Below are 47,500 nucleotides of genomic sequence, written 5' to 3' on the forward strand. Positions count from 1 at the left end.
TCTACTAATATGATTTTTTGCAGTGGATGTGGTGCTAAAAACCCTTCCAATGCCATGTTCTGCATGGAATGTGGAACGAAGATGGTTCATCCTTCTGAAAATGGCAGAAAAGATTCATCTGAGGAGGAAATGAAATCTTTGGGACTTGCACCTGCTGAATCCTATGCTTTGTTGCACATTGATTCTCCCAATATATCCACAGATAACACTCATGGGAAAGAATTGTTAAAATTAACCATGAAGGATCTTCTGGCCCGTAAAGTCATTAAAATAAATTCACGGGAAGAAAAAGGTTTTTTGTCTAAAAAAATGGTCAACAGGGTAAGTAAGGGAGAAAATTTTAACCAGGACCTAAAACCCTACCAAGAAGTTTTCACCAAACCACTGGGTAAAAATCAGGAACTAGAAATAAAAAAATACTTTAAAAATATACTAAAACAGTTCCGGTCTCGTTTAACCGGTCCCTTATTTTATAAATACAAAAATGATTTTGTAATGCCTGTTTTAATTGAAAAAGGATACGTAATATTAACAGAAAAGAAGGGAATGTTGTCTAATGCAAAATATGCTTTAACTGAAGAAGGTATTCGAGTTAAAGATAGAATAAATGATCTATTCATTGATTCCGATAATTTGTTAAATTGGATGGACTCCAATCCAGAAAAAGCTAAAGCTTTCCTAAGTGCAGTAGGTACCCATATATTTATCTTACCCTATGACCGTGGTCAACTGCAACTGTTAAAAAATAGACTGGCCAATGTTAAAACCAAAACATCAAAATTCTACCCTTACCTGTTGTATCCCCTTTCTGTGGGGGTGGGAATGAAATTAGGTATAAATTCTTCTAAAAAAAAGGAAGACCTTCTGGATTTTGATAATACCGTGGATTGGTTTGACTGGGATGTTCTAGATGCATTTGAAGATTTTGAAATGGATTCATTTGATGATGTTTTTGATTCCTTTGAGGATATATGCGATTCCTTTGAAGTTGCAGATGGAAATGATTGGTGAATTTTTAAATTCACAATAGTCTCCTTAGTTATTCAGGTTATAATCGAGCATCCATCGGCTTCCACAATAACCGTGTGTTCAGCCTGAGCCACCCTGGCACCACTTTTCTCGCGGAGCACATGGTAGGGATAAATTGCCCGGGAAGAAATAAGCTGCCTCATGGCAGGTTTTAACTGGCGGATGCCGGGTTCTTCATTTAACCATCTCTGGGCAAAAGGAAGGTTAGCGTATTTTAATTTAATGACTTCAAGTAACTTTCTGGCGGGTGCTAGACGTAATGGCCGGTCACGAAGGAATCTGAAAATAAATGTATCTTTCATATCTCCCACTACACCTATGCCATCAGTTACGAATGGTTCAATGGCCAGTATGTCTCCTTCTTCTAATTGGTGGTGGTTTTGTTCTTTTACGTTGGGTATGGACAATCCGGAGTGCAGTATCCACTGATCCATACTGTGGCCGGTGAGGTTAGCCACTGGTAGAAGTCCCTGGGATTTAACATATTCTTCCACAGCCTCCCCGATTTTACCCACCTCCGCACCAGCACGGACATTACTGATAGCAACTTCTAGGGCTTGGTTAGCGGTTTCAATTAGTTTTGTCTGTTTTTCCAGGGTGTAAACCTTATCTCCAGACTGGTAATGACCATCTCCTGAACCAATAATCACACTAGTGGCTGAATCGGCTATGAAACCATCAACATGGGCTCCCAAGTCTATTTTAACTAGATCTCCATCTTTTAAGATGGTTTCATCACCAGCAGGTGAGGTGTAATGGGCAGTGACTTCATTGATGGATATGTTGCAGGGAAAGGCGGGGAAACCTCCTCTTTTAATGATTTCTGATTCAATGAGGTTTACTAGACTTAAAACTTTCATTCCTTCATGAACTTCACTAACTGCGAGTTCTCTAACGTCTTTCACAATTTTGCCTGCTTTTTGGTACATCTCTATCATGACATCACTACATAAAATAATTTGTAAATCAAATTAAATATTATTAACCTGCTCTGTAACTTCTGCCTATATCTTTCTTGGCTTCAATTCTAAAGGAAGCACATTTTATCATATCCTTAAAAGGTGAAACTAAAAATAACAAAGCATTAATTATATAAAATCCAACATATTATATGTACTTTTCATATGAGAAGTCAACAAACGATTTAAAGTATTAATTGACTGGTATTAATTGTATAAAATTCAACAGGATAAAAATGGTAATTTAACCTTGTTTAAAGAAGCTTGCTTAATACTTTAAGTCGGCATTGATAAAATTCGTTTGTATTGAATTTAATTTGGTTTATTAATCATGGAATAGGGGGAATACAAATATGGCAGACACGGTAAGTATTTCACAAAATGTTTTTTTGTTGATTATTGCAGTAATTGCCCTGGTGGCAGTGATTGTAATTGTATTGCAATGGAGAAGGGTTAGAGAAGCCCAAAGTAACGTAACATTCCTTGAAAAACAGGCAGAACTTAAAAAAATCGAACTGGTGGAACGTGATCTGGAATCCAAGAGATTAATGGAAAATGTTATACCGCTACCCAAGGATCAGCAGGAACGGCTTTCCCAGATAAGAGGTGAAACATCCAAAATGATGCAAAAGGTGGGATTCCTGCACAGTGAAATTAATGAAAGAGTCACCCGTCTGGAAACACGTGCCGAGTATGAAAAGCTTCAGAAACTCCTGGATGATATTGAGAAAAAAGAAGCCGAGATGAATAAAAAAGGGAAAGTTAAAGGAGGTAAATAGGTTATGACTCCATTAGAAGTGTTTGCTATTCTTGTATTGGCTGGAGCAGTAGTTGTACTCCTATATTACTACCTACAGGATAACAGCAAGATCAATTTAAGCAGGGTAAAGAGTGATGCCACCAATTTAGGAGAAAAGGTCTATGGGGGGGCCAGTAATTTAGGTGAAAAAGTACAGGGCACTGGTGAAAAAGTTAATGGAGAGGGGTCTATGTCGGGGATGGGAGAAAAATTAAATGTTTCTGGTGTAAGTGAAAAAGTTACCGGGATGGGCGAAAAAATTAAGGGCAAAGTAAGTGTTCCCATCAGCACCGATAATCTATCCCACCGCATCGATCTTTTCCTGAATGAACAGAGTGACCAGCTGATAGAAGACTGGGATCTGGCCACTAAAAAGGATCTTTCTGCCCTTGAAAAACGTTTCAAAGTGGTTTCCACCGATATAGAATCTCTGGAAAAACGTTTCAACCAATATCGTGGTGCTACCAACAAGAAACTGGAAAACATTGAAGAGCGCCTGGAAAAACTGGAGAATCCTGAAGAAAAACCCAAAAAATAAAGGTTCGCCATGTTTCCAGAGATAGTATATTACATTTCTTATTCTTTAGCCCTATTTGGGGCTATTTTAGTTTTTTATGGGGGTATAAGGGCAGTAATCAAGGTTATTGCCCGAGAACTCCGCCGGAGTTCTGAAGGGTACAATGATATCCGACTGGATTTCACCACCAAGATCGTTTTGGGTTTGGAATTTTTCATTGCAGCTGACCTCATCAAGAGCATACTGCAACCAACCCTGAACGACGTCATTGTTCTGGCGGTGATCGTTGCCATACGAACGGTGGTAGGTTATTCTTTAAATTCAGAATTGAAGGAATTATCTGAGGTTAAATGACTATCTAGATGATTTGGCCAAGTTCCAATTAATATATAATAAAAAAATCCAATTAAATGGGATTACAGGGTGGGAATTTAAAAGATTTTTCCAGATGGAGGGAAACCTTTATATACTGTGAGACCCAACACTGGTATACAGCGGGGTGGGGTAGTCTGGTGATCCCGCGGGGCTCATAACCCCGAGAGCCCTAGTTCAAATCTAGGCCCCGCTACTCATTTTTTCATGGCCAGCCGAAGGGCAGCTACCGGTTTCTATAGATTTAATGTCTGTAGTTAAACTGAGGAAACTCCACCCATCGTACAGAACCGTGATGTCCTAAGACATCTGCTGAGAAGCAGGACTCTGGAGCAGAAACGACACGTCTTCTGGTGGATGAACATGAAGATCCGTCTGATTGACACCAGGAGGAACGGTGAAACGGCCAATCCACGGGATGCAAGGGTAAACACTGCCAGTGAATCCTGTATGAGGCAGAGGTAACTCGCATAGATGAATGCTGCCACCAACAGAAGGTGGGTTACTCTCGGCAGGCCATGATAATTCTTATTTTCATTAAATCAAATTAATCTTATTTTAATAAAATTAATAATATGGGATTGTTTCTTTTCAATGTGAAATTAAAAATAGTGATATTTGCCCTTATTAAGATTGATTTCAAATATCTGGTTAAAATAAAGAAAAAGAAGGATTATAAATTTTTAGTCCTTCTGGAAGTACATCAATATTCCGGTTAATAATAGCCAGATACCGATTAGTATTCCCAGGTAGAATGGGTCAGAAACCAGATATCCGAAGACCAGGTAAATAAGCCCGATTATTATGGCTACTACTCCGTTCCAGCGACTACCACCAGCTTTAGTGAACAGGGCAACTACACCGATGATAACCAGGAACAATCCTGCAATATAAATCAGTAATCCTGCCACGAAGCTGAATAATCCCGGATTTAAGACAAATCCAAGACCCAGCACCAGGGCGATAAGACCCAGCACTATCTCCAGAAGTCCCAAGCCGCTGCTCTCCACTCTGTCAGAAAAACCAGCTAATAATAGGCCAATACCTAAAAAGGCCACACCAATACCGGTTAAAACACTCAATGGAACTACTCCTGCCAGTGGGAAGGCCAAAACTATTATACCCAAAATAATCAGTACTATGGCCAGGGTGTTCTTTTGCATATTTTCCCTCCTATTTGTTAACAAACTCCCTTAGTGATAGATAATATGTTGTGCATAATTATTATATTTTTTGATCCATCCGTCTATAACCAATATTAATCTGATAAAGGAGGGAATGAACTACTAAATAGCAAAATAATTATTAAACACTACGGTTTAGAGTAAAAATACGGTTTAGAGTAAATAAATTAAGTTCTTAATTTTTAGTTTCTTTCCTTGAATTTTTTTAATAATTTTTAAAATAATCTCCAGTTATTTTATTCGGAGTATAAATTCTCAATGGTTAATTCCCCTGAAATAGTAGGGGTAAATCCGTAGCAATCTATATATGTTAATTGTGTTTTAAATAACAAACTAAAGTTTTCAACGTAGAAATACATAGTTACTGGGCAATATCCCTATAAATTATGTTATTTAGAAAATGAGAAATATTGGGAGAATTCAGTTAAAATCATTTCAAAGACTTATAATTTATAATCACTTTTTTGGGTAAAACTTTTTATTGAACTATAAATCACACAAATTGAAAATTTGGAGTTTAATTTGATGTTAACTAGTATTTTAACCGGTTTAGAAGGATTCATAGTCAGTTATGGGCCATGGGCAGTGTTTGGGGGTTCTATACTGGAACAGGTAGTGACTCCCATTCCCTCCAGTGTGGTAGTTCTGGGGGCCAGCTTCTTCCTAATGAAGGGAGTGGCTATGTCGGCAGGATCGCTGCAAACCATGTTCTTTAACATAAGCATTCCTGCAGCCTTGGGAGTAACCCTGGGTTCACTTTTATACTATGGAATAAGCTATAAAATCGGCATCCCCTTTGTTGAACGTGCCGGAAAATATCTGGGGGTTTCAGTAGAGGATCTGGAAGGTGTGGAGAAGCGTGTAAAGGAAAGCAGATATGAAAACCTGTTTCTTTTCACTGCCCGGTGTGTACCGGTGATCCCCAGTATAGCAATCAGTCTGTTCTGTGGTTTGATACGATACAACCCGCGTAATTACGTGTTAATAACGTTTTTCGGAGCGATGGTTCAGGCATCAATTTTGGGAATCATCGGATGGCAATTTGGAAACTTTTATCTTACCCTATCTGAGGGATTATCCTTTATAGATAATATAATCCTCGTAGTTCTGGTATTGGTGGTTGTTATCTTTGTATTGAAAAAAAGAAGTGAAAAAACGAGGGATTAACCTTAAATCATTGAAAGTTCATTGGCCAACAAATTCTTCGTAAGTTCTTAGGGATTTTGACAGGGCTGTGGTTTCGGTAATGGTCGTTCCCAGAACTATTGCCAGTAGTAGTTGTTCGGGGGATGCCCCGAATTCCCGGGCCACTTCCAGATGGGTGTTAAGACAGTGGGGTGATCCCAGGGCGGCCGCTGCCCCAATAGACACAAATTCCTTGGTTAATGGTGGTAAAACATCATCCACCATCATAACTTCCATTTTATCAAAGTAAGCCTTTAAAACAGGCGGATTTTCTGATAAAACCTGGAATATTTTGGGCACAAAACCAAAGTAACTGTTTATTTTATCCAGTATTTCTTCTACATCTATCTCGCAATTTTCATCAATGGTACTCACGTAATCACTTCTTTAGAACTTTTTTTCCAGCAAGCCTGATTAAATGAAAATTGGCTCCCCTAAAGTAAATAGTTATCCTCACCCCCTTTTATTTGGTGGAGGGGAACTATGAAAATAAGGTAGGTCTGGGGCGAGGTTAAAATTATTCTTATTGTTGAAGCCCTTAAATTAGATATTTCTGAATAATGGAAATGAAAATAAAAATTAATAATTCAGGGGATGATCCCTGGAGGAACTATTTTTTAAGGGTGTATTGCAGGTATTCAGTGACTTATGGCATCTTTTACCTTATCAAAAAATCCTTTGTCTTCATTATAGATTTCATCTCCACTGATGTCTGCAAACTCTTCTAAGAGTTCTTTTTGGCGTGGACTGAGTTTTCGGGGAGTGATTACTTTGACTTTCACGTAAAGGTTTCCCTTACCATTCCATCTTAGATGGGGCATCCCCTGACCTTTTATGCGGAAAGAGGTTCCAGTTTGGGTTCCGGCGGGTATTTTAAGCTCTACCTCTCCATCGATGGTGGGGACATCTACTTTATCTCCCAGGGTGGCCTGTACAAAGCTGATTGGTTTCTCGTAATGGAGGTTGGCTCCTTCCCTCTGGAAGTACTGGTGGGGTTTCACCCGGATAAGGACGTAGAGATCCCCCGGTGGTCCGCCACGTTTACCCACATCACCTTCACCTGGAACACGTAATCGGCTTCCATCTTCCACCCCGGCGGGTATTTTAACATTGATGGTGCTTTTTTGTCTTACAATACCCTTACCATGGCATTCATGGCAGGGGGTGTCTATTATTTTCCCTTCCCCACGACAGGCGCTGCAGGGGCGTATAGTGGCAAACTGGCCCAGAGGAGTGTTCTGCACCTGTCTTACCTGGCCACTTCCACCACAGACATCACAGGTCCGGCTTTCAGTACCGGGTTCTGCTTTTGATCCATTACAACGGGGGCAGGTTTTTTTGTGGGGGACTTCAATGTCCTCTTCCACTCCCTGGGAGGCCTCTTCCAGGGTGATCTTCATTTCGTATAGTACATCGTCACCCTGTTGAGGTCCGTTGCGGCGGCCTCCTCCAAATCCAAAGAGGTCGAATATGCTTTCAAAGCCACCTCCACCTCCACCACTACTTCCTCCGAAGCCGAATCCTCGGAAGATGTCTTCGAAGTTTATATTGTTGAAAATGTCTTCCTGGCTGAATCCATTCATTCCTGCGTGGCCGTACTGGTCGTAAGTGTTTCTTTTCTCTTCATCAGAAAGCACGGCGTAAGCTTCGCTGATTTCTTTGAATTTTTCACCTGCTTCAGGGTCTTCGCTCACATCAGGGTGATATTCCATGGCCAGTTTACGGTAGGCCTTTTTAATATCTTTCTTGGTGGCTCCCTTTTCCACTCCCAGGACTTCGTAGTAATCGCGCTTATCTGCCATGGTTAATCTTCCTCAAATACTTCAAATATGTTGATTGATAATGGAATTAGAATCAATTTCTATTTCTTATATGAAATTTTCCATTAGTATATTAAATCATTGTGTATTTCAATTTTAGTAAAATAAATATAATAAAAGTGTGGGGTAGGGGAGGAATAAATCCTCACCCTAATAATTTATTTCGGGGGGGTTTTACTTTTTAACCTCGTAGTCAGCATCGATGGTGTCGTCATCTTGAGGATCCTGACCAGCCTGGCCTGCATCCTGTCCTTGCTGTTGGGCCTGTTCTTGCTGGGCCTGTTGGTAGATGGCAGCTCCAACTTCCTGTACTGCTTTGGTTAATTCTTCAGTTTTGTTCTTGATGGCTTCCAGGTCATCTCCGCCCACCACTTCCCGGAGTTCCTTGACCAGTCCTTCGATCTTGGTTTTCTGCTCGGGCTGAACCTTGTCTGCCAGTTCATCCAGGGTCTTCTCTGCAGTGTAGATCATGGAGTCGGCATTGTTCCGGATTTCCACTTCTTCCTGACGTTTTTTATCCTCTTCAGCGTGCTGTTCAGCTTCGTGGATCTTCTGGTCGATTTCATCCTCGGATAACTTGTTGGGGGCGGTAATGGTAATTGCCTGTTCCTTACCGGTTCCCATATCCTTGGCAGATACATTCAGGATACCGTTGGCGTCTATGTCAAAGGTAACTTCGATCTGTGGCATTCCACGTGGTGCTGGTGGTATTCCGATCAGTTGGAATCTGCCCAGGGTGGTGTTTCCACTGGCCACTGATCTTTCACCCTGCAGGACGTGTATGTCCACTGAAGTCTGGTTGTCCGCAGCGGTACTGAATACCTGACTTTTCTTGGTGGGTATGGTGGTGTTTCTTTCGATTAACTTGGTGAATACTCCTCCCAGGGTTTCAATACCCAGGGATAAGGGGGTAACATCCAGAAGGACCAGGTCCTTGATTTCACCGGCGAGTACTCCTCCCTGAATGGCAGCTCCCACAGCCACACATTCCATGGGATCGATTCCCCGTTCTACAGGTTTTCCAATGTAGTCTTCCACAAATTTTTGGACAATGGGCATTCGGGTAGGTCCTCCCACCAGGATGATCTTATCTACATCGCCTTTGGACATCTTGGCATCTTTCAGTGCCTGTTCCATTGGTGCAGAGCAGCGTTTGATGATGGAGTCCACCAGTTCTTCCAGTTTGGCCCGGGTCAGGGTGTGGGTCAGGTGTTTTGGCCCATCTTGGGTGGCGGTTATAAATGGCAGGTTAATTTCAGTTTTCAGGGTGGTGGATAATTCGATTTTGGCTTTTTCAGCGGCTTCCCTTAATCTCTGCACGGCCTGGTCATCATTTAAAAGGTCCACACCGGTTTCTTTTTTGAATTCTGCAGCCAGGTAATTCATGATGGAGGCGTCCATGTCAGTCCCGCCCAGTTTGGTGTCCCCACTGGTGGATCTAACTTCAAACACTCCTCCTCCGAATTCCATGATGGTCACGTCCAGGGTACCTCCCCCGAAGTCGAAGACCATTATTTCCAGTTCATCTTCGTTTGCCTTATCAATACCGTAGGCCAGGCTAGCAGCGGTGGGTTCGTTAACCAGTCGCACTACATCCAGTCCAGCAATGGTTCCTGCATCTTTGGTGGCGGTTCTCTGGTTGTCGTCGAAGTAAGCCGGTACGGTAATAACTGCCTTTTTCACTTCTTCACCCAGGAATGCTTCCGCATCCTTCTTTATCTTTTGCAGGATAAATGCTGAGATTTCCTGTGGGGTGTACTGTTTTCCAGATATGTCTACTTTGTAGTTGGTACCCATCTGCCTTTTAATGGCGGTGATGGTTTTTTCCGGGTTGGTTACTGCCTGTCTCCGGGCAGGTTCTCCCACCAGTCGCTGACCATCATCAGTGAAGGCCACGTAGCTGGGGAATGATTTACCGTACTGGGTAGCTCCCTCTGCACTGGGTATGATGGTTGGCTTACCACCCACCAGCACTGCCGCAGCAGAGTTACTGGTTCCCAGGTCAATTCCTATAATTTTTTCGGTTTTAGCCATACAAATTCACCTCTAATTTTTATTATTTCTTGCAAACTTTAACTTTAGAATACTTTATAACCTTAGAATTTAATTTATAACCTTTACAAAGCTCTTCAATAACTTCTCCATTCTCAAAGTCATCATGAGCCTCAGCCATGAGTGCTTCGTGCTGGTAGGGGTCGAATTTCTCTCCCTGGGCCGGGATCTCTTCCAGACCTTCTCCTTCCAGGATCTTTTTCAGGTTCTGGTGGATCATCTGCACCCCTTCGTGGAGATCATTGGATTTGCCAGATTTAAGGGCCCTTTCCAAATCCTCGTAGGAGTCCAGTATCTTGACAATGAGTTTTTCATTGGCATAATGGATTTGTTCACTTAGTTCTTTATCGGTTCGTTTTTTGAAGTTATCAAAATCGGCCTGAAGCCTTAAAAGCTGTTCATGGTATTGTTCTATTTTTTCATCCTTGGTTTTTATTTCCTCTTCCTTCTCCTTGATTTCATCATTTTTTTTCTGGATCTCTGACTCTAACTCATTCAGATCATCCTTCATCTGGTCAACGTCTTTTTTATCAGTCATTTATTCACCTTTATTCGGGGATGGGAAGATTTGAGCAACTTAACATTATAGTTACCATTGGTTATATAAACCTTTCTCTGCACCCTGGTTATAGTTACCAAAAGTTATATAAAACTATAGTTACCAAAGGTTATATAAACCTTTCTAAAAAATTGTATTATAATAACCATGGGTTATAAAAAAATTCATAATACTTTTGGGGTAACATTCCTTTGAATGGCATCCCTGAGAGGTTTTAGCAATCAAGATATTAATTGCAATAGATGATCACTTGAACTAATTGAAACTGAGATTGATTTAGATAAATAGATAAATCAAATCAACAACATTAATAATTATACAGAGAAAAAGTGGATGAAAAATGGATTTAGAGCTATTACTGGATGTCATGGGCTGCAAAACCCGCCGGGACATACTGGACCTTCTAAGGGATGAGCCACGTTTTGTCAGCCAGATATCTCGGGAACTGGAAATTGGTCAGAAGGCCATAATTGAACACCTGCGGGCCATGGAAGAAGCAGGCCTTTTAAGCTCAAATTTTCAGAAAATAGAGCGTGGAAGACCTCGGAAATATTACGACATTTCCCATGATGTGGAGTTCCAGATATTCATTAGCCAGGGTACCATACGGGTGAAAGCCCCGGGGCATGAATTCCAGGAACTGCAGATGCTGGAAGAAAGGGCCAGAATGGGTGAAGATGTTTCACCTGAACTGGAAAACCTCATCAAAAACTATGACGAAGCCAAAAAACATGCAGAACTCCTGTTAAAACAGGTGGATGCCCGGAAACGGGCGTTGAAGGTACGTTCCCTTAACCTGCCAGTCATGTTTGAGGATGAATCATCGGATGAGAAACCTTAATTTTTAGTTTTTTTTACATATTTCTATATTAAAAAGGTTATTCTCATTTTTTTATCATTTTTTTTAAATTTAAATTCTCAAACTTTTTGTCCAAGTTTTAAACTAATTTTTAATAAATAATTCTTAATATATTCTTGTTCTAAAACAGTTTATTCCGTTTTAAATTTTTTCCCATATTTTAAAGCAGCCACTGCAGCCTGCCCCAGGGAAACCGAACCATCACCAGCACAACTATTTTTATGCTGAATAAAAGTGTAACCGGCATCTTCCACAACTTCTTTAATGGTCATACTGATCGCTTCGTTGTAGAAAACTCCTCCCGAACCCCCTATTGTATTTAAGCCATTTTTACGTGCGGCCCGGGTGGCCAGATCAGCCAGACCCCGGGAAACTGCCTTTTGTGCGGAACAGGCCAGATCGGCAACTGGTTCCCCCTCCAGTTTCCTTTCCAAAACAGATAAAAGTAGCTGGGAAGTGTCCAGAACATCTCTTCCATTGTAATGTGAAATTTTAAGGGGTATTTCGAAGGTATCATCACCCTGATAGGCAGTTGATTCCAGTTTCATGGCGCATTCTCCTTCATAGGTCCTTTCCCCACATATCTGGAGACAGGCTGATAGTGCGTCAAGAACCCGGCCGGTGCTGGTGCTTTCAGTGAGGTTGAAGTTTTTCTCCAGCTGGTTGGCCACCACGTCCACTTCCTTTGCTCCGTGGGGGAAGTAATCTGGGTAATGGGTTTTCATGAGATCCCGGAGTTCGTCTGGACTGTAATATGGTTGGAGCATGGCCATCATCATCCGGGCAGGATAGCGCGTGGTTAAATCTCCTCCTGGCATCTTTTGAGGAATTAAACTGGCCAGTCTCTCGTATTCTGCTCCGTGGTAATGGAGTATCTCCCCACCCCAGGCACCGCCATCTGCACCGTAGCCCACACCGTCGGCAGCAATGCAGATAAACTCATCCACTCCCCAATCCAGGGATAATGCTGCAGCATGGGCATGGTGGTGTTGTACCGGCAGCACAGGGCAGTTAAACCTTTCACCCAGATCATGGGCCAATTTGGTGGTAAAAAACTGGGGATGAAGATCACAGGCCACCGCATCAATATCATCCGTCTGAGTGATTCCCATCATGTACTCGATTGCCTTCTGGAGATAGAGGAAAGTCTCGTACTTGGTGGTATCCCCTATATGCTGGGAAACGTAACATCTGCCTTCTTTAAGCAGGGAAAAAGTCACATCAATCTCTGGACCCAGGGCCAGAACATTCAGATCAGTGCTTATACTGGAAAGATCGTAGGGTTCCGGAACGTAACCCCGGGAACGTCTGATAAATGCCATATCGCCACCACGGAAGCGTACCACACTGTCATCGCAACGATTAATGATTTCACGATTGTGGAGGAGGAAATAATCAGCCACTCCCTCCAGTTTACTGATTATCTCCGGGTTATGGGTGAGCATGGGTTCCCCGGGCATGTTGGCCGAGGTCATGATGTAGGCTGGTGTATCGGTGTAGGTGAAAAGAAGATGGTGCAGGGCAGAGTAGGGGAGCATAACCCCCAGGTTATGGAGATCCGGGGCAACAGTGGGGGATAAATAGTAATCCTGATTCTTTTTAAGGATAACAATGGGTCTGTTTCGGGATAAAAGGGCTTCTTCCTCATAGTCTGCCACCTCAGCAAAGCTTTGGATGGTGGCCACATCCGGGGACATGCAGGCAAAGGGCTGGTTCATCCGGCCCAGTCTCCTGCGCAAGTTTAGGACGGCTTCATCTTCCAGGGTACTGGCCACCAGGTGGGTGCCTCCAATACCTTTCATGGCCAGAATGTGCCCTTCATCCAGAAGTCGGGCCGCTTCCTTAAGGGGATTATCTGATTCAACTCTACCTTCCTGGTAGAGAAAAACTTCTGGCCCGCATACCGGGCAGCAGGTGGCTTCAGCATGGTAACGTCGGTCTTCCGGGTCCTGATATTCCTCTAGGCAATCTGGACACAGAGGAAATTCTTCCATGGATGTTCGCTGGCGATCGTAGGGAATGGAACTGATAACTGTAAAGCGAGGCCCACAATCAGTGCAGGCCGTGAAGGGATACTGGTGACGACGGTCACCGGCCTTCATAACTTCTTCCAGGCAGCGGTCACAGGTGGCCACATCGGGGGGGATCACCGATGATCCGGAAAAATTGGCGGAACTTTCCAGGATCTGGAAACCTTCCAACTCTGGCTGGTCATTTTCCATCCACTCCATATCCAGTGAATCAATTTTGGCAATGGGTGGTTTTTTTAGTTTAAGGTCGTGGGTGAAGGTTTCAATATCTTCTTCATTTCCCTGCACAACTATTTCAACCACGTTACCCAGGTTCCGCACGTACCCATTAATTCCCAGTGCTTTAGCTATTCGGTAAACATTGGGGCGGAATCCCACTCCCTGCACTATTCCCTGGACAAGTATTCGTGCTTTTTTCAATTTGATGCCTCTTCTGGTAAATTTTCAGGACCGATTTTAAGGATAATTGGATATGATAACCCTTAATTAATAGTAGAAAAATTCAAAGTAAAAGATCCGTTAGTTTATAGAATTGTTTTTAATGTTTCAGCTTTATATATAAATTTGATGAGGCAACGATAGTATGAAAAAAATACTCCAAAATCTAATCAACGGTGATATATCAGTGGAAGAAGCTGAAAAAATGCTTAAAACCATGCAAATTGTTGAATTGGAGGATTTTGCTAAATTAGATACTGGTCGTGATCTTCGCACTGGATTCCCGGAGGCGATTTTTGCAGAAGGTAAAGAGGAACCAGAGCTAATTAAGATCATTGAAGAATGTGCAAAAAGGGGCAGAGTACTCATAACCCGATTGGAAGAAACTAAATACAATACTATTAAAGAAAAAATCTCTAATCTCCAAAATGATGGTTATGAGTTTGAATACAACCGAAAAGCCCGGATTTTGCTCATTAAAGATGGGGAGATTGAAAAGCAGGGTAAGATCGGAATCATTACCGCCGGCACTTCTGACGTACCCGTGGCTGAAGAGGCCAGGGTAGTGGCCGAAGAAGCAGGTTGTGAAGTTCTAACATCCTATGATGTGGGTGTGGCTGGAATTCACCGTTTATTCCATCAAATCCGACGGATGATAGAAGAAGATGTAAAGGCCCTAATTGTGGTGGCCGGAATGGAAGGCGCTTTACCCTCAGTGGTTGCGGGATTAGTGGATGTCCCGGTAATTGGGGTACCCACATCGGTAGGTTATGGTGTTGGAGCTGGAGGATTTACAGCATTAAATGCTATGTTACAGTCATGTGCTCCGGGGATAGCTGTGGTAAACATAGACAACGGTTTTGGAGCAGCGGTATTTGCCTCCACTATTGTTAAGCAAATAGACAGGAAGGGGCAGTAACTGGGTCACCCAAATTTTTAGTCCCTTGAACTATGGTATTGTGGGGGCAATCTCTTGGGGTGTTAAATTAGGTGATGAGCACCAGGTTAAGGAACACCATCATAATAAATATTAAAGCGTACCATTTTTCATTTTTAAGGTTTAATCTCCCTGTATCCAGTAACCATTGCAATATGCTGGCTAAAATAACGGTTAAAATAACTGCAAAGCCAATTCCGAATAATACATCTGAAAGGAAATGCACACCTGCAAACAAACGGCTAAAAGCCAGGGTAATGGCAAAAATCAGTAAGATAATAGCCAAAGTCACGGTTTTCCCGTTTCTTTTAAAAGTGTCATCACTGGTCAAAAAACATATTATAAGGGGTAATGTACCAGCAAATGCTTGAAAAGAGTGTCCTGAGGGAAAAGAAAACCCGTTTACATAATATAAACTATTTATGTCAGGATAAAGTACCCACGGACGTGGAACGGCGAATAGATCTTTCATGACGGGGTCCACCAGGGGAGTGCCAATGGCACTGGTCATTATGGCCAGTAAAAATACTATTCTGTAAGGTTTTAGATTATTAAGTTTGAATGAGACTAAATATAGGATGGAAAGGGGTATTCCAATAACGTACAGCATGTATTTGGTGTAGTAATACCAGAACCCGGCAAATAAGGGATCAGTACGCAGTGTGTTAAAACTGGCCACTAACCAGTAATTGAAGTCTGGAATGAAATAGGCAATTAGGGTAGCTATCCATAAAATAGCCGTGCATAAAATTAAAAATAATTTTTTACTGGTTCCCAGATCAAATAGCTTTAATCCAGAGTTTGATGGGGAGGGGTTGTCTATTTTCATTTTGCCACGTTTAATTTGAGGGGAGCTGAATTAATTAATATTATCTAATTATTTCCCTAGTTTTCATTGTATTCACAGTATTTCTTTCCCCAATCACATAATGAATCCAAAATAGGTAGTACAGACTCTCCTTTGGCAGTTAAGGAGTATTCAACCCTGGGAGGAACTTCAGGGTACACTTTTCTGTTGATTATACGGTCTTTTTCCAATTCACGCAGGGTTTTGGTGAGCATGCGCTGACTTATTTCTGGTAATTTATTGTTAATTTCACCAAATCTCAATTTACCATCTTTTAGGGAACATAATACTAATGATTTCCATTTGCCACCGATTTCATTTACGGCAGCTTCTACGGAACAGATATAATCCCCTTTGTCTCCGTTAACAGCCATATTACCACTCCAATCCCCATGCTTGTCTTGAATTCATTTTTAATTTTACTTTGTATTTAATTTTTGGAAAAATACAAGATACCCTTAATATTCTATACTATCATAGGTGATACTAAGTATACAATATGTAAGTATATATTCTCTCTGTCAGTACGTACTTTAAATAGAATTAGTTACTTTATTATTGTTAAGTACTTATCGAGGTGAAAAACATGCTAGTACAATTCGATTTACAACACTTTTGCTGTGGTCCTAAAGGCTGTCAGATAGAAATAGAATACGGCGAAATGCTGGACGCAGAGTAAGAGGGATAAACAAGTTAAATAACTATTTTTTCTTTTTTTTTAATTTTTAAATTAAGGAGTTTATTTTCAAGATGTAATAATTGTAGGCAGATGTGTTTCTATGGATGTTTTCGAAGCAGTTACCCAGAGGAAAAGCATTAGAAAATATAAAGATAAGGAAATTGAGAAGGAAAAACTCATAAAAGTATTGGAATCGGCTAGAATAGCTCCATCAGCTTCTAATCGCCAGGAATGGAAATTTATCGTGGTGAAGGATGAGGATACCCGAAGTAGATTGGTAAGTGCAGCCCATTACCAGAAATTTGTGGGACAAGCACCAGTTACCATTGTGGCCTGTTCAACAGAATCTGAAAGGATCATGCCCTGTGGTCAGCACGCCTACACCGTTGACCTGTCTATTGCTGTGTCTTTCATGATGCTGGAAGCCACAGAACTTGGCCTGGGAACCTGCTGGTTAGGTGCCTTTGATGAGGAGGCGGTTAAGGAGATTCTGGGCATTCCCTCAGATATTAGAGTTCCGGCCATGTTCACCTTGGGATATGCCGATGAAAATCCGGTAGCCCGGCCCCGTAAAGCCCTGAAGGACATTGTATCCCATGAAAAATATGAATAGCTAGTTTGTCCGGATGGCACTAATCTTATTTAATCTATCTAATCTTATCTGATATTACTTATCTAATCTATTATCTATCAAATTTACCTATCTATTAATCCGAAATATTTTCATTTATCCTTTCTTACGTAATCCATGGGGACAGATATAAACACACATACCGCAGACTGACCATTCTTCCCCTGAGTTGAGGTACTGTTCACATTTGGCGGCGTCATATCGCACTTCACGCGGATCTTCCTCAGAAAAGGGCACACCCGTGAAGGCAGAAACCGGGCAAATGTCTACACAATCTGTGCATTCACCACAGTGCTCATCCCGGGGACTACCAGTTATCTCTAGGGGGGCATCAGTGAGTATGGTTATCCATCGTACCCGTGGCCCAAATTTAGGAGTAATCAGAAGGCAACTTTTACCAATCCAACCGTGCCCCGCCAAGTGGGCGGCTAATTTATGGGACAACAGGGCACATATCCGTTCATCGTCGTAACGTTCCGATGCCGGTAAGGGCAGGGCGCGGAAACCCTCACTTTGGACCAGGCTGCTTAAACTGGAGGCTAATAGATCCAGCCGCCGGTTGATTATGTCGTAACCATGGTGGTGATAGTTAACTGCCACTCCCTTTTCATGGCGATGGGGAAGCTGGTCTACAATACTGTCCATTATCCTTATTCCTATGGAGATAGCCCGTGGATAGGATGCCACCTCTTCCCCTCCCTGATCCTGGATGAAGTCCCTGACTGCTGCTAGATCAGCCACTCCATAAAAATCAGCCCCCTCATCAAGGACTCGTTCTCTGATTTTATTATCTAAAGGCAGGGTACTATTTGTTTCAATCAAATCCATATCCTCCTAATATTATCCGGATCTTGAGTTTTTCCTGGTATTCATATCCTTAATCTAATTTGAACCTTATTTCTTGCCATAAAGCACAACGAAGTTGTAATATTTGTAATAAACATCTACATCCCTATAACCAATTTCTTCAAGCCATTTCAGGTTATCTTGTAGGCGAGCCGGGTTATCCAGTTTCATCCGGTCCAGTATTATCTTTTTTTCAGATTCAGAAAGGGAACCCAGGTGTATCTTTTCCATCCAGTTCCGCTGATACTCCTCTTCACTGGCAGGATGGGGTCCCAGGACCTGGTCGGCGTTGATGAACACACCCCCGGGCCCAAGATGCTGGTAAATTTTCCCGTATAAAAACTTCTTATCGGAGTGTTCCAGGTGATGGATGGAGAGTGATGAAACTATTATATCAAATTCGTCTCCAAAATCATGTTTAAGGTAATCTCCAACGATGTAACTAAAATTAGAACCTTTCTTAAACCGGGATTCAGCCACTTCCAGCATCTCCTCTGACAGATCCAGGAGGGTGAAACAGCCCTCAGGGTACCTCTGGTGCAGATAACTGGTAAGAAGCCCGGTTCCAGCACCTAAATCCAGAATTTTGGGCTTAGGATGAGGGGAAGTGGCCAGATCAGAAGTCACTCCGTAGAGATCTTCCAGACAGGGGATCACATGCTTTCGCTGCCGGTCATAAGAAGAAGCTCCCTGGTTGAATTTTTCTTTTAATATCTTACCCAGATTTTTTTCCTCCAAAAAGGATCCTCCTTCATATCATTAGCTGTGTTTTAATAAAAATATCATTTTAGTATTAAATTAAATTACCGTTCTTCATCAGGGATTTGCTCCAGGGTTACCGATCGCCGGCAGAATCCGTAACGTTCATAGAAGGGCACAGTTTCCTGATTACCAAAAGACACCCGTACACTCTTTTTAGTCACACCTTTTCCCTTCATCCATTTCAGGGAACGTTTCATTAACTCATCTCCCCAACCCTGGCCCCGGCAATTCTCTGCAACGTAGATGGAATCAATTTCTCCTTCTTTATCCGGGTTGATGGTGGTGATGCAGTAGGCCACTGGTATTCCTGATTTTTTATTCTTTACCAGTCCGATGTGCATATCTCCTTCCCGGGACTTTTCCAACAGAACCTCAACTCGTTTTTGGAAGGTGAAATGGGCATAATGCTCCTTGAAATTTGATTCCTGTTTTAGATGGTGTTGATTCAGTTTTTCCCACAGTGGCTGGACTAAATTCAGATTACTGGCATCAGTTTCAACAATTATCATATTTTCCATGGGTAATCCTCTAAATAATATTATTGAATTTTAAATTCAATTGGCAGATATTAAAATTACTCCTGATTGGTTATTTTTTCCCAGCTAATCCCAAAGCATGGGGGCAGATACTACGGCAGGTATGACACTTTTTTAAAACATATCCTCTCTCGGTTGTGAAGGCGGAAAGGGTACGGCAATGTTTTTGTTTAACGGTAACGCCATCAAGTGCATTTTGAGGGCAGGAATCAAGGCATAAATTACATTTCTCTGCACAGATACTGTAGCTGGCTAAAGGATCATTTTCAAGTTCAATATTGACCAGAACCGCACCGATCTGGATCATGTTTCCATAATTCTGGTTGGTAAGTAGAGTGTTTCTCCCCATAACACCCAGTCCTGCCAAATATCCAGAATGCCTTAAAGATAAAACACCCCTCGCATGTTTATTTTCAGATTCCCAGTACTCGGAAGGGTCATCAGAAGGTATGGGCACGGCAATTATTCCTAATTCTTCTAATTCCCGGCAGAGTTCAGATCCTAACCGGTCCACTTCTTCGGTAATAACTTTACTTATATGAGTATAAGGGATACAGTTTTCCGCATTTAAAGAACCTGCCGGGACACGTTTGGCAAAAACTACCACTGATTCACATTCAGAATAGATATCACGGGGATTGAATCCTGAGGGGGCGTCATTAAATCTCTCCATACTGGCAACTCCACAGAGATCCGCCCCCAGTTCACCAGCCATATTCTTAATGGTTTCTGAATTCATGGAATAACTATTCATTTTTTCATACTTTTAATGCACTGGTTTAGGTTGATAATGGGCCAAAGGTCTAATTCATGATTTATTAAAAATTTCTGCAGCTGGGCAGCCCAACTCTCTCTGCCGGCAATGTTTGCAGGTTAAGGATCTGATCAGGGCGTTGCCAGCAAATGACAGGATAAAAATGATTACCATGAGTATCAGGATCAACCAGTTGAATTCATGGACAAGAATTAATATTCCCCCGGTTATGGGGATTAAAGACACCAGGAAATCGGGAAGCACAGTGTACCAGGAAACATCTTTCTGGCTAAACAGTTCTGGATCACCCTTTTTAAACAGATAAGATGATAAACGACCTTTACCAAATGCACAGGTTTTCCCGTAGTAATAACAGTTTACACAACCTTTCTTTAACAGTCTGATTTCCATAAACAGGCAGAATAGTAAATATAATGCCGTAAAAATGATTCCCAAACCGTAAAGTATGAAAGCACCAATGATGTAGATGGAGATGGTTAGGGCATTAGATAGAACAACCATCCACCCAGGATAGCTTTCATAACATTGATTATCCATTTTCAACCCCCCGATCAATGTCGATTTTATAATTTAATTTTTATAATTTAATTATAAATTTAATTCATACTCCTATTTTCAGATTCTCTCTTCTTCTAAAGGTTTAAGGTGTTATTAAGGTTTATTCTAATCTTGCCATCCAATCTGCGGTGTTTAACACTTCACCAAAACGCAGGGCCTGGGTAACTAGAATGGCACGGTGCAATTCTTCTCCAGTCACCTTACCGGCATAATTGGACACATTAAGGGTGCCGGTGCCATCCGAGAGAAATTCCACCTTAAAACCCCGGTGGAAAGCCTGCCGGGCAGTGGTGTCACAGCACATCTGACTCATATAACCAGAAATGGTCACAGTGTCAATATCCCTTTCCCGGAGCCAGCGCTCCAGATCAGTGCCGGTAAAACTTCCAGGGAGGGTTTTCTCCACCATATGGTCGTAGGGACGCTTTGAAACTTCTTTAATAAGTTCCCAACCAGGGGTTCCCTTAACAAATGCTTCGGCATTTTCTGCAGTAGCAGTGTGTTGCACGATGATAATGGGGATTTCCTGGTCCTGGGCAGTGTCCATGGCCTTTAAAATATTTTCCAAACTCTCAGGAGGATAGGTCACCGTTAACTTCCCGGAAAAGTATTCCTCCTGCACATCTATCACCAGCAGTGCTCTTTTCATCTAGTTTTCTCCAGTAAAATGTTATTCATAGTTAAATACAACTTCAATAGTCTAAATCAAATCGTAAACCTATATTAATGGCCAGGGTTCAGATCCGGCAAATATTTGACCTGTTTTAAGGTGTATGCCCTGATTTTACCTGGCTCTGGAAGGTCATAGAGAATTTCACCATCCAGCAGTGGTTTCAGGAGTTGTTCATAAATTCCTCCGCACTGGCATTTTTTAACTTCCTTTTCCAGGGGTAAAAGGAGATCTTCGTGGCATTGGGAGCATCTTAACACAGTTTTGGCCCCGGAACACTTACCTCTCTTGGCCAGTGGCTTTCCATCTATTTCAACCAGGTCCATGGAGAAATCCACCACTGGAGCGTTGCTGATGGAAGTTCCGATACCATAGGCATCCACCAGTGGATTCAGATGGGGAACTTCCTCTTCTTTGATCCCGCCACTAACAAAGAATTTAACCTGTTCAAATCCTCTTAAGTCAAGTTCCCATCTACTTTCCCGGAGAATGTGAAGAAAATCCCCGCGACGGGAGGAAGGTGTGTCAAAACGGACTGCGTATAGTTTTTCACCCAGAACCTCAGCCACATTCAGGCACTCGAACTTCTCATCGTTGAAGGTGTCAATGAGTGCCACCCGGTTAACATCAGGATCTATAACCTCATCAAAAGCCTGCACCGAGTCTACAGTAGAGCCAGTGCAGAGTACCAGGGTGTGGGGAATGGTACCCAGTGGATCTTCCCCTATAATCTCCCCACCCTTAACCACGGAAACACCGTCGCACCCACCTATAAAGGCACTTCTTTCAATGGTGGGGGCTATAGCCGGGTGCATCCTCCGGGCACCAAAGCTCATCACTAGACGCTCCCCGGCTAACTTCTTGTAACGGGCGGCTTTGGTGGCAATACCCGTGGCCTGGCACATCAGGCCCAGGATAGCTGTTTCGTAGATACAAAAATCCTGATAATAACCCTCGATCTCCAGAACGGGTTGATTAGGATAAAAAACAGTACCCTCCCTCATACCCCTGACTTTAACTGGTAGATCCTTTAAAAGGTGAATTATCTCATCTAAACCAGCCAGCACAGCCCAGGACCATTCAGCAGGCAAGGATTTAGCCACGAACTCCGCCCGAACCCAGGGGTTAATATTTTTCTTTTCCAGTATATGTAGGGTTCGCTGAAAGTACACATCAGTGATTTTGCCCTCTTTAATTTCCTTATCTTCAGCTATATGGAACATGAGTCCACCAACTTCCGTAGTAATTATTAGTTTCCATGAGTTTTGCAGGATTATGAGGATAGTAGAGGGTAAACCCTCAAACTAAATTTTACTGATCTTCCTCCTGATAAACTGCGTAAAAACCATCAGTATCGGCATAAACCGGTTTGAAACCGAAATTTTCAGCCTTTGCCATGGTTTTTTTGATGTAATCCCGCCCCCAGGCGGTGATAGCATCGGCACATTCCAGACGGTACCATCTAAACCGGGAGTAACCGTAAACTCCGTACATGGAGTTGGCCAGCCTCTTCAATGCTTCCTGCTGCACATTAAGGATTTTTTTCTCCTCCTCATCTTCTGATTCCTTCATGAGGGTTTTAAGACGTACCCTCTCGGTGAGGATGTTACCGATGATGGAAGGAACAAATCCTGGGGGTTCCTTGAGGAACATGTATCCTCTTTCTGGGGAAATATGGCACTCCTCCGGTTTGCATTCCTCCACTAGGGTATCGGGGGAAACGTTTTTGGAGATGATGATACTGGGGTACAGGCTCCGGAAGTCAAAGTAAACGATGTTTTCGTGTAATCCCTTAACCGGATCCTTCACGTAGCCTCCACTGGCCCGTTTACTCCTCCGGTTGGAGTACTGGGATGCGGATGGTTTGTTGGGCACCACTTCTTTCTGCTGGTTTGCTTTGCGAATCAGGTACCATTCTACCTGCTGGCCAGTGGCCATGCGGGCCATGTCAAAGAAGGGCTGCCCCACAATACGGGTAAGTTCCAGGGTCAGAGGTATCATCTTTTCCCCAATTTCAGTAACAGCCACCGCGTCATCCAGGGAATAATGGCATAATTTTTCCAGTTTGGGGCCGCAGTCATCCCAGTACTGGTGGATCTCATCCCCGGGGATGTCGTATTTCTCTTCACCGAAAAGCTCCAGGTAAACCCTTTCCAGGGTGTAACGGTCCAGCTGGAGGTAACGACGCATTATAAGATAGAGATCAACATGAACCCTGCCTTTTACCAGGGCCGCGTTGGTAAAACCTCTCTTCATAAATTTAATCCCCGAACCATCGGTACCCAGGGTTAGGGGAACCTCCAAGATGTTGGCCCGGTCCCGGATGTAGGGGAAGTCAAAGTTGTCGGAGTTGTAACCAATGAGAATATCGGGGTCTTCCTCTTCCACAATGGCCGTGAATCTCCTTAACATCTCGGCCTCATCTTGCAGTGTCTCCACAAAGTCCAAAGGAGACTCGGCAGTGGCCAACACTTTCCTCAGACCCTGGTTACTGGACAGGCTGATCATTATAATGGGATCCTTTTCGGAGTTGGGCATACCATCGGGATTGTAGACTTCAATATCCAGACTTAAAATCTTAAGATCCGGAAAATCAGAATTTATGGGTCGGATTTCTCCTTTTAAATCCATGACCTGAGTGCCAATATCCTGGGGGATAGTGCAGGTTTGGGGAGAGGCCTCTTCAACCTCTACTTCCACCTCAGCCATGGGAAATAGCCCTTTGTCTATGAGATATCTGCGGTAAAATGGTATATCATGTTCCCTGATATCTTTAACCTGGCTTAAATCCAGTATTTTATCTCTTAACTTGGGAACATCCTGGGGATGGTTGAAGGTAACCTTCAAGAATTCTTTTTTACGACCCAGATCCTTCATTTTAACCTTTTCCACCAGTGCCACATCTAGATCCTTTAACTGTTCACGGCACTGATCCAGGTTAAGGGGGTCCACGTAAATGTAGGGTTTGAATCCATTGTCCTGTACTATGATGGATTTGCCCTCTGCACGGGTCTTTTCCCTTCCAAATAATCTTATCACTGCTTTGTCGTCCCGGGTGACATAATCAATGTCCAGGAGCACCATTCTTTTGGTTTCCATACACCTTCTAATTTATATGTATCAGGGTATATAATTTGTTAAATCTAAAACTCTCCCATTCTCCAGAATTTACCCTTAAACGTGGAGGGAGAGTATAATAACCGGGGATCCGGGATGTGGATGATTGGTTCACACATCATACTAAACTTCAAGTTGAGCCATACATTGCCAGTGTAAACATGTTTACCTAAATCAGGGATATAGTGATCATGATCATAATTTAATCATAATACTATTTGATCAATTCAGCCGTATATTTCAAGTGTAAATATTGTTAGTAACGAACAACAACTTAATTGGGGCGATCCCCTGCTTTATTTGTGTAAAAAGATTCACATTTCTGCTTTACTAAAACTAACATTATAAAGGAGTTCAATGATAAATGCATCTTCAAAAAATGGATTTAAACCATCACAACCCCTATAAGATAGGGGAACTTATTTACGAAGCCGATGCTGAAACCTTTGACTTTTTCTTTGGTAACAAGAAAAATGCTTCACTGAAACTGGGAAAACTGGTCAAAACCGGGGAAAATAACCTGGGAAATGAACATACCTACGTGGTAACCAATGATGACCAGGAGATCATGGGGGTCATGGTTTGTTCTGCCGGGAAAAGAATGGGAACCCTCTCCGAATTTAAATTCTTTGCGGGTAATTTTAACCTAATCGACGCCTTAAAATTGGCCATGATTGAGATAATAGACCACATCTTTTTATCTGATCTGGAGGAAGAGGATTTCTACTATGCCATAGTAGCCGTGGATGAAAGTGCACGGGGCCAGGGAATAGGTTCCTTCATCTTGAAGGAGGGACTAAGAATTGCCCGGGAAAAAAGATGCCGAAGGGTAGTTTTGGATGTGGATATTGAAAATGAGGGTGCTCTCCGGCTTTATGAACGTTCAGGGTTTAAAATATTCAAGGAAAGAACCATATCTCTCTTTGGTTGGAAGAAAGGGGCATTTAATATGGAATATGTTCTTTAATCTCGAGGGGATTAGATTATGGGGAATTTTATGGATTTACACGTTGTAGAAACTGGTCAGGAAAACCCTGAAACCATAATCTTCCTCCACGCAGAAGGACTGGCCGGCTGGATATGGAATGAACAGGTGAAAGCATTCCCTGATTATCACTGTCTGGTTCCGGATCTTCCTGAACACGGGCAGAGTTCCGGGGTAAAACCCTTCACCATTGCTGGGGCCGCGGAGATGGTGGTGGATCTCATCCAAAACAGGGCCCATAATGGAAAAGCCCATCTGGTGGGGCTGTCTTTGGGTGCGCAGGTTGCAGTCCAGATTCTGGCCACCCACCCCGAGGTAGTGGACCATGCACTCCTTACTGGGACCCTGCTCCGCACCAGTTCCCACAACGAAACACTTCTGAACCTAGTAGATTACACGTTTAAATCTTATGAACCAGTAAAAGACACCAGATTCTTTATAAAGGCCTACATGCGGACTTATAATATTTCCAAAGACTATTTTGACCAGTTCCAGGATTCCACCAGGCAAATCAGTGGTGATGCCCTGTACAGAATTCTCCATGAGAACCTATTTTTCATGCTACCTCCGGGACTGGAGAAGGCTGATGTCCCAGTGCTGGTTATGATGGGAGAAAAAGATTACCAGGTAATCAAGGAGTCTGCCGGTGATCTGGATAGAACTTTACCTACTTCACAGACTTATATTGTGCCCAAAAAGGGCCATATGTGGAATATGGAATCCCCTAAACTCTTTAACCAGACCTTGAGGAATTTTTTAACTGGAAATCCTATTTATCTGAAATTAAACCGTTAAATTATCATCTAAAGATGTAATGTTTCATTAGGGATTGTTTAGGGCCGGTCTGTTTTTCCAATTTCTTTTAATGCCGGGTTGATTATAGTAATCACTATCTTCAAACCGCAAACTATTTATATGGGGTCCATCATAATATCGATTAGTCGATATCGGTAACTTGATATTTATGCTGGAAAATGGCCACTAAATCCATTTAAATCATAAATTGGTTATTTCATAATATCAAATTAACGATTTAATATCGATATTGCGATAAGCAAAATATGATGATCTAAAGGAGGTAATGATTCAATATGTGGGATGCTTTTCGAAATCTGCACAGTGAATTCCATGAAAAAATGGAACAGATGCAACGTTTAGGAGGCTTAAGAGTATTAATACTCCATGTTCTGGACGAAAATGGTCCGGGAAATGGGGTGGAGATCATGGATGCCATCCAGGCACACCAGGAATCATGTACCATGCACTATCCGGGACATGGCCCCAGTCGCAAGCATTACCGACCATCACCGGGCTCAGTATATCCTATGCTTAAGAAGATGGTCAACGAGGAACTCTTAATAAAACGCGAAGATGGCAAATACGAATTAACTGGAAAGGGGAAAAAAATTCTGGAAAAACTCTACGGACGTTTCAAACCCCATGAAAAGATGGATCGTGGTGAATACTCCATAACCAGGGCCTTGACAGAAATTGAGGGATATGTTTCTTACCTGGAAGATATCAAAGAAGAAAAACTGGCCCCTCATGGGGAGTTAATTGGGGAATTAAGCCAGAGATTGGAAGCCATTAAAAATTCCATTCAGAAGGAATAGGGGAATTTATTACTTTAACTTAAAATAACCGGAAAATTATCAACTCAAAATCAAAAACACTGTATTTTACAGTGTTTAATATATTATTTAATGTAAATTCACCGGCTAATTAGCGTTAGCTATGTAAATTTACGATTAAAACAGAAAAAACGAATTAATTGCAACTCAAAAAATTATAATTCAATTACTCAAAAAGTTAGGAAGGAGGCGAATATGACTGAACACGCCATTGAACTCAACCACCTCACCAAAAAATTTGGTGATTTCACCGCAGTGGATGACCTGTCACTGAATGTAGAAGAAGGTGAAATATTCGGGTTTTTAGGCCCCAATGGTGCAGGTAAAAGCACCACCATAAGAATGCTGTGCACCTTGGCCCAGCCCACATCGGGATCGGCCACAGTTGCCGGCTACGATCTGATCAAAGAATCAGACCAGGTTCGTCAGAAAATAGGGCTGGTGGCAGAGAAGATGATCATGTACGACCGCCTCACCGCTAGTGAAAATCTTAGATTCTTCGGAAAACTTTACGCCATGCCTAAACAGAAACTGGAAGAAAGGATCGATGAATTACTGGAACTGGTGGACATGCAGGAATGGAAAAACACCCAGATCAGTAAGTTCTCCACGGGTATGAAGCAGAGAATCAACGTTATAAGGGCCCTTCTACCGGAACCAGAGATACTGTTCATGGATGAACCCACCCTGGGATTGGACCCCCAGACCACCTTTTCCATAAGGGACATTACCAGGGAAATCAACCAGAGCGGGATGACGGTCATTCTAACCACTCATGCCATGACCGAGGCGGAGGCACTCAGTGACCGGGTGGCCATCATTGACCACGGTAAAATCGCTGCACTGGACACCCCGCAGAACCTTAAAAACATGATATCCCATGGGGACACCACGGTTTTTGGTGTTAAAATCGACAACCTGACCACGGAACTCATTGGAAGGATCCGTTCCCTGGAAATGGTCACGGCGGTGTCCCAGCAGGATGATTACAATTTGAAGGTCAGTGCCCAGGGAGAAGATGCTCTGAACCAGATCATCGACACCATCCGTGGTGCTGGAGGAAACATTGCCTCGGTGACCAACAGCAATGAATCCACACTGGAAGATGTGTTCCTGGCGGTGACTGGTAAAGAGATGCGTGACCAGGCCAATGAAAAAGCAGCCCCGGTCCAACACGGACATGGAAGGGCACCCAAAGCGAGGGTGAGGTGAAATCATGGATGCAGTTAAAATAGTGAAGGACAGTTACCATGTGATGGCCAAGGACCTCTTGGAATTCAGGCGGAACAAGATGCAACTGGCAGCCCTGGTCATGATGCCCCTGATATTCCTGGTAATGTTCGGTTTCATTTTCCCCAGCGGCAACACCCAGCAGCACATGCCCATGGGAATAGTCAACCTGGACCAGGGACAGGCCAGCCAGGAATTCATAGCACAGCTCGATTTAATGAATCAGAATACTAGTTTCATGGATTTTACCAACTATTCCAGTGTGGATGAGGCTAAAACCCAGATTAACCAGGGAAAAATATACGGAGCCTTTATCATACCGCCGGGGTTCTCGGAGAACTTAACCACGGGTAAATCTGGAGATTTCACGGTATACATTGACAACAGTAACCCCCAGAGTGCTACCCAGATACAACAGGTTCTATCCAGCACCGTAAATGGTCTCAACGATATGAAAGCCCAGGCCACTGTTTTAGAACTTTCCAAGGAAACAAATCAGCAGATAAACCCTCAGGCAATCATATTCCCCTACGTACCCCAGGTTTCAACCACCATCCCCGGGGAGACCAACTACTTCAACTTCTTGGCACCAGGTCTCATGATCATGATCGTGATGATGGGGGTCATGACCGGTATTCCCGAGGCCATCTCCAAAGAAAAAGAGTTGGGAACCTTTGATGGGATGTTATCGGCACCAATAAGCCAAATTTCGGTTATAATCGGTAAAACCGCTGCTCTGTGTATCCGGGGATTCCTGCAGTGTGTCATAATACTGGGCCTGGCCATGCTCCTCTTTGGAGTTACAGTACAGGGAAGCCTTTTATTGGCGTTCTTCATGCTCCTACTGGGAATATTTAGCTTCATAGGATTAGGGATCCTGGCAATTTCCATGTCGGGAGACCAGGCATCGGGAACCATGATCGTGAACCTGTTGATGTTTCCCATGATCTTCCTGGGAGGTGTGTTCTACCCCATCCAGCAGATGCCCGGGTTCATGCAAACCATATCCCAGTTCATCCCCCTGACCTACGCCGCGGATGCCATGCGTAAAATAATCCTCCTCAATGCTGGAATTGGGGATGTGCTCTATCAGATGGTTATCCTGATTGGATTTGGAGTGGTGACCATGGCCATTGCCGTGCCACTCTTCCGGAAGTCAATGACCCGCTGAATAAACCGTAGTAGAGTAAGTGGATGAGCTAATGAGAAAAATTAAGTTTAACAGTTCAGTGGCAGTTTAGCGGATAATTCTGCTGGCTGCCATTATTAAATCCAGTAATGCGGTTAATCAGATAACAATAGAATCGAGGTGAATAGAATCATGAAATGTGAAAACGTAATTAGAAATGTCATAGAAACTGAGTGTGAGGATTACTATCTGGGCATGGTAGACCTCTCCCGGGTTGAAAACATCCTGGTTGAGAAATACGGCTCCTTAATTGCGGAATATCCACGAGCCATCTCAATTGGAGTGACTTTACCCTACCTGACTCCGGAAGAACTATCCAAAAATAAAAAACAGCCTTATGATGTGACAAATTGCCAGTTAAAATCCATAACATCACATTTAAGCAAGTTGATTGAGGAGAGAGGATACCAGGCACTGTCCATACCCAAGGCCCGGGAAATAAATGAGGGATCCCATGTTTCCTTCCACGAGGCAGTGGCCTATCTGGCGGATATGGGTAAAATAGAGAAAAACTTGCTGGTAACTCCCGAGGTAGGATCAAGGGTTAACTGGGGAACTGTACTCACCAATGCTCCTTTTTAATCTTTCAAATCACGGAGACTCATTAAGTTGGTATCGGGGAGTTAACCGGGAGTGATCAAGATGTTAACTAAGTTTCGGTTGAAAATGTTAAACAGAGAAGCTTCTTCACCAAAAAATAAGCCTGTTGAAATTATAGAACACCTTAATATTTACAATGGAAATGTAGTGGGGGATATTGGGTCGGGTGGAGGATTTTTTACCCGTGAATTTTCACGGGAAGTGGGAAGCAAGGGCCAGGTCTATGCCATTGACACCCATCAAAAATCTCTCGATTACATAGAGGATGATATCCAAAAGGAAGGCATTGAGAATGTACAAACTATTCTAGCTAATCCTGACCGGATAAAATTACCTGAAAAAAGAGTGGACCTCTTCTTCTTGCGAAACGTGTTCCACCACATCTCTAACCATATTGAATATTTCCAGAACCTCAAGGGTTCCCTGAAAGATAACGGAAAAATAGCGTTCATTGATTACAATAGGAAGAAACTCAGTTTTACCGGTATTTTTGGACATTACACTTCAGAAATTGTTCTTTTAGATATCATGAAACAGGCGGGATTTTCCCTTCTGGAAAAATATGATTTTTTACCGGACCAGTTGTTTATGATCTTTGAAAAGGGACCGTGAACTACCTGGTGAGATTCAATACTCGAATAATAGTAAGATTTGGAGTGAATAGGTGAATGGAATGTCTATAAAATCTTCAGTTAAAGAACATTTTACCAGCAATCCCTTAAAGGACCATTTGGAAGGTAGTTCCCTAAAAAGTCACTGGGATTACTTTTTCCAGAATGAATCAGGAAATGAAATTTCCCAAGAGTTCAATGAACTGAGTTTCAGGAAATTTACCCGGCAAGACCTGGATGAATGTGCCCTACTTTTTAAAAAGGTGTTTTCTGATGATCCCTGGTACGATGAATGGGTGTCGTGGGAACAATCACGAAAATATTTGAAGGAACTGGTTGAAAACCCTGTTTTTGAAGGATTTGTAATGGGTGGTGATTCTAAAATTGTGGCAGTCTGTCTGGGGCATCAAAGATCCTGGTGGAGGGGGAAGGAGTTCTTTGTGGATGAATTGTTTGTTGAAAATGAGCGGCAGGGGAATGGTATTGGTGGTGCAACAGTAAATCTCCTGTTTAAGGTCCTGCGTGAAGAAGGATACACTCGTGTTATACTTTTAACCAACAAAGGAATACCTGCAGAGACTTTTTATCTTAAAAATGGATTTTACAATAATGAAAATAGGACGGTTATGGTTAAAGAACTGTAAATTGTTAAAATACTAAATATTTATGATTTTTTAACATATTGATGTATTGTATAACACTTTTTTTCTAATTACTAACTTCAGGGGATTATTTAATATTATGAAAACACCCCAGATTCTTGTTGCCTATACAATTGTTGCATAAGCAACATATTTATATAGTATCATATCTAACTCTATAACTACATCAAATTGTATCAATTTTTTCTAAAATCACTTTTTCTGGTGTTAACTGTGAATAAAATTAAAAAAATATGCGAAAATGATCTTAACGACGTTCCATTGGGTATTTTCGTCTCCATAATCCATAGAACTCGCATGATGTATTTGAACAACGAACTGAAGAGTTTGAATGTTACTGCCAGCCAGTTTCTTTATTTAATTGGACTTTACAAGAAGGAAGGTCAGACACAGGAAGATCTGGCCACCCACTTCTTTATAGATAAAGGGACTGTGGCTCGGGGAGTGAAAAAACTGGAAGACAAGGGATTTATTTGCCGCAGAATTGATCCAGAAAACCGCAGAAGATACCTTCTTTACCTCACACCCGAGGGCAAAGCATTGATGCCCAATATACTCGGCATAATCCAAGATTGGGAAGATTCAATGAGTGAAGGATTGACTGACACTGAAAAGAATAAAATAAGTGAATTATTAAAAAAATTAACCATTAAAGCTTTGACCAAGCTGCATGGCACGGAGGAAAACCTGGATGAATAATAACGTTTCTAAAGGGGGCAATTCGCCTCTCAGCTCGTCAGAAGATAAAGGAAAACAAGGACTGGATTATAAATGGATAGCACTATCCAACGTTATAATCGCCTCCATGATGGGAACCATCAACGGTAGTATAACCCTGATATCCCTTCCCGCTATCTTCAACGGCATTCACATTGACCCTTTAACCTCTTTCCAGTATCTCTTATGGATACTGATGGGATACGGACTGGTAACCGCCACCTTGCTTTTGAGTTTCGGGCGGCTGTCGGATATGTACGGCAGGGTGAAGCTTTTTAAACTGGGATTTTTGATATTTACCGTAGGCTCAATACTGCTTTACCTTACCCCGTCCACTGGTGACGCTGGGGCCATAGAAATCATCCTCTTCAGGATAGTTCAGGCTGTGGGCAGTGCCCTGACCATGGCCAACAGTTCGGCCATACTAACCGATGCTTTCCCGGTGAGTGAGAGAGGAAAGGCCCTGGGTATAAACATGGTGGCCCTTATGTCTGGCCAATTTGTGGGGCTCCTCCTGGGAGGAATACTGGCGGTCTTCGACTGGAGATATGTATTCCTGGTAAGTGTGCCCTTTGGAATCTTAGGAACAGTCTGGTCCACCTTCAAACTTAAAGAAGTATCACTCCGTGCCCCCAAAACCAAACTGGACATCTGGGGAAACCTCACTTTCGTCTCCGGTATAACCATACTCCTCCTGGGAGTAACCTACGGATTAATGCCCTACGGCAGTGATGCCATGGGTTGGAACAACCCCTGGGTCATGGCCTCCATGATAGGAGGATTCATTCTCCTGGCACTCTTCCCGGTGGTGGAAAGTAAAGTGGAAAACCCCATGTTCCGACTGGACCTTTTCAAGATAAAAATGTTCAGTTACGCCAATGTTGCTGGTTTCCTCAGTTCACTGAGCAGAGGAGGTATGATGTTTATGCTCATACTTCTTCTCCAGGGGATATGGTTACCTCTACATGGATACAGCTATGAATCCACCCCATTCTGGGCTGGAGTTTACATGTTACCCCTCACCCTGGGAGTGATAATAATGGGACCCATCTCGGGAATACTCTCCGATAAATACGGTCCCCGCTGGATCGCCACCATAGGGATGGTAATGAACACCATCGGATTCTTGGCCTTAGCCTCACTTCCTTATAACTTCAATTACTGGGAATTAGGTTTAACCCTATTCTTCATGGGGCTGGGAAGTGGAATGTTCGGTTCACCAAACAGCGCATCCATAATGAACTCCGTACCTCCCCAGGAAAGGGGTGTAGCTTCCGGCATGCTGACCACCATAATGAACACGGCCTTCACTGCCAGTATGGCTATTTTCTTCACCATAGTCATTGTGGGAATAACCCAGCGCTTCCCGGATGCAATTGCCTCCTCCCTGGCAAGTATTGGAGCAGTACAACTGGCCCCCGTCCTCAGTAACATACCACCAACTGGAGCGCTGTTCTCGGCATTCCTGGGTTATAACCCGGTTGAAACCATCTTAAGCAGTGTGCCCTCAGCAGTGGTTAGCCACATACCTCCCGCAACCTTAACCACCCTAACTGGAACTACCTGGTTCCCATCCACGTTGGCTGAAGCCTTTATGCCCTCATTGAGAGTCTCGTTCTACATTGGGGCTTTCTTTTGTGGTCTGTCGGCTATATTATCTGCTCTACGTGGTGAAAGGTACATCCATGAGCTGGAAGTAATCAAAATCAACCCAGATGAGGATAAAACCAAGGAATAACCTACAGAATGGAGATAATTCTCCATTTTAAACTTTTTTTTATTTTTTAATTTTAACTTTTTTACCAACTAAACGTTAAATAAATAGAAAAACTCCGTTTTATTTGACAAAGGACCTATTTTTGGCACTGGATCTTTATCTTTAGCTATTTCAAATTCTTAAATTTCAACTGTAGACTATTTTTCAATCCTTAAATTTCAACTGTAGAATGAGTATTCAATTTATTTCCAACAGTGAGTGGTGATTCTTCGTTTGATAAGTTACTGTAGACATCAAAACAAATTTTCATCAATTTTAAACTAAAGTGAAGGGCTAGTTTAGTCTCTTTATAAATAAAATAATTTGCCCTCTTAAAAAAAATTAAAGTTGCAAAATAGTGGCAGTGATTAATTTTAAAATAGGATTAACCATTGAAAATTTTATTATAAAGTAATACATATACTGACAAACAAGACACTTTTAGATAAATCTCTTTTCAAAACTGGGCAGGGCACTGAATAGGAGAAATGGTGTTGGAATTTTAAGGAACTTAATAAAAAATTGTTAAAAAGGGGGTTTTTACATGAAAATAGGAATTGTAGTCTATTCCCAAACTGGGCACACCTATTCTGTAGCGGAAAAACTACAGGAAAAACTACAGGAAAAACTACAGGCCAATGGACATTCGGTGGATATTGAACGGGTAACCACGGTGGGTGATGTGAATCCGGGGTCCAAGAACGTCACCTTCCAGAATCAACCTGATGTACAGGGCTATGATGCACTGGTATTCGGTTCTCCAGTGCATGCCTTTAACCTGGCCCCAGCAATGAGAGCTTACTTGGAGCAGATCCCGTCTTTACAGGGTAAAAATGTAGCCTGTTACGTTACTAAGGGGTTACCCTTCCACCGTACCGGGGGAAACCAGGCCATATCCCAGATGAAAAAGATCTGCCAGTCCAAAGGAGCCACTATCGTGGGAACAGATATACTGGTTTGGAGAGGGAGCACGGGTAAAAAGATTGATGAATTGACTGGAAAATTCAGTGTCATCTTTTAATTCAGGCAATAAATACTTAAACACTCCATCTCCTATTTTTTTTGATAATTACATTTATAAATTAAAACCATATAAAAAGGGCACCAGCATAATAAATAGTGGGATAAATGGAATGATTTAATATTCATAATGGGAGTTTCCATGAAGAAAGTGTTTTTATGGTGGTTAATTGCAGGAAATAAAGGCGGGGAGAACCGTGGCCGAATAATAGTTGAACTGAATAAAAGGCCCTACAATGCTAATAAACTCGCTGAAAAGCTTTCCCTGGATTATAAAACCATCAGACACCATATAGATATTTTAGAGGAAAACAACTTAGTTGAATCCACTGGGGAAAAGTATGGTGCCTTGTATTTCCTTTCAGATGAGATGGAAAAAAATTATAACTTATTCCTATCGATTTGGGAAGAATTTAAGGAAGAATAAGCCATAATAAACGAAATTAAAAGGATAAGGTGTAAAAGATGTTAATGGAAATTAATTTGTATGGTATTTTAAATTTAATACCCACTCTACTTGCTTTGGTCAAAGCATCGGCTTTGATAACCAGTGTTGCCAATATTATCCTTTTAATTGGAATGCTCTATGTTTATGTGGAGCGATACCTTAAGGTGAAGTCCAAATTCACCACTACCCTGGTGTTATTTGCCTCACTCTTCCTGGTTCAAAACATCTTATTCTCAGTCTATTTCGTATTCAATCCTCCGGCAACCATCATCAATGCTCTGTTACCTTTAATATTTTTAGGACTGGAATTCACGGCCCTGGCACTACTTTTAATGATTACCAGGGAATAATATTATTTCTTATTCCAGATATCCAACTATTAAAACCTATTTTTTCTGGGAGTCTGTGTTCTGATTTTTTTATCATTGGAAAATTTAGGGATGCCTTAATTCGGATCGAATTTGGAGGGAAAAAAGAATAAATGCTGAGTAAATTTTGGAATAACTTCTTTTAAGTGTTTAAACTAAAATTAAGTAAAGGTAAGAACTTAAAAAAATTCAAAGATTCCCAGTAGAAGGGGTATGGTTTGGACCACCTTTGAGTTAAAAATAAAAAAAAGGAGATTAAGAAATGGTAGATGTAAAAGAAATTAAATCTATTAAACTGACACCCTTCACCCGGATGTCAGCTTCAATATATGGAATTTTAGGTTTTATTGGTGCAGTGGTAATGTTAATTGCCCTGATCATTGTACAGGCTACAGGATTAATCCCCCAAATAGGGCAGTTTAATCTAGTGACTGGATTGGGGATACCTTTAATTGTTCTCCTGCCTATCGGGGCATTTTTCAGTACTATAGTGGTGAGCTTTTTCTCAGTACTGCTTTACAACCTGTTAGTGCCTAAATTAGGTGGAGTTAAGTTGGAATTAGATGGTAATGAAGTGGAAAAAATTCCAGTGATTTCATTTTCCCTGATCCAGTCTGCCATTGGGGCCATATGGGCCTTTATAGTGGGATTGGTATTAGCAGCGGTGATTTCGCCTCTTTTATCCTTTATCAGTGCGTTCAGCACCATGCCGGCAGCAGCCAACATAACCGCCAACATAACCAATGTTTCGGGTGCAACTTTACCTAGTGGGGCAGAAGTTGGAGCTGCAGGGATAATAGTGGCCCTGGTTTTAATAATCGGCCTCCCCATACTGATGTTTGTATTCGGATTCATCTGGAACGCTTTATTCGCACTGTTCTACAACTACATAGTCACCAGAGTGGCTAAAATCCAATTGGACTTCGGTCAAATTACTGGAAGCCTACATGAACTTAAACACATACCTGTACTGCCAACAGCCCTGGCAATAGCCCTTGTTTTCACATTGTTAGGCCTCATATCGGGCATATTGTCTGGAAACTATGGTGAATTTATAACCAACTTCATCACCTACTTCATAGAAACGGCGTTAATTGCCATTCTATACAACTACCTGGCACCTAAAATTGGTTCAATCAAATTAAATCTGGAATAAATCCAGATTTTTTTTTATTTTTCTAAAGTATAAATTTCCGAGGGTGTGGATGAAGACACAAAAAAGGGGAATGAATTAAGGGGTGGAAAAGAATGGAAAAAGAAGGAAAAATGAAGGATCAGTTGCCACAGAAAAATTTACTGGTTTTATATTCATATCATCATCAAAATACACTGAAAATAGCTAAAGTTTTTTCTAAAGTTCTTAATGCACCGATAAAAGAACCAAATAAAATAGATCCGGACACACTTACAGAGTATAATCTGGTTGGTTTCGGCTCCGGGATTTACAGTGCCAAACACCATGAATATCTCTTAGAACTGGTGGATAGACTCCCTCTGGTCATGGATAAGAAAGCATTTCTCTTCTCAACCAGTGGAATAACCGGGAAATCCAAGGCATACAAGGATCACGCTGCACTCCGGGAAAAATTAGAATCAAAGGGGTACGTGATCATGGATGAATTCCAGTGTAAGGGTTTTAACACCAACAGTTTTTTGAAATTGTTTGGGGGAATGAATAAGGGCCGACCCCATGCCCGGGATCTTAAAGACGCCGAGGACTTTGCGGAGAATTTAAAAAGAACACAAGAATTATAGTTATCATTCGGTAGGGGTGTTAAAGAAATGTGGTTATCATCAGGGGGTAAGTACAGATAAAATCACTTTGGGGGGGGGGCATGTTTTTGGGGCATCAGTAGGAACCATCCTCGTCATGGACCTCATCCCCCACCAGTGGTGGGTTAAAAACACATAAAAGCCGCAAATCCTTGTTGTAAGCCCGGAGATAATGCCGGTCGTTTTTATTAAGGGCGTACATTGTGCCGGGTTTGATGGGATAAACCGTGCCATCCTCAGTAGTTTCTATCTCTCCCTCACCATCCACACAGTAAACAGCCTCTAAATGGTTTTTATACCATATCAAAGTTTCACTGTTGGCGTAGATTATGGTTTCGTTGAGTGAAAAACCCATGTTGTCTTCTTCCCGCAGGAAACGTTTGCTAACCCAGTTACCGTTTTCAGCGAATACTTCCCGGGAACTGCCTTCCACTTCATCCCGGGTTCTGACTATCATGGTTTAAACCCTCAAGTATGGCTTCCCTTCTTTCCATAACCACCTGTACAGAATCTTCTATAATCTGCAGTCCTTCCCGGAGAAGATCATTTTCAATGGTTAGGGGTGGTAGGAGTTTAAGCACATCATCGTTGGCTCCTGCCAGTTCAATGAGGAGGTACCGGGAAAATGCTTCTTCAGATACACTGCTACTGAAACCCATTAAGGGAACCTTAAGTCCATATATCATTCCCCGGCCACGCACATCTGCCTGTATTTCTGGGTACTGGTCTTTTATTCCTGTTAATTTTTCTTTAATAATTTTTTCCTTGTTATAAACAGCTTTAGAAAGATTATCATTTTCCCAGTAACTTAAAAGTTCGGTAGCGGCCACGAAGGCCAGGTTGTTTCCCCGGAATGTTCCGGTGTGTTCGCCTGGTTTCCACTGGTCGAGTTCTCCCCTCATCATTACCATGGATAATGGTAAGCCCCCTCCAATTGATTTGGAAAGGGTGATAATGTCCGGGTTGATCCCGGCATTTTCAAAACTGAAGAAAGTCCCGGTCCGACCGTTTCCCACCTGGATATCATCCACAATTAGCAGTATATCAAAATCTTTACATATCTGTTCGATTTCCCTCAGCCATTCAGCACTGGCCACATTTATACCCCCCTCCGCCTGGATGGTCTCCAGTAGTACTGCTGCTGGCAGGTCCACGCCACTACTTTGATCTTCCAGGAACTTCCGGAGGTAATGTGCGGTGTTAACATCCTCTCCCAGGTATCCGTCAAAGGGCATGAAACTCACGTTGGCCCGGTTAATGAATGCTTCGTCCCTATAGAATTCATTGGCAGTTACCGCCATGGAACCCATGGTGAGACCGTGAAAGGCATTGGTAAAGGCAATGATGTTGGATCTTCCTTTAACCATTCTAACTAATTTCAATGCTGATTCAACGGCATTGGTACCAGTTGGGCCAGTAAACTGTATTTTATACTCCATGTGTCTGGGTTGCAGGATGGTGTCGTAGAATTTTTCCAGGAATACCTTTTTAGCGGCGGTGGCCTGATCCAGGCCGTGGATAATGTAGTCCTCTTTTAAGTAGTTTATCAGGGCTTCTGAAACCAGTGGGTTGTTGTGTCCGTAGTTCAATGTCCCGGCACCTGCAAAAAAATCAATATACTTTTTGCCCTGTTCATCAAATACGGTGGCACCCTTTGCTTTCTGGAATATGGCAGGGAAACTTCTTATATAGCTACGTACTTGTGATTCGTGTTCTTTGAATGTTTTCATTCTATCACGACTAATCTCAAGTTATTTTCATCTAATTTCCGTTATTATTTATTATTTAAGGGTCCTATTTGGAGAAGTAACTCTTCTTCATGATGGGGGTTACCAAAGAGTTCTCGGGTAAAAAATGATGTTTTCTCTAAGTTTGTATCCAGATTGGCTGCAATATTCTTAAACAAAGCCATGGAAGCATCATTGGTGGGGGTTACTGTGGTTTCAATAAATTCAATGGATTGGGTTTCTTTTCGGTGGAGGATATGTTCTATCATCTGTGTGGCCAGGCCTTGACCACGCATGGTGGGGAGCACCGCCACCTGCCATATAAAAAGGTTGTTTTCCTGGTGTGGATTAATGTAAGCGGATATGAAACCTATTATTTTATTATTCCATTCTGCAACTGCACTGGTCTCGTCAAAATGAGTACATATCAACAGATAACTGTATAATGAGTTGATATCTAATGGTTTACTTTTTTTTACCAGATGATAAATCTGATTTCCATCTTTTATTTGTGGGGTTCGGATTTTTACTGGCTGATTTTCATCATTTTCTGGGCCCATAGATTAATTTTTCTTGGGCATAGCATAAAAAATGTTCGCTAAAATGTTTATTTTAAGCTGTTTTAAACTGTATTTGAATGATTAATAAATTCTTTATATTCTATATTATGTTTAATGGGTCATTTTAGAGGTGTTTTTTGATTTTTTATCATAAAAAAGAAGGTTAAAACGAAATAAAAAATAATTTAAAGAAGTTTAGGGAATACGCCCATTAATACAAAATTTCAGTATGTGGGGATGAAATTTTCTTACTTCATTTCTTATTTGGGGGAGATAATATAGTCAGGAAGGTTAATGTTGTGATGATAATCTGATTTATACTCAAAATTTCTTTTTTAGACTTTCTGCGAAATTTCGAGCATTTTCAAGGTCTTTTTCATCGGGGTTTCCTTTATTTAAACCTCCTCTATGGATTATTTTGGCGAAGGCGTAGGTGTCAAATCCTTTACAGTAAAATTCCCCCAGGACGTCAAAACCCTTTTTAGATAAGTTTTTTTCTAACCATCCCATTGGTTTACCATCTCCACTGGTTGAGAATACAAAGGCCTTTTTACTATTCACATCATCCATCTTTTCAACAAAATTTCTCAACTTTTTATGGGGTCTCAAAAAATATTTTCCTGAACCAAAGCCAATCAGATCATATTTCCCAATAACATCCATGTTTACATCTTTCAAGTCGAACAAATCCGCTTTTAAGGTCTCTGCCATGACTTCTGCAATTTTTTTGGTGTTTCCATGGTGTATGGACTTGTAAATTATGGCGATTTTCATTTTTATACTACCTATAATTTCATAAATTCAAATCTACACTTTTAAAATTGCCAATTTTCGAATTGAACTAAAATAAATTTAATCTTCTTTAGGGAACTTTAAAAGTTTATTAACTTCATGGATCATTTCTTCATTGACTCGGGCCACTAAATACTTCCCTTTCCTTTCGGTGGAGATAAGATCAGCATTGGATAGCTCTTTAAGGTGGTGGGAGATAGTAGGGGCACCTATGTTAAGTGATTGGGTTATGTCACTTATGAAACACCCATATCCTGTTTTATAACTGGTTTTTTGTTTTTTAACGATTTTTAAATATAATTCCAGTCGATTCGGGTTGGAAAGGGCTTTAAAAACCTTGGCCATTTTAGCAGTGTCCATGATATTTACTCTTCAATTTTATAATTCGATAACTATCGAAATGATAGTGAATTATTGATACTGATGGTATATAAAGATTGTTAGTATGCGCCGGTCATTTAGTTTTCAAAGGTCTCCACAGTTTCCTGGAGATATTTGCGTATTGCTATGTTCTGGGTGCATTTTTCCTCACACTCACCGCATTGGGTGCAAAATGATGCACTGCCCCCCTTAGCTTTTAGGAACTTGTAATTCCCCGAGGGTTTTTCCAGGTTCTGATATAGATAAACATCATTTAACAAGTTTAGATTCAGGGGAATGTCCACTCCTTCGGGACAGGGCATGCAGTAACCACAGGCAGTACAACCAACATGTGTCCTGGCCTTATAAGTCCTCCGAACTTTCTCTATCAGATCTCTCTCAGTTTCCGTCAAACTATGGATTTGTCCATCATTAGCAATTCGTAAATTCTCTTTTACATCTTCCAGGGTACTCATACCGCTTAAAACAACATTCACTTTACTTTGATCCCAGAGGAACCTCAAGGCCCATTCTGCGTGTGTTCTTTTAACCGGAGCACTGTCCCACATAGTCTGAATATCAGAGGGAATGTTTCTCACCAGGCAACCACCACGCAGTGGTTCCATAACCACAGTTCCCAAACCTTGGGATGCAGCGTACTCCAGACCGACTCTCCCTGCCTGGAAGTCCTGGTCCATGTAGTTGTATTGTATCTGGGAAAAACTCCAGGGATAAGAGTCCACTATCTCTTTGAAGAGTTTAAGTTCATCATGGAATGAAAAACCAGCGTATCCTATCCGACCATCTTCCCGGGCCGAGTCCAGAAACTGAAAAACATCCAAACTGGTCAAAGTTTCCCAGGTTCTCTGCCCCAGGCCATGGAGGAGGTAAAAGTCAATACGGTCAGTTTGAAGCCTCCGAAGCTGTTCGTTAAGATAATGGTCCAGATCCTCCTTTTTGTTTATCAACCAGCTGGGTAATTTAGTGGATAAGTACACCTCATCACGGTTTCCATCTTTCAGTGCATTTCCCAGTAGGATCTCGCTCTGACCACCCTGGGTGGCATCGAGGCCATGATAAGGGTAAGCAGTGTCCACGTAATTCACACCCTGGTCTATGGCGTGGTGCAGCATCTCTGTTGCCAGGGGTTCATTTATCCTTTCCGGGTTTCCCTCCAGTATGGGAAGGCGCATGCATCCAAAACCAAGTATGGAAACTTTTTTACCAGTTTTTCCAAAGTTTCTGTATAACATTTGAGATAATCCTCCAGTAAACGTTAAAATATTCGATTTATCCAGTTATTCAATCTATTTTGAACATTTCTTTTTGTAAGTTCCATAATATTAATCAACCAGTTTCTACACGGTTACCATTCCCATCTCTGGATTAAGAGTGATTAAAAATCCGAGTAAAACCTTTTAAAAATTCTACAGATGGATAGAGTAACCCATAATCGGGATGTTAACGTTCTCTTTTTATCCGGTTCTTTGTGAATTCGGGAATAGGACACTTTCCATAACCCGTCCGCTTCCTGATGGTTAACTAACCAGTTCAATGCATTTTCAATGTCTGGATCTTCGGGGGAAAAACCCATCCGGGAAAGGGAATCCAGTGCCGTGACAAGATTGGTCCACCAGAAGGGATACTGGAATCTTAACCAGTTATCCGGATGCTGATAGGAGTTCCAGTTGTCTTTTTTAAAGAATTTTGATTTTAAAAGCAGGGCAGCAGTCCGGGCCGCTTTGGATTTTTTGTAAGCAGGATGAACAGAAAATGCCCGGAGAACCATCCCTGTACCTGCTGCGGAGAAAGGCTGGGATTTATCCAAGGCCCGGACAGTTTCCCTATTTTCATTGGAAGTTAAATCGTAAAGTTCCTGGCGGGTGAGATGGGGAATACCAGTGATACCCGGGCTGCCAATTACCCAGCCCCCATCATTCTGTCTCATTTTGAGGAGCCATCTGAACCCTTTTTCAATACGGGGGTTATCTGCATAGCCTGCCAGGATAAGTAGGTACATCAATGCCCCGGTGTAATAGGGGGCATACTGGTTGGCCAAAATTCCCCGGATGTCTCCTTCATCAGTTTGACAGGAAAATACATACTCAGAAGCTTTCCTGATGGCGGGATGGGTGTTGTTCATCTGGTACTGTTGGATTAAAAATCTCAAAGCTTTCCAGGTTTCAATTAATGAATATTTAACGCCGGCATGTTTAGTTTTGCCTTTGGACGGCCATGAACCGTCATCAAGCTGTTTTATTAGGAGTTTCTGGATTGGGGGTAAATTCCACAATTTAGTGATCGGATCCACCCGTTCTTCCAGTATGTCTCTTCGGGTAAAATATATAATTGCCGGGTCATCTGATTCTAAAAGTGGTTTTAATGGGTTGTATCTAAATTTAGTCATCAGATGGGTCATAAAATAGCCTCAAATACATGCAAATAACAAATATTTATCATGCTTAGTTGGTTCTTCCTGATGCAGATATTCCTTCTTTAATTAAAATGTAATCAGGATCTAATTATTAGCGCATGATAGTATTAAATAACAGGTTAGGGTATTAAATAAAAAACATGAAAACTAAAGCCGCATTTATATTTGTTGCCCCGGAAGCTGATCCGCAAAAGCACTGTGCAGTAATTGAATCACCAGTAATTGAACTTTCGGTGGTCGGTGTTAAAAATTATCAGGAAGCAGAAGAAGCTGCCCAAAAATTAGTTGCTGATGGTGTGACTGCCATTGAACTATGTGCTGGGTTTGGAAGTGAAGGAACTGCTCGTATTGCCCGGGCAGTGAAGGGAAAAGCAGTGGTAGGGGCCGTACGTTTTGATCTGCACCCTGCTTTTGACCACCAGAGTGGGGATGAACTTTTTTAGATCCAATTTTTAGTGAACCATCGTTGCCGGGAATTGAATTATAACATTTTAAATCTTTGAATAAGTTAAAAACTCATAATAAGGTAAATTTTTGGATAAAATCAACTATTAAATAGCTGTATAATCCGGAGGTTAAGCTATGCAACAATGGTACCAGGAGCTATTCAACAGTTTCGTAAACAAATATGAAAACGAATCATTCACCCAGGGAACAGTAGGAGAAGTAGATTTTCTGGAATCAGAAATAAATCATGATAAAAGCTGTAAAATATTAGATGTGGGTTGTGGAACAGGTCGACATGCCATTGAACTCACTAAACGAGGTTACCAGGTTACAGGTGTTGATTTATCTGAAAAAATGCTTAAAAGGGCCAGAGAAAAGGCAGCAGAATCTGGAGTGGGAATCGATTTTATACAGGCCGATGCCCGAAACCTTCCATTCCAGGGAGAGTTTGACCTGGTGGTCATGCTGTGTGAGGGTGGATTCCCCCTCATGGAAACCGATGAAATGAACTTCCAGATACTGGAAAGTGCCAGCCGATCATTAAAGAAGGGTGGTAAACTAATATTCACCACCTTAAATGGGCTTTTCCCCTTATTCCATTCAGTTAAAGATTTTATAAACTCTAATTCTGAATCTCAAACCAATAGGGAGAATTCATTTAATTTAATGACCTTCCGGGATGAATACCAGATGGAAATAGAAGATGATGAAGGTAAAGTCCTGAATTTAAACTGTAATGAACGATACTACGTTCCCTCCGAAATAACCTGGTTGTTAAAGTCTTTGAACTTCAACCCCGTAGACATTTACGGGTGTAAACTCGGCGAATTCAGTAGAAACGATCCTTTAACCACGGAAGACTATGAAATGCTGGTTGTAGCTGAATATTTAATAAATGAATAAGTGATTAATGTTTAGGGCTTAAAAAATGTAAGTAATTGATTGTAATCTGAGAATTGGTTAAATATGGATTTAAGATAATGGGGCATTTTAATGAAAATCAGAAGATCTGCACTGTTCTTGGTGTTATTATCGGTTTTGGTATTAACCGCTGGTGTATACACTACTATTAACTGCCCCGGTTATGATTTTTTCTATCGAGGGGCAGTATTTAATGCTATGCTTCCTGATGGAGGTGATGTTTATAATAATCTCACTCCCATTGTTGAATCCAATAACAATCTATCCTGGCAGGGTGAGGGTGCGGATAAAAGGGTTCTAGTGGTTGCATGGACTAAGTATCCGTCTAGCTATCCGATAGGGCAAAATATCAAAACCTCCTGGGGTGATACCTGGGTGACGGCCTATCCCGAGGTGAAAAATTATTTTACCACTCACCCCACTTCGGGTGGGGATCCTAGATTAGAGGTTGCCCAGCTTTTAGGCCTACCCCCAGATACAAATAACTCCTATTTTGTGGAGTTATGGGTTAAACCCGTTGATTTATTCCGACCTTCGGCTGATAATGAGATAAATGATACGGTGGCCCAGTTATACTTCCCGGATAACACAGATATCTCCTACAAAATATGGTTCCTGAACAACACCCGCTCCTCCTATTTTGTCAAAAGAGTACCCTGGACAAGATTGGGGTACACTTATCATTGGGAAAACCCAGAATCAAAGGTAGGGCTCAGTGAATTCGTAATCCGGAAAAATTCAGAGGTAACAGTAAAATCACTGTCTTCCACATCAGATTACTTGAAGCAGTGAACTCTTTTTTTTATTTTATATTTTTTAGGTAGTGATTTTTATAAAATATGGATTAAAATCATTTTTTAAAAGATAAAATATCCATAAATTCTTTTTTTTATCACATTATCAATTTATATGGTTTTTTCCCCATAGGTTGTGGTCTTTTTTAATATCGGGAGTGGTGATGATCAACACCTGGTCCTAAACTATAAATAGTACCTTGCATTATACAGTACCTTGTAAGATGCAGTGATGATCATGAACACTCAATTTAAAAAGGGGGTACTGGAACTCTGTGTTCTGGTCCTTCTTGACAGAAAAGACTGTTATGGTTATGAAATGGTAGATGAAATCTCCAAAAATATCTCCATTTCTGAAGGAACCATTTACCCACTTCTCAAAAGGTTAAAAAAGGAGGGATTCCTGGATTCATATTTGAAAGAATCCCAGGGGGGTCCTCCTCGAAAATATTACCAGTTGACTACTTTGGGTAAGGTTAAAAAAGAAGAATTAGTTAAAGAATGGCGGAGTTTCTCCGTAGGTGTCAATAATTTATTATACTCTGAAATTACGAATGATTCGGGGGACATTAAGGATGAATAAGGATGAATATCTAAAGGAACTTAGAAAACTCCTGAGAAAACTTCCAAAGGAGGATAGGGAAGACATAATTTCTGACTACGAAGAGCACTTTACAATTGGTATGGAAAAGGGCAGAACTGAAGAAGAAATCTCAAAGGCCCTGGGAAATCCCAAAAACGTGGCCAAGCAGATCAAAGCCGATCATATGGTCAAAAAGGCGGAGGATAAACCTTCAGTGGGCAGTATAATTGAAGCAATCCTGGCAATAATGGGGTTAGGTCTTTTTAATCTGATATTTGTGGCAGTGCCCGTTCTGGTGGTTGTAGCTATCATAATTACTCTGTTCGTCATTGGTTTTGTAATGATATTTGGAGGAATTTACTGGGTTCTGTTACCGCTGTTGAGCTTCATTTTCCCAAAATTGCTATTGACACCGTCGATTGTTCCAAACACTAGTGTATTGATGGATAGTCTATTTACCATGCTGGGTGGATTTGCGGTAACCATCGGGGGAATTCTTCTGGTGGTGGCCATGGTGTACGTGTCTAAATGGTTCTACGAATTAATGATCAGATACCTGAAATTAAATTTAAGAATTATAGAAGGACGTAAAAGAGATGTTTAATTATATAGGGGGTTTGTAAGTTGAGAAAATTCCTATGGAAGTTACTGGCCGGTACCAAGGGCGGATTAAACCGTGCCAGAATAATAGATGAACTAAAAAACCGTCCTTACAATGCAAACCAGCTGGCAGAGAGACTTTCTCTAAACTACAAAACAATAAAATACCACATTGAGGTTTTAGAGAAAAACAACATAGTGACCTCAACCGGAAAAGGATACGGGGCATTGTATTTCCTATCGGACAAGATGGAAAAAAACTTCGATATTTTCCTGGAGATCTGGGACGAATTTAGAGTATCCAGCAACAACAACGTTTATTACCTGGCGAATAATGTCCCGGTAGAAGTAGCTCATCACTGAAATTAGAGATGGTGATTGGTGGTTTGAGGGGTAAAACTCACGGATCTTTCCATTCTGCCCTGGTTTATCTTTTTTAATTCTTTTTTAATTCTTTTTTTTTTAAATTGTTTTTAGTGTTGGTTTTCTGCATTTGATTACTTACATCATTTTTAATGGGTTTTTTTCAACAGAATTTTAAATTAGGATTGGTCATTTTTAGGTAATCTTTATTTAGGCTAATTTTTCTGCTATTTTTCATCTACATTCTGGGTGAATTTGGGTGTAATTTTTAGGGAACTCCGGGAGAAGTGGAATAAAAAAAGGGGGAAATGAGGTTAAATTCTGGAATAACTATTTTTAAAGGTTTAAACTACTGTTATATTACAAATAGCATGGAGTTATCTAAAAGGAGGTAGTTTGAAAAGTTAATGGTTAAACAGTGTGTTTAAAGATCAGATGTCCTGATGAAAGTTGGGTTAAAAATAAGTGAAAAAAATCAACTCCGATTATGCCGCCTCACTATCCCAACTGGAGGGACATTTTATTAATAATAAACATAGATTACAGGTTCAAATTCAATCAATATAAAAAATAAAGATTATTTTGGATTATTTTGTTAAATTAATTTAATTAAGCGTATAAAAAGAAATTTATCGTATAGAACGGGTGATTAATTTGTCATTTATTAAACTCATGGCCAAAAATCCCTTCAGGAATAAAGCTCGCCTGGCACTGGCGGTTATAGGGATTGCTATTGGGATAGCAACTATCGTGGCTTTGGGAATGGTT

Annotated in this window: 54 protein-coding genes, 1 tRNA gene and 1 other RNA gene (2 of these 56 only partly in view); 32 read left to right on the forward strand and 24 right to left on the reverse strand. The window is 41.5% G+C overall.

The features are described from left to right. Positions 1-1,011, forward strand: partial view of a zinc-ribbon domain-containing protein gene (locus QC759_RS09805; RefSeq protein WP_048072720.1) — the 3' portion only. The gene continues 21 nt to the left of window position 1, outside the view; 1,011 of the gene's 1,032 nt are visible here — the last part of the coding sequence; the start codon falls outside the window, past its left edge; it ends in the stop codon at positions 1,009-1,011. Between the two features lie 32 nt (positions 1,012-1,043). Here QC759_RS09805 and map read toward each other — a convergent pair whose 3' ends face one another. Further along, positions 1,044-1,967, reverse strand: a complete 924-nt coding sequence (gene map / locus QC759_RS09810; protein ID WP_048072719.1) for a type II methionyl aminopeptidase — start codon at positions 1,965-1,967, stop codon at positions 1,044-1,046. A gap of 374 nt (positions 1,968-2,341) precedes the next feature. Between map and QC759_RS09815 the strand changes: the two genes are divergently transcribed. From QC759_RS09815 to rnpB, 5 genes are all read left to right on the forward strand, one after another. Continuing rightward, complete coding sequence (locus tag QC759_RS09815) at positions 2,342-2,767, forward strand: membrane protein (RefSeq protein ID WP_048072718.1); 426 nt, start codon at positions 2,342-2,344, stop codon at positions 2,765-2,767. Between the two features lie 3 nt (positions 2,768-2,770). After that, entirely contained in the window at positions 2,771-3,325 is a 555-nt protein-coding gene (locus tag QC759_RS09820; protein WP_048072717.1) for a hypothetical protein, read from the forward strand. 9 nt (positions 3,326-3,334) lie between these two features. Continuing rightward, entirely contained in the window at positions 3,335-3,658 is a 324-nt protein-coding gene (locus QC759_RS09825) for a DUF1622 domain-containing protein (RefSeq protein ID WP_048072716.1), read from the forward strand. A gap of 139 nt (positions 3,659-3,797) precedes the next feature. Then, positions 3,798-3,872: transfer RNA gene (locus tag QC759_RS09830), tRNA-Met, on the forward strand. Positions 3,873-3,886: 14 nt separating this feature from the next. Then, positions 3,887-4,193: RNase P RNA component (gene rnpB, locus QC759_RS09835), an RNA gene on the forward strand. A gap of 166 nt (positions 4,194-4,359) precedes the next feature. On the opposite strand, the gene QC759_RS09840 is transcribed toward rnpB, so the two are convergent. Next, the gene (locus tag QC759_RS09840; protein ID WP_048072715.1) at positions 4,360-4,839 is read right to left on the reverse strand and encodes a DUF308 domain-containing protein; all 480 of its coding nucleotides are present in this window, start codon (positions 4,837-4,839) and stop codon (positions 4,360-4,362) included. A gap of 546 nt (positions 4,840-5,385) precedes the next feature. On the opposite strand from QC759_RS09840, the gene QC759_RS09845 reads away from it, so the two are divergent. Next, on the forward strand, positions 5,386-6,027 hold the full coding sequence (locus QC759_RS09845; RefSeq protein WP_048072714.1) for a DedA family protein: 642 nt from the start codon (positions 5,386-5,388) through the stop codon (positions 6,025-6,027). An 18-nt stretch (positions 6,028-6,045) separates the two neighbouring features. On the opposite strand, the gene QC759_RS09850 is transcribed toward QC759_RS09845, so the two are convergent. The 4 genes from QC759_RS09850 to grpE form a co-directional block, all read right to left on the reverse strand. Then, entirely contained in the window at positions 6,046-6,420 is a 375-nt protein-coding gene (locus QC759_RS09850; RefSeq protein WP_048072713.1) for a carboxymuconolactone decarboxylase family protein, read from the reverse strand. A gap of 263 nt (positions 6,421-6,683) precedes the next feature. After that, positions 6,684-7,847 (reverse strand): molecular chaperone DnaJ, encoded by a 1,164-nt coding sequence (gene dnaJ, locus QC759_RS09855; RefSeq protein ID WP_048072712.1) that lies wholly within the window; start codon positions 7,845-7,847, stop codon positions 6,684-6,686. 192 nt (positions 7,848-8,039) lie between these two features. Then, positions 8,040-9,899, reverse strand: a complete 1,860-nt coding sequence (gene dnaK, locus QC759_RS09860; protein ID WP_048072711.1) for a molecular chaperone DnaK — start codon at positions 9,897-9,899, stop codon at positions 8,040-8,042. A 22-nt stretch (positions 9,900-9,921) separates the two neighbouring features. After that, positions 9,922-10,455 (reverse strand): nucleotide exchange factor GrpE, encoded by a 534-nt coding sequence (grpE, locus tag QC759_RS09865; protein ID WP_048072710.1) that lies wholly within the window; start codon positions 10,453-10,455, stop codon positions 9,922-9,924. Between the two features lie 361 nt (positions 10,456-10,816). On the opposite strand from grpE, the gene QC759_RS09870 reads away from it, so the two are divergent. Beyond that, positions 10,817-11,317, forward strand: a complete 501-nt coding sequence (locus QC759_RS09870) for an ArsR/SmtB family transcription factor (RefSeq protein ID WP_048072709.1) — start codon at positions 10,817-10,819, stop codon at positions 11,315-11,317. A gap of 149 nt (positions 11,318-11,466) precedes the next feature. Here the strand turns inward: QC759_RS09870 and hypF are convergent, their stop codons facing one another. Further along, positions 11,467-13,785 carry a carbamoyltransferase HypF gene (hypF, locus tag QC759_RS09875; protein WP_048072708.1) on the reverse strand — a complete coding sequence of 773 codons (2,319 nt, stop codon included), beginning with the start codon at positions 13,783-13,785 and terminating at the stop codon, positions 11,467-11,469. A 163-nt stretch (positions 13,786-13,948) separates the two neighbouring features. On the opposite strand from hypF, the gene larB reads away from it, so the two are divergent. Then, on the forward strand, positions 13,949-14,722 hold the full coding sequence (gene larB, locus QC759_RS09880) for a nickel pincer cofactor biosynthesis protein LarB (RefSeq protein WP_048072707.1): 774 nt from the start codon (positions 13,949-13,951) through the stop codon (positions 14,720-14,722). 67 nt (positions 14,723-14,789) lie between these two features. Here the strand turns inward: larB and QC759_RS09885 are convergent, their stop codons facing one another. Beyond that, entirely contained in the window at positions 14,790-15,569 is a 780-nt protein-coding gene (locus tag QC759_RS09885; RefSeq protein ID WP_048072706.1) for a phosphatase PAP2 family protein, read from the reverse strand. Positions 15,570-15,625: 56 nt separating this feature from the next. Further along, complete coding sequence (locus QC759_RS09890) at positions 15,626-15,961, reverse strand: winged helix-turn-helix transcriptional regulator (protein WP_048072705.1); 336 nt, start codon at positions 15,959-15,961, stop codon at positions 15,626-15,628. Between the two features lie 405 nt (positions 15,962-16,366). Here QC759_RS09890 and QC759_RS09895 point away from each other — a divergent pair, with 405 nt between their 5' ends. Continuing rightward, entirely contained in the window at positions 16,367-16,879 is a 513-nt protein-coding gene (locus tag QC759_RS09895; RefSeq protein ID WP_048072704.1) for a nitroreductase family protein, read from the forward strand. 114 nt (positions 16,880-16,993) lie between these two features. On the opposite strand, the gene QC759_RS09900 is transcribed toward QC759_RS09895, so the two are convergent. The 8 genes from QC759_RS09900 to QC759_RS09935 all read right to left on the reverse strand — a co-directional run bounded on the left by QC759_RS09900 (position 16,994) and on the right by QC759_RS09935 (position 24,143). Further along, complete coding sequence (locus tag QC759_RS09900) at positions 16,994-17,719, reverse strand: 4Fe-4S double cluster binding domain-containing protein (RefSeq protein ID WP_279845686.1); 726 nt, start codon at positions 17,717-17,719, stop codon at positions 16,994-16,996. Between the two features lie 72 nt (positions 17,720-17,791). Then, entirely contained in the window at positions 17,792-18,481 is a 690-nt protein-coding gene (locus QC759_RS09905; RefSeq protein WP_048072702.1) for a methyltransferase domain-containing protein, read from the reverse strand. 65 nt (positions 18,482-18,546) lie between these two features. Next, complete coding sequence (locus QC759_RS09910; protein WP_048072701.1) at positions 18,547-19,023, reverse strand: GNAT family N-acetyltransferase; 477 nt, start codon at positions 19,021-19,023, stop codon at positions 18,547-18,549. A 70-nt stretch (positions 19,024-19,093) separates the two neighbouring features. Further along, positions 19,094-19,780, reverse strand: a complete 687-nt coding sequence (locus QC759_RS09915) for an epoxyqueuosine reductase (protein ID WP_048072700.1) — start codon at positions 19,778-19,780, stop codon at positions 19,094-19,096. 69 nt (positions 19,781-19,849) lie between these two features. Further along, positions 19,850-20,353: a hypothetical protein gene (locus QC759_RS09920; RefSeq protein ID WP_048072699.1), complete on the reverse strand. Its 504-nt coding sequence runs from the start codon at positions 20,351-20,353 to the stop codon at positions 19,850-19,852. A 121-nt stretch (positions 20,354-20,474) separates the two neighbouring features. Continuing rightward, positions 20,475-21,023 (reverse strand): cysteine hydrolase family protein, encoded by a 549-nt coding sequence (locus tag QC759_RS09925; RefSeq protein WP_048072698.1) that lies wholly within the window; start codon positions 21,021-21,023, stop codon positions 20,475-20,477. Between the two features lie 74 nt (positions 21,024-21,097). Further along, entirely contained in the window at positions 21,098-22,267 is a 1,170-nt protein-coding gene (locus QC759_RS09930) for a nicotinate phosphoribosyltransferase (RefSeq protein WP_048072697.1), read from the reverse strand. Positions 22,268-22,355: 88 nt separating this feature from the next. Further along, positions 22,356-24,143, reverse strand: coding sequence for a 3'-5' exonuclease (locus QC759_RS09935; protein WP_048072696.1), 1,788 nt, complete (start codon positions 24,141-24,143; stop codon positions 22,356-22,358). A 382-nt stretch (positions 24,144-24,525) separates the two neighbouring features. Between QC759_RS09935 and QC759_RS09940 the strand changes: the two genes are divergently transcribed. From QC759_RS09940 to QC759_RS10010, 15 genes are all read left to right on the forward strand, one after another. Further along, positions 24,526-25,128, forward strand: a complete 603-nt coding sequence (locus QC759_RS09940; RefSeq protein WP_048072695.1) for a GNAT family N-acetyltransferase — start codon at positions 24,526-24,528, stop codon at positions 25,126-25,128. A 30-nt stretch (positions 25,129-25,158) separates the two neighbouring features. Beyond that, complete coding sequence (locus QC759_RS09945) at positions 25,159-25,941, forward strand: alpha/beta fold hydrolase (RefSeq protein ID WP_048073862.1); 783 nt, start codon at positions 25,159-25,161, stop codon at positions 25,939-25,941. Positions 25,942-26,237: 296 nt separating this feature from the next. Continuing rightward, entirely contained in the window at positions 26,238-26,759 is a 522-nt protein-coding gene (locus tag QC759_RS09950) for a PadR family transcriptional regulator (RefSeq protein ID WP_052400039.1), read from the forward strand. 213 nt (positions 26,760-26,972) lie between these two features. After that, the gene (locus QC759_RS09955; protein ID WP_048072694.1) at positions 26,973-27,989 is read left to right on the forward strand and encodes an ABC transporter ATP-binding protein; all 1,017 of its coding nucleotides are present in this window, start codon (positions 26,973-26,975) and stop codon (positions 27,987-27,989) included. A 4-nt stretch (positions 27,990-27,993) separates the two neighbouring features. Beyond that, the gene (locus tag QC759_RS09960) at positions 27,994-29,178 is read left to right on the forward strand and encodes an ABC transporter permease (protein WP_048072693.1); all 1,185 of its coding nucleotides are present in this window, start codon (positions 27,994-27,996) and stop codon (positions 29,176-29,178) included. A 150-nt stretch (positions 29,179-29,328) separates the two neighbouring features. Then, positions 29,329-29,778, forward strand: a complete 450-nt coding sequence (locus QC759_RS09965; RefSeq protein ID WP_048072692.1) for a hypothetical protein — start codon at positions 29,329-29,331, stop codon at positions 29,776-29,778. 60 nt (positions 29,779-29,838) lie between these two features. Further along, a complete protein-coding gene (locus QC759_RS09970; RefSeq protein ID WP_048072691.1) occupies positions 29,839-30,408 on the forward strand; it encodes a class I SAM-dependent methyltransferase in 570 nt (189 codons plus the stop codon). Between the two features lie 61 nt (positions 30,409-30,469). Continuing rightward, entirely contained in the window at positions 30,470-31,051 is a 582-nt protein-coding gene (locus tag QC759_RS09975; protein WP_048072690.1) for a GNAT family N-acetyltransferase, read from the forward strand. A gap of 231 nt (positions 31,052-31,282) precedes the next feature. Continuing rightward, on the forward strand, positions 31,283-31,768 hold the full coding sequence (locus QC759_RS09980; RefSeq protein ID WP_048072689.1) for a MarR family winged helix-turn-helix transcriptional regulator: 486 nt from the start codon (positions 31,283-31,285) through the stop codon (positions 31,766-31,768). After that, the gene (locus QC759_RS09985) at positions 31,761-33,524 is read left to right on the forward strand and encodes an MFS transporter (RefSeq protein WP_048072688.1); all 1,764 of its coding nucleotides are present in this window, start codon (positions 31,761-31,763) and stop codon (positions 33,522-33,524) included. Before QC759_RS09980 ends, QC759_RS09985 begins: the two co-directional genes overlap by 8 nt. A gap of 562 nt (positions 33,525-34,086) precedes the next feature. Next, positions 34,087-34,563 (forward strand): flavodoxin family protein, encoded by a 477-nt coding sequence (locus QC759_RS09990; protein ID WP_276698843.1) that lies wholly within the window; start codon positions 34,087-34,089, stop codon positions 34,561-34,563. Positions 34,564-34,704: 141 nt separating this feature from the next. Then, a complete protein-coding gene (locus tag QC759_RS09995) occupies positions 34,705-34,989 on the forward strand; it encodes an ArsR/SmtB family transcription factor (RefSeq protein ID WP_048072686.1) in 285 nt (94 codons plus the stop codon). A 38-nt stretch (positions 34,990-35,027) separates the two neighbouring features. After that, a complete protein-coding gene (locus QC759_RS10000) occupies positions 35,028-35,360 on the forward strand; it encodes a DUF8036 family membrane protein (protein ID WP_048072685.1) in 333 nt (110 codons plus the stop codon). 280 nt (positions 35,361-35,640) lie between these two features. Then, positions 35,641-36,534 (forward strand): hypothetical protein, encoded by an 894-nt coding sequence (locus QC759_RS10005; RefSeq protein WP_048072684.1) that lies wholly within the window; start codon positions 35,641-35,643, stop codon positions 36,532-36,534. A 92-nt stretch (positions 36,535-36,626) separates the two neighbouring features. Beyond that, positions 36,627-37,133, forward strand: a complete 507-nt coding sequence (locus QC759_RS10010) for a flavodoxin family protein (RefSeq protein WP_048072683.1) — start codon at positions 36,627-36,629, stop codon at positions 37,131-37,133. A gap of 94 nt (positions 37,134-37,227) precedes the next feature. Here the strand turns inward: QC759_RS10010 and QC759_RS10015 are convergent, their stop codons facing one another. From QC759_RS10015 to QC759_RS10045, 7 genes are all read right to left on the reverse strand, one after another. Next, positions 37,228-37,608 carry an ectoine synthase gene (locus tag QC759_RS10015; protein ID WP_048072682.1) on the reverse strand — a complete coding sequence of 127 codons (381 nt, stop codon included), beginning with the start codon at positions 37,606-37,608 and terminating at the stop codon, positions 37,228-37,230. Continuing rightward, positions 37,586-38,881, reverse strand: coding sequence for a diaminobutyrate--2-oxoglutarate transaminase (gene ectB, locus QC759_RS10020; RefSeq protein WP_048072681.1), 1,296 nt, complete (start codon positions 38,879-38,881; stop codon positions 37,586-37,588). Before ectB ends, QC759_RS10015 begins: the two co-directional genes overlap by 23 nt. Positions 38,882-38,925: 44 nt before the next feature. Then, positions 38,926-39,438 (reverse strand): diaminobutyrate acetyltransferase, encoded by a 513-nt coding sequence (gene ectA, locus QC759_RS10025; RefSeq protein WP_048072680.1) that lies wholly within the window; start codon positions 39,436-39,438, stop codon positions 38,926-38,928. Between the two features lie 321 nt (positions 39,439-39,759). Beyond that, a complete protein-coding gene (locus QC759_RS10030) occupies positions 39,760-40,212 on the reverse strand; it encodes a flavodoxin family protein (RefSeq protein WP_048072679.1) in 453 nt (150 codons plus the stop codon). Positions 40,213-40,290: 78 nt separating this feature from the next. Further along, on the reverse strand, positions 40,291-40,590 hold the full coding sequence (locus tag QC759_RS10035) for an ArsR/SmtB family transcription factor (protein ID WP_048072678.1): 300 nt from the start codon (positions 40,588-40,590) through the stop codon (positions 40,291-40,293). A 98-nt stretch (positions 40,591-40,688) separates the two neighbouring features. Next, positions 40,689-41,843, reverse strand: coding sequence for an aldo/keto reductase (locus QC759_RS10040; protein WP_048072677.1), 1,155 nt, complete (start codon positions 41,841-41,843; stop codon positions 40,689-40,691). 143 nt (positions 41,844-41,986) lie between these two features. Further along, on the reverse strand, positions 41,987-43,009 hold the full coding sequence (locus tag QC759_RS10045) for a prenyltransferase/squalene oxidase repeat-containing protein (RefSeq protein WP_048072676.1): 1,023 nt from the start codon (positions 43,007-43,009) through the stop codon (positions 41,987-41,989). Between the two features lie 155 nt (positions 43,010-43,164). Between QC759_RS10045 and QC759_RS10050 the strand changes: the two genes are divergently transcribed. From QC759_RS10050 to QC759_RS10080, 7 genes are all read left to right on the forward strand, one after another. Further along, complete coding sequence (locus QC759_RS10050) at positions 43,165-43,467, forward strand: DUF6506 family protein (protein WP_048072675.1); 303 nt, start codon at positions 43,165-43,167, stop codon at positions 43,465-43,467. Positions 43,468-43,606: 139 nt separating this feature from the next. After that, complete coding sequence (locus tag QC759_RS10055; RefSeq protein ID WP_048072674.1) at positions 43,607-44,374, forward strand: class I SAM-dependent methyltransferase; 768 nt, start codon at positions 43,607-43,609, stop codon at positions 44,372-44,374. A gap of 90 nt (positions 44,375-44,464) precedes the next feature. Next, entirely contained in the window at positions 44,465-45,184 is a 720-nt protein-coding gene (locus tag QC759_RS10060) for a hypothetical protein (protein ID WP_052400038.1), read from the forward strand. 240 nt (positions 45,185-45,424) lie between these two features. Continuing rightward, the gene (locus tag QC759_RS10065) at positions 45,425-45,769 is read left to right on the forward strand and encodes a PadR family transcriptional regulator (protein WP_048072673.1); all 345 of its coding nucleotides are present in this window, start codon (positions 45,425-45,427) and stop codon (positions 45,767-45,769) included. Then, a complete protein-coding gene (locus QC759_RS10070; RefSeq protein WP_048072672.1) occupies positions 45,762-46,373 on the forward strand; it encodes an HAAS signaling domain-containing protein in 612 nt (203 codons plus the stop codon). The genes QC759_RS10065 and QC759_RS10070 overlap by 8 nt, the downstream gene beginning before the upstream one ends. 20 nt (positions 46,374-46,393) lie before the next feature. Then, entirely contained in the window at positions 46,394-46,732 is a 339-nt protein-coding gene (locus tag QC759_RS10075; RefSeq protein WP_048072671.1) for an ArsR/SmtB family transcription factor, read from the forward strand. Positions 46,733-47,377: 645 nt separating this feature from the next. Continuing rightward, positions 47,378-47,500, forward strand: the 5' portion of a protein-coding gene (locus QC759_RS10080; protein WP_334097693.1) for an ABC transporter permease. It continues 999 nt past the right edge of the window; 123 of the gene's 1,122 nt are visible here — the first part of the coding sequence; its start codon is at positions 47,378-47,380; its stop codon lies off the right edge, out of view.

The sequence above is a fragment of the Methanobacterium formicicum genome (genome assembly GCF_029848115.1).
GTDB classification, from domain to species: Archaea; Methanobacteriota; Methanobacteria; order Methanobacteriales; family Methanobacteriaceae; genus Methanobacterium; species Methanobacterium formicicum.

What these genes read in the sequence shown, in the direction of transcription:
- QC759_RS10010 (WP_048072683.1), top strand. Translation starts at nt 36,627, where the DNA reads ATGGAAAAAGAAGGAAAAATGAAGGATCAGTTGCCACAGAAAAATTTA.
- QC759_RS09820 (WP_048072717.1), top strand. Translation starts at nt 2,771, where the DNA reads ATGACTCCATTAGAAGTGTTTGCTATTCTTGTATTGGCTGGAGCAGTA.
- larB (WP_048072707.1), top strand. Translation starts at nt 13,949, where the DNA reads ATGAAAAAAATACTCCAAAATCTAATCAACGGTGATATATCAGTGGAA.
- map (WP_048072719.1), bottom strand. Translation starts at nt 1,967, where the DNA reads ATGATAGAGATGTACCAAAAAGCAGGCAAAATTGTGAAAGACGTTAGA.
- QC759_RS09960 (WP_048072693.1), top strand. Translation starts at nt 27,994, where the DNA reads ATGGATGCAGTTAAAATAGTGAAGGACAGTTACCATGTGATGGCCAAG.
- dnaK (WP_048072711.1), bottom strand. Translation starts at nt 9,899, where the DNA reads ATGGCTAAAACCGAAAAAATTATAGGAATTGACCTGGGAACCAGTAAC.
- QC759_RS10040 (WP_048072677.1), bottom strand. Translation starts at nt 41,843, where the DNA reads ATGTTATACAGAAACTTTGGAAAAACTGGTAAAAAAGTTTCCATACTT.
- QC759_RS10060 (WP_052400038.1), top strand. Translation starts at nt 44,465, where the DNA reads ATGAAAATCAGAAGATCTGCACTGTTCTTGGTGTTATTATCGGTTTTG.
- QC759_RS09955 (WP_048072694.1), top strand. Translation starts at nt 26,973, where the DNA reads ATGACTGAACACGCCATTGAACTCAACCACCTCACCAAAAAATTTGGT.
- QC759_RS09925 (WP_048072698.1), bottom strand. Translation starts at nt 21,023, where the DNA reads ATGAAAAGAGCACTGCTGGTGATAGATGTGCAGGAGGAATACTTTTCC.
- QC759_RS10070 (WP_048072672.1), top strand. Translation starts at nt 45,762, where the DNA reads ATGAATAAGGATGAATATCTAAAGGAACTTAGAAAACTCCTGAGAAAA.
- QC759_RS09985 (WP_048072688.1), top strand. Translation starts at nt 31,761, where the DNA reads ATGAATAATAACGTTTCTAAAGGGGGCAATTCGCCTCTCAGCTCGTCA.
- QC759_RS09995 (WP_048072686.1), top strand. Translation starts at nt 34,705, where the DNA reads ATGAAGAAAGTGTTTTTATGGTGGTTAATTGCAGGAAATAAAGGCGGG.
- ectB (WP_048072681.1), bottom strand. Translation starts at nt 38,881, where the DNA reads ATGAAAACATTCAAAGAACACGAATCACAAGTACGTAGCTATATAAGA.
- QC759_RS10035 (WP_048072678.1), bottom strand. Translation starts at nt 40,590, where the DNA reads ATGGACACTGCTAAAATGGCCAAGGTTTTTAAAGCCCTTTCCAACCCG.
- QC759_RS10055 (WP_048072674.1), top strand. Translation starts at nt 43,607, where the DNA reads ATGCAACAATGGTACCAGGAGCTATTCAACAGTTTCGTAAACAAATAT.
- QC759_RS09930 (WP_048072697.1), bottom strand. Translation starts at nt 22,267, where the DNA reads ATGTTCCATATAGCTGAAGATAAGGAAATTAAAGAGGGCAAAATCACT.
- QC759_RS09870 (WP_048072709.1), top strand. Translation starts at nt 10,817, where the DNA reads ATGGATTTAGAGCTATTACTGGATGTCATGGGCTGCAAAACCCGCCGG.
- QC759_RS10005 (WP_048072684.1), top strand. Translation starts at nt 35,641, where the DNA reads ATGGTAGATGTAAAAGAAATTAAATCTATTAAACTGACACCCTTCACC.
- QC759_RS09945 (WP_048073862.1), top strand. Translation starts at nt 25,159, where the DNA reads ATGGATTTACACGTTGTAGAAACTGGTCAGGAAAACCCTGAAACCATA.
- QC759_RS09840 (WP_048072715.1), bottom strand. Translation starts at nt 4,839, where the DNA reads ATGCAAAAGAACACCCTGGCCATAGTACTGATTATTTTGGGTATAATA.
- QC759_RS10030 (WP_048072679.1), bottom strand. Translation starts at nt 40,212, where the DNA reads ATGAAAATCGCCATAATTTACAAGTCCATACACCATGGAAACACCAAA.
- QC759_RS09890 (WP_048072705.1), bottom strand. Translation starts at nt 15,961, where the DNA reads ATGGCTGTTAACGGAGACAAAGGGGATTATATCTGTTCCGTAGAAGCT.
- QC759_RS09940 (WP_048072695.1), top strand. Translation starts at nt 24,526, where the DNA reads ATGCATCTTCAAAAAATGGATTTAAACCATCACAACCCCTATAAGATA.
- QC759_RS09990 (WP_276698843.1), top strand. Translation starts at nt 34,087, where the DNA reads ATGAAAATAGGAATTGTAGTCTATTCCCAAACTGGGCACACCTATTCT.
- QC759_RS09965 (WP_048072692.1), top strand. Translation starts at nt 29,329, where the DNA reads ATGAAATGTGAAAACGTAATTAGAAATGTCATAGAAACTGAGTGTGAG.
- QC759_RS09845 (WP_048072714.1), top strand. Translation starts at nt 5,386, where the DNA reads ATGTTAACTAGTATTTTAACCGGTTTAGAAGGATTCATAGTCAGTTAT.
- QC759_RS10015 (WP_048072682.1), bottom strand. Translation starts at nt 37,608, where the DNA reads ATGATAGTCAGAACCCGGGATGAAGTGGAAGGCAGTTCCCGGGAAGTA.
- QC759_RS09825 (WP_048072716.1), top strand. Translation starts at nt 3,335, where the DNA reads ATGTTTCCAGAGATAGTATATTACATTTCTTATTCTTTAGCCCTATTT.
- QC759_RS09920 (WP_048072699.1), bottom strand. Translation starts at nt 20,353, where the DNA reads ATGGATAATCAATGTTATGAAAGCTATCCTGGGTGGATGGTTGTTCTA.
- QC759_RS09910 (WP_048072701.1), bottom strand. Translation starts at nt 19,023, where the DNA reads ATGGAAAATATGATAATTGTTGAAACTGATGCCAGTAATCTGAATTTA.
- QC759_RS10050 (WP_048072675.1), top strand. Translation starts at nt 43,165, where the DNA reads ATGAAAACTAAAGCCGCATTTATATTTGTTGCCCCGGAAGCTGATCCG.
- QC759_RS09895 (WP_048072704.1), top strand. Translation starts at nt 16,367, where the DNA reads ATGGATGTTTTCGAAGCAGTTACCCAGAGGAAAAGCATTAGAAAATAT.
- grpE (WP_048072710.1), bottom strand. Translation starts at nt 10,455, where the DNA reads ATGACTGATAAAAAAGACGTTGACCAGATGAAGGATGATCTGAATGAG.
- QC759_RS09935 (WP_048072696.1), bottom strand. Translation starts at nt 24,143, where the DNA reads ATGGAAACCAAAAGAATGGTGCTCCTGGACATTGATTATGTCACCCGG.
- QC759_RS09885 (WP_048072706.1), bottom strand. Translation starts at nt 15,569, where the DNA reads ATGAAAATAGACAACCCCTCCCCATCAAACTCTGGATTAAAGCTATTT.
- QC759_RS10045 (WP_048072676.1), bottom strand. Translation starts at nt 43,009, where the DNA reads ATGACCCATCTGATGACTAAATTTAGATACAACCCATTAAAACCACTT.
- QC759_RS09915 (WP_048072700.1), bottom strand. Translation starts at nt 19,780, where the DNA reads ATGAATTCAGAAACCATTAAGAATATGGCTGGTGAACTGGGGGCGGAT.
- dnaJ (WP_048072712.1), bottom strand. Translation starts at nt 7,847, where the DNA reads ATGGCAGATAAGCGCGATTACTACGAAGTCCTGGGAGTGGAAAAGGGA.
- QC759_RS10000 (WP_048072685.1), top strand. Translation starts at nt 35,028, where the DNA reads ATGTTAATGGAAATTAATTTGTATGGTATTTTAAATTTAATACCCACT.
- QC759_RS09970 (WP_048072691.1), top strand. Translation starts at nt 29,839, where the DNA reads ATGTTAACTAAGTTTCGGTTGAAAATGTTAAACAGAGAAGCTTCTTCA.
- QC759_RS10065 (WP_048072673.1), top strand. Translation starts at nt 45,425, where the DNA reads ATGAACACTCAATTTAAAAAGGGGGTACTGGAACTCTGTGTTCTGGTC.
- ectA (WP_048072680.1), bottom strand. Translation starts at nt 39,438, where the DNA reads ATGGGCCCAGAAAATGATGAAAATCAGCCAGTAAAAATCCGAACCCCA.
- QC759_RS09950 (WP_052400039.1), top strand. Translation starts at nt 26,238, where the DNA reads ATGTGGGATGCTTTTCGAAATCTGCACAGTGAATTCCATGAAAAAATG.
- QC759_RS09815 (WP_048072718.1), top strand. Translation starts at nt 2,342, where the DNA reads ATGGCAGACACGGTAAGTATTTCACAAAATGTTTTTTTGTTGATTATT.
- QC759_RS09975 (WP_048072690.1), top strand. Translation starts at nt 30,470, where the DNA reads ATGTCTATAAAATCTTCAGTTAAAGAACATTTTACCAGCAATCCCTTA.